The 57671-nt window shown below is 44.3% G+C and carries 53 protein-coding genes, 1 tRNA gene and 2 pseudogenes (2 of these 56 running past the window's edge); 18 read left to right on the forward strand and 38 right to left on the reverse strand.

Going from position 1 to position 57671, the window contains the following annotated elements:
• The 15 genes from NWE92_08495 to NWE92_08565 form a co-directional block, all read right to left on the reverse strand.
• A protein-coding gene (locus tag NWE92_08495; GenBank protein MCW4029670.1) for a glycosyltransferase family 4 protein crosses the window boundary here: on the reverse strand, window positions 1-1093 show its 5' portion. Its footprint begins 20 nt before the window's first position; the window shows 1093 of its 1113 coding nt (coding positions 1-1093); its start codon is at window positions 1091-1093; its stop codon lies beyond the left edge, outside the window.
• Between the two features lie 9 nt (window positions 1094-1102).
• Complete coding sequence (locus NWE92_08500) at window positions 1103-2239, reverse strand: glycosyltransferase family 4 protein (GenBank protein ID MCW4029671.1); 1137 nt, start codon at window positions 2237-2239, stop codon at window positions 1103-1105.
• A gap of 4 nt (window positions 2240-2243) precedes the next feature.
• Window positions 2244-3461: a glycosyltransferase family 4 protein gene (locus NWE92_08505; protein ID MCW4029672.1), complete on the reverse strand. Its 1218-nt coding sequence runs from the start codon at window positions 3459-3461 to the stop codon at window positions 2244-2246.
• A 193-nt stretch (window positions 3462-3654) separates the two neighbouring features.
• On the reverse strand, window positions 3655-4824 hold the full coding sequence (locus NWE92_08510) for a glycosyltransferase (GenBank protein ID MCW4029673.1): 1170 nt from the start codon (window positions 4822-4824) through the stop codon (window positions 3655-3657).
• Window positions 4825-4878: 54 nt separating this feature from the next.
• Complete coding sequence (locus tag NWE92_08515; protein ID MCW4029674.1) at window positions 4879-6099, reverse strand: glycosyltransferase family 4 protein; 1221 nt, start codon at window positions 6097-6099, stop codon at window positions 4879-4881.
• Between the two features lie 12 nt (window positions 6100-6111).
• Complete coding sequence (locus NWE92_08520) at window positions 6112-7113, reverse strand: NAD-dependent epimerase/dehydratase family protein (protein MCW4029675.1); 1002 nt, start codon at window positions 7111-7113, stop codon at window positions 6112-6114.
• A gap of 22 nt (window positions 7114-7135) precedes the next feature.
• Window positions 7136-8056: an NAD(P)-dependent oxidoreductase gene (locus NWE92_08525; protein MCW4029676.1), complete on the reverse strand. Its 921-nt coding sequence runs from the start codon at window positions 8054-8056 to the stop codon at window positions 7136-7138.
• The gene (locus tag NWE92_08530; GenBank protein ID MCW4029677.1) at window positions 8053-9045 is read right to left on the reverse strand and encodes a glycosyltransferase family 2 protein; all 993 of its coding nucleotides are present in this window, start codon (window positions 9043-9045) and stop codon (window positions 8053-8055) included. The genes NWE92_08525 and NWE92_08530 overlap by 4 nt, the downstream gene beginning before the upstream one ends.
• 218 nt (window positions 9046-9263) lie before the next feature.
• Window positions 9264-9686 carry a hypothetical protein gene (locus tag NWE92_08535; GenBank protein ID MCW4029678.1) on the reverse strand — a complete coding sequence of 141 codons (423 nt, stop codon included), beginning with the start codon at window positions 9684-9686 and terminating at the stop codon, window positions 9264-9266.
• Between the two features lie 165 nt (window positions 9687-9851).
• Window positions 9852-12554 carry an alpha-(1->3)-arabinofuranosyltransferase family protein gene (locus tag NWE92_08540; protein ID MCW4029679.1) on the reverse strand — a complete coding sequence of 901 codons (2703 nt, stop codon included), beginning with the start codon at window positions 12552-12554 and terminating at the stop codon, window positions 9852-9854.
• Window positions 12555-12701: 147 nt separating this feature from the next.
• Window positions 12702-13724 (reverse strand): glycosyltransferase family 2 protein, encoded by a 1023-nt coding sequence (locus NWE92_08545; protein ID MCW4029680.1) that lies wholly within the window; start codon window positions 13722-13724, stop codon window positions 12702-12704.
• Window positions 13717-14799, reverse strand: coding sequence for a glycosyltransferase family 4 protein (locus NWE92_08550; protein MCW4029681.1), 1083 nt, complete (start codon window positions 14797-14799; stop codon window positions 13717-13719). The genes NWE92_08545 and NWE92_08550 overlap by 8 nt, the downstream gene beginning before the upstream one ends.
• A 27-nt stretch (window positions 14800-14826) precedes the next feature.
• Window positions 14827-15564: a glycosyltransferase gene (locus tag NWE92_08555; protein MCW4029682.1), complete on the reverse strand. Its 738-nt coding sequence runs from the start codon at window positions 15562-15564 to the stop codon at window positions 14827-14829.
• Window positions 15565-15958: 394 nt separating this feature from the next.
• Window positions 15959-17554, reverse strand: a complete 1596-nt coding sequence (locus NWE92_08560; GenBank protein MCW4029683.1) for a hypothetical protein — start codon at window positions 17552-17554, stop codon at window positions 15959-15961.
• 95 nt (window positions 17555-17649) lie between these two features.
• Window positions 17650-20436, reverse strand: a complete 2787-nt coding sequence (locus NWE92_08565; protein MCW4029684.1) for a PQQ-like beta-propeller repeat protein — start codon at window positions 20434-20436, stop codon at window positions 17650-17652.
• A gap of 234 nt (window positions 20437-20670) precedes the next feature.
• On the opposite strand from NWE92_08565, the gene NWE92_08570 reads away from it, so the two are divergent.
• Complete coding sequence (locus tag NWE92_08570) at window positions 20671-21459, forward strand: hypothetical protein (protein MCW4029685.1); 789 nt, start codon at window positions 20671-20673, stop codon at window positions 21457-21459.
• A gap of 104 nt (window positions 21460-21563) precedes the next feature.
• Here NWE92_08570 and NWE92_08575 read toward each other — a convergent pair whose 3' ends face one another.
• Together NWE92_08575 and NWE92_08580 are read right to left on the reverse strand one after the other, a co-directional pair.
• Window positions 21564-22991, reverse strand: coding sequence for a DUF3131 domain-containing protein (locus NWE92_08575; GenBank protein MCW4029686.1), 1428 nt, complete (start codon window positions 22989-22991; stop codon window positions 21564-21566).
• A 232-nt stretch (window positions 22992-23223) separates the two neighbouring features.
• Window positions 23224-24477: a glycosyltransferase family 2 protein gene (locus tag NWE92_08580; GenBank protein ID MCW4029687.1), complete on the reverse strand. Its 1254-nt coding sequence runs from the start codon at window positions 24475-24477 to the stop codon at window positions 23224-23226.
• Window positions 24478-24910: 433 nt separating this feature from the next.
• On the opposite strand from NWE92_08580, the gene NWE92_08585 reads away from it, so the two are divergent.
• The gene (locus NWE92_08585) at window positions 24911-25789 is read left to right on the forward strand and encodes a matrixin family metalloprotease (GenBank protein ID MCW4029688.1); all 879 of its coding nucleotides are present in this window, start codon (window positions 24911-24913) and stop codon (window positions 25787-25789) included.
• Here the strand turns inward: NWE92_08585 and NWE92_08590 are convergent.
• The 5 genes from NWE92_08590 to NWE92_08610 form a co-directional block, all read right to left on the reverse strand.
• Window positions 25773-26387 carry an MBL fold metallo-hydrolase gene (locus NWE92_08590; protein ID MCW4029689.1) on the reverse strand — a complete coding sequence of 205 codons (615 nt, stop codon included), beginning with the start codon at window positions 26385-26387 and terminating at the stop codon, window positions 25773-25775. The genes NWE92_08585 and NWE92_08590 overlap by 17 nt on opposite strands.
• A gap of 33 nt (window positions 26388-26420) precedes the next feature.
• Complete coding sequence (locus NWE92_08595; protein ID MCW4029690.1) at window positions 26421-27647, reverse strand: hypothetical protein; 1227 nt, start codon at window positions 27645-27647, stop codon at window positions 26421-26423.
• 258 nt (window positions 27648-27905) lie between these two features.
• Window positions 27906-28358, reverse strand: coding sequence for a hypothetical protein (locus tag NWE92_08600; protein ID MCW4029691.1), 453 nt, complete (start codon window positions 28356-28358; stop codon window positions 27906-27908).
• A complete protein-coding gene (locus tag NWE92_08605; GenBank protein MCW4029692.1) occupies window positions 28339-29268 on the reverse strand; it encodes a hypothetical protein in 930 nt (309 codons plus the stop codon). The genes NWE92_08600 and NWE92_08605 overlap by 20 nt, the downstream gene beginning before the upstream one ends.
• A 79-nt stretch (window positions 29269-29347) precedes the next feature.
• Window positions 29348-30499, reverse strand: a complete 1152-nt coding sequence (locus NWE92_08610) for a DEAD/DEAH box helicase (GenBank protein ID MCW4029693.1) — start codon at window positions 30497-30499, stop codon at window positions 29348-29350.
• A gap of 244 nt (window positions 30500-30743) precedes the next feature.
• Here NWE92_08610 and NWE92_08615 point away from each other — a divergent pair, with 244 nt between their 5' ends.
• Complete coding sequence (locus tag NWE92_08615; protein ID MCW4029694.1) at window positions 30744-31016, forward strand: hypothetical protein; 273 nt, start codon at window positions 30744-30746, stop codon at window positions 31014-31016.
• Here NWE92_08615 and NWE92_08620 read toward each other — a convergent pair.
• Complete coding sequence (locus tag NWE92_08620; GenBank protein MCW4029695.1) at window positions 31013-32260, reverse strand: hypothetical protein; 1248 nt, start codon at window positions 32258-32260, stop codon at window positions 31013-31015. The genes NWE92_08615 and NWE92_08620 overlap by 4 nt on opposite strands.
• Window positions 32261-32510: 250 nt before the next feature.
• Between NWE92_08620 and NWE92_08625 the strand changes: the two genes are divergently transcribed.
• A complete protein-coding gene (locus NWE92_08625; protein MCW4029696.1) occupies window positions 32511-32651 on the forward strand; it encodes a YHS domain-containing protein in 141 nt (46 codons plus the stop codon).
• Window positions 32652-32658: 7 nt separating this feature from the next.
• Here NWE92_08625 and NWE92_08630 read toward each other — a convergent pair whose 3' ends face one another.
• From NWE92_08630 to NWE92_08640, 3 genes are read right to left on the reverse strand one after another with little or no spacing between them, the layout of a single operon-like run.
• Complete coding sequence (locus tag NWE92_08630) at window positions 32659-33936, reverse strand: DUF1015 domain-containing protein (GenBank protein MCW4029697.1); 1278 nt, start codon at window positions 33934-33936, stop codon at window positions 32659-32661.
• 10 nt (window positions 33937-33946) lie between these two features.
• Window positions 33947-34852, reverse strand: coding sequence for a hydroxyacid dehydrogenase (locus NWE92_08635; GenBank protein MCW4029698.1), 906 nt, complete (start codon window positions 34850-34852; stop codon window positions 33947-33949).
• The gene (locus NWE92_08640; GenBank protein ID MCW4029699.1) at window positions 34849-35925 is read right to left on the reverse strand and encodes an alanine--glyoxylate aminotransferase family protein; all 1077 of its coding nucleotides are present in this window, start codon (window positions 35923-35925) and stop codon (window positions 34849-34851) included. The genes NWE92_08635 and NWE92_08640 overlap by 4 nt, the downstream gene beginning before the upstream one ends.
• Window positions 35926-36180: 255 nt before the next feature.
• Here NWE92_08640 and NWE92_08645 point away from each other — a divergent pair, with 255 nt between their 5' ends.
• Entirely contained in the window at window positions 36181-36534 is a 354-nt protein-coding gene (locus NWE92_08645) for a DUF5658 family protein (GenBank protein MCW4029700.1), read from the forward strand.
• On the opposite strand, the gene NWE92_08650 is transcribed toward NWE92_08645, so the two are convergent.
• The 3 genes from NWE92_08650 to NWE92_08660 all read right to left on the reverse strand — a co-directional run bounded on the left by NWE92_08650 (window position 36531) and on the right by NWE92_08660 (window position 40763).
• On the reverse strand, window positions 36531-37319 hold the full coding sequence (locus tag NWE92_08650; protein MCW4029701.1) for a hypothetical protein: 789 nt from the start codon (window positions 37317-37319) through the stop codon (window positions 36531-36533). The genes NWE92_08645 and NWE92_08650 overlap by 4 nt on opposite strands.
• A gap of 29 nt (window positions 37320-37348) precedes the next feature.
• The gene (locus NWE92_08655) at window positions 37349-38119 is read right to left on the reverse strand and encodes a hypothetical protein (protein ID MCW4029702.1); all 771 of its coding nucleotides are present in this window, start codon (window positions 38117-38119) and stop codon (window positions 37349-37351) included.
• A gap of 190 nt (window positions 38120-38309) precedes the next feature.
• Window positions 38310-40763: a PQQ-binding-like beta-propeller repeat protein gene (locus tag NWE92_08660; protein MCW4029703.1), complete on the reverse strand. Its 2454-nt coding sequence runs from the start codon at window positions 40761-40763 to the stop codon at window positions 38310-38312.
• Window positions 40764-41054: 291 nt separating this feature from the next.
• Here NWE92_08660 and sepF point away from each other — a divergent pair, with 291 nt between their 5' ends.
• Window positions 41055-41630, forward strand: a complete 576-nt coding sequence (gene sepF, locus NWE92_08665; GenBank protein MCW4029704.1) for a cell division protein SepF — start codon at window positions 41055-41057, stop codon at window positions 41628-41630.
• Between the two features lie 123 nt (window positions 41631-41753).
• Here the strand turns inward: sepF and NWE92_08670 are convergent, their stop codons facing one another.
• From NWE92_08670 to NWE92_08680, 3 genes are all read right to left on the reverse strand, one after another.
• Window positions 41754-43679 (reverse strand): beta-CASP ribonuclease aCPSF1, encoded by a 1926-nt coding sequence (locus NWE92_08670; protein ID MCW4029705.1) that lies wholly within the window; start codon window positions 43677-43679, stop codon window positions 41754-41756.
• A gap of 4 nt (window positions 43680-43683) precedes the next feature.
• Window positions 43684-44328, reverse strand: a complete 645-nt coding sequence (psmB, locus tag NWE92_08675; GenBank protein ID MCW4029706.1) for an archaeal proteasome endopeptidase complex subunit beta — start codon at window positions 44326-44328, stop codon at window positions 43684-43686.
• Between the two features lie 188 nt (window positions 44329-44516).
• The gene (locus NWE92_08680) at window positions 44517-44696 is read right to left on the reverse strand and encodes a hypothetical protein (protein ID MCW4029707.1); all 180 of its coding nucleotides are present in this window, start codon (window positions 44694-44696) and stop codon (window positions 44517-44519) included.
• A gap of 140 nt (window positions 44697-44836) precedes the next feature.
• Here NWE92_08680 and NWE92_08685 point away from each other — a divergent pair, with 140 nt between their 5' ends.
• The 5 genes from NWE92_08685 to NWE92_08705 all read left to right on the forward strand — a co-directional run bounded on the left by NWE92_08685 (window position 44837) and on the right by NWE92_08705 (window position 47768).
• Entirely contained in the window at window positions 44837-45001 is a 165-nt protein-coding gene (locus tag NWE92_08685; GenBank protein ID MCW4029708.1) for a hypothetical protein, read from the forward strand.
• A 64-nt stretch (window positions 45002-45065) separates the two neighbouring features.
• Window positions 45066-45548, forward strand: a complete 483-nt coding sequence (locus NWE92_08690) for a QueT transporter family protein (protein MCW4029709.1) — start codon at window positions 45066-45068, stop codon at window positions 45546-45548.
• Window positions 45545-46201, forward strand: a complete 657-nt coding sequence (queC, locus tag NWE92_08695; GenBank protein ID MCW4029710.1) for a 7-cyano-7-deazaguanine synthase QueC — start codon at window positions 45545-45547, stop codon at window positions 46199-46201. The genes NWE92_08690 and queC overlap by 4 nt, the downstream gene beginning before the upstream one ends.
• Window positions 46202-46316: 115 nt before the next feature.
• Window positions 46317-46688: a hypothetical protein gene (locus NWE92_08700; GenBank protein MCW4029711.1), complete on the forward strand. Its 372-nt coding sequence runs from the start codon at window positions 46317-46319 to the stop codon at window positions 46686-46688.
• A 75-nt stretch (window positions 46689-46763) separates the two neighbouring features.
• The gene (locus NWE92_08705) at window positions 46764-47768 is read left to right on the forward strand and encodes a hypothetical protein (protein ID MCW4029712.1); all 1005 of its coding nucleotides are present in this window, start codon (window positions 46764-46766) and stop codon (window positions 47766-47768) included.
• A 44-nt stretch (window positions 47769-47812) separates the two neighbouring features.
• Here NWE92_08705 and dinB read toward each other — a convergent pair whose 3' ends face one another.
• Together dinB and NWE92_08715 are read right to left on the reverse strand one after the other, a co-directional pair.
• On the reverse strand, window positions 47813-48886 hold the full coding sequence (dinB, locus tag NWE92_08710; GenBank protein MCW4029713.1) for a DNA polymerase IV: 1074 nt from the start codon (window positions 48884-48886) through the stop codon (window positions 47813-47815).
• Window positions 48887-48936: 50 nt separating this feature from the next.
• On the reverse strand, window positions 48937-49311 hold the full coding sequence (locus tag NWE92_08715; protein MCW4029714.1) for a hypothetical protein: 375 nt from the start codon (window positions 49309-49311) through the stop codon (window positions 48937-48939).
• 126 nt (window positions 49312-49437) lie between these two features.
• Between NWE92_08715 and NWE92_08720 the strand changes: the two genes are divergently transcribed.
• Both NWE92_08720 and NWE92_08725 read left to right on the forward strand, forming a co-directional pair.
• Window positions 49438-50085, forward strand: coding sequence for a winged helix-turn-helix transcriptional regulator (locus tag NWE92_08720; GenBank protein MCW4029715.1), 648 nt, complete (start codon window positions 49438-49440; stop codon window positions 50083-50085).
• 165 nt (window positions 50086-50250) lie between these two features.
• The gene (locus tag NWE92_08725; protein MCW4029716.1) at window positions 50251-50613 is read left to right on the forward strand and encodes a DUF1801 domain-containing protein; all 363 of its coding nucleotides are present in this window, start codon (window positions 50251-50253) and stop codon (window positions 50611-50613) included.
• A gap of 123 nt (window positions 50614-50736) precedes the next feature.
• Here the strand turns inward: NWE92_08725 and NWE92_08730 are convergent, their stop codons facing one another.
• Entirely contained in the window at window positions 50737-51057 is a 321-nt protein-coding gene (locus NWE92_08730; protein ID MCW4029717.1) for a hypothetical protein, read from the reverse strand.
• Between the two features lie 254 nt (window positions 51058-51311).
• On the opposite strand from NWE92_08730, the pseudogene NWE92_08735 reads away from it, so the two are divergent.
• From NWE92_08735 to NWE92_08750, 4 genes and pseudogenes are all read left to right on the forward strand, one after another.
• Window positions 51312-51959 (forward strand): annotated as a pseudogene (locus tag NWE92_08735) (SBBP repeat-containing protein).
• 651 nt (window positions 51960-52610) lie between these two features.
• Window positions 52611-52820, forward strand: a pseudogene (locus NWE92_08740) (SBBP repeat-containing protein).
• 21 nt (window positions 52821-52841) lie between these two features.
• Window positions 52842-53891, forward strand: a complete 1050-nt coding sequence (locus NWE92_08745; GenBank protein ID MCW4029718.1) for a hypothetical protein — start codon at window positions 52842-52844, stop codon at window positions 53889-53891.
• 139 nt (window positions 53892-54030) lie between these two features.
• Window positions 54031-54108: transfer RNA gene (locus NWE92_08750), tRNA-Arg, on the forward strand.
• Window positions 54109-54118: 10 nt separating this feature from the next.
• Here NWE92_08750 and NWE92_08755 read toward each other — a convergent pair.
• From NWE92_08755 to NWE92_08765, 3 genes are read right to left on the reverse strand one after another with little or no spacing between them, the layout of a single operon-like run.
• Window positions 54119-54487: a DUF1667 domain-containing protein gene (locus NWE92_08755; protein ID MCW4029719.1), complete on the reverse strand. Its 369-nt coding sequence runs from the start codon at window positions 54485-54487 to the stop codon at window positions 54119-54121.
• Entirely contained in the window at window positions 54484-55770 is a 1287-nt protein-coding gene (locus NWE92_08760; protein MCW4029720.1) for an NAD(P)/FAD-dependent oxidoreductase, read from the reverse strand. Before NWE92_08760 ends, NWE92_08755 begins: the two co-directional genes overlap by 4 nt.
• The gene (locus NWE92_08765) at window positions 55730-57205 is read right to left on the reverse strand and encodes an NAD(P)/FAD-dependent oxidoreductase (protein MCW4029721.1); all 1476 of its coding nucleotides are present in this window, start codon (window positions 57203-57205) and stop codon (window positions 55730-55732) included. Before NWE92_08765 ends, NWE92_08760 begins: the two co-directional genes overlap by 41 nt.
• Before the next feature lie 258 nt (window positions 57206-57463).
• Here NWE92_08765 and NWE92_08770 point away from each other — a divergent pair, with 258 nt between their 5' ends.
• Window positions 57464-57671: the 5' portion of a TRAM domain-containing protein gene (locus NWE92_08770; protein MCW4029722.1), read on the forward strand. It continues 32 nt past the right edge of the window; only the first 208 of its 240 coding nucleotides appear in the window; its start codon is at window positions 57464-57466; its stop codon lies beyond the right edge, outside the window.

Here is a 57671-nt window from a genome sequence, read left to right on the forward strand (position 1 = left end):
GCCACAAGGAGTTGAAAACGTTTAAGTATACGCCGACGATATTGCCAATTTCGTGATTGTTCAGAACATAATTTCGGCCATTTGTGCCCAATTTTAGTCGTAAATTATAATCAAGCAACAATTTACTCACATCCTTTACTAACTGCGAGAAATTTTTAGAGCACATACCTAACTGGTTATGGTAAATAATTCCGTCGGGGTCTACTCGAAGACTAACCACAGGCAGATAATAGGTCCAAGCCTCCAACATTGTATTAGGAAAACCTTCGATAGAGGAGGTGTTTACAAGCACAGAAGCGTTTTTGAAGTATTCACCTATTTTTGAATGAGCAACAAACCCGTTAAAATGCAGATTAGGTACACCTTTGGCGACGCCTTGAACCATACTAAATAATTCAGGAGGATCCCCTTTACCGCCAATCATCTCAAAATGCAGAGAAGGCAACGCCTTAGCGACCTCAATATACAATAGGGGATTCTTTACTGACGAGATAGTTCCAACCCATAAAGCCGTAGCTTGCGATTTTTCACTTTCAGCGTTGGGTAATTCACAACCATTTTTTATCAGTACACTGCTTAGGTTGAAGCGTTTCTTTAAAATATACTGTTGGAATTTGCTCTGGGCAATAATTGAATCAGCACGTTTAAGTTCAATTAAACTTGAGAGACTATCGATAAGGCTTTTTTTGCCATTAAGAGAGACACCAGTAACCATTGAGTCCGTTGCAATTCTATGAACAAATTTCTTTCTAAAGATAAAACAGAATATTGGCAATACCCCAGTTGAACCTGCTTCATGTACGTAAACGTCCGCATTTGCTTTTTTAAGAGCAGAGAAAATTGAGATAACTTTTCTAAAACTTGAAATTCGACTTACTGCATCTCGTTTATAGGTTTTTATAATTTCTATACCCTTTATGACTTCTTTTCTTTCTGTGCCGTGCCAATAAGTTACAAAGGCAATTGCACACCCTTTATCATACAGTTTTTTTCCTAAGATAACCTGTTCAACTTCAGCTCCGCCGGCGTATTCAGAATCTTGTTGATCAGCAATAGTAGGGTAAGAATTCAGAGATAAAAAACAGATCTTCATAAAAACCACTTACATGCTACAAGCTATTCTATAAATTTCAGTAATTTTCTGAAGATAAATCGGAATATCGAAGTTACGCTCGAGATAAATTCTTGCTGATGAACCTAATTTTTCCCTTAGTTCAGCATCATCTATTAAAGACGATATCTTTTCAGCAAGTTCATCAGGGTTTTTTGGCTGAACAAGAAGACCAGTCGAACCATCAGTGATAGCTTCAGCAACGCCCCCAACATTTGTCGCTACAATAGGTTTGCCGGCAGCCATGCATTCTAAAATGTAAAAAGGGAAGTTTTCGGTTACTGAAGGCAAAACACAAATATCAGCTAAATTAACAAGCACCGAATATACATTAGGCCAGCTTATACGACCTGTGAAAACAACATTGTTTGCTATTTTTAAGTTCAAGGCAAGTTTTTTCAAACTTTCTTCGCTGGCTCCGCTACCAACAAGATAAAAAGTTGCTTTTCGGGACTTCAAAATTTTCTCTGCAGCCAATAACAAATATTCTTGCCCTTTTATGGGAGAAAGATTACCTACGCAAACAATATTTATACCAAAATCCGTCTTTTTAACTGGACTAGGCTCAGATGTCGCCTTATCAAAGGTCTTTAGATCCAAAGTATTATGCAGCACAATCAGTTTTTTGGGTTTAAGCCCATGTGTTATAAGCGCATCACCAGTAAAAGATGAAACAGGCAACACAAGATCTGTACAATGATTAAGTATAGAAACAAATGTCGACCATTTGAACCTGTTAGATGAATTCGCCATGGGCACAAAATGCACTGAGGTAACAACAGCCACTTTCTTTCGAGCAGACTTTATTGCAAAATACGCTTCAAAGGCGCCTAAAACGCCCTGGGCATGAATAACATCTATTTTATAAGTTTTGATTGCTTTTTTTAGAAAGCCTATGCTCCGTATAACATCGACAATAGATTGTTTGTCAAAAGATGGGCAGGTAAGTTTGGGGATATTGTTTTTTTCTAATAAAGCAGACAAGTCAGGTATTTGTTCACCGGGACTAGAAATGACTGTTACCTGGTTACCTGAATTCTGCAAATTTACAGAGATAGAACTAAGATGGTATGAAAGACCAACTCCTGCAGAAGAACCGACGAATAAAATCCTTAAAGGCATTGACATATTATCACGATGTTAAGAGATTTTTTTTGTTTTTGGAGCATTGCTGATAAATGTTTTCCAGGGTTTCAACGATTGTTGCCCAACCAAAATTTTTGAAGACAAAGAATCGACCATTTGCACCCATCACTTTTGAGCGTGCTGGATCAACTAAGAGACACTTAATTGAATTTACCATAGCAGGAATATCGTCGTAATTGATAGCAAATCCAAAATCCCCATCTTTTACATGACGCGCCATGGGGGTTTCAGAAATTACAATAACGGGAAGACCGCATGCGGCAGCCTCTAAAGATACTAATCCAAATGGTTCAAATTTACCGGGGTAAATACATACAACAGAATCAACAAAGGCAGCTTTTTTATCGAACTCGCTAGGTAATAAACCAGTTATTACAACAAATTCGGATAGATTAAGAGAGTTTATCAAAATAGTCAATTCTTTTAAATATCCATCGTCTGCGCCGATTATTACTAAACGGATATTTTTCTCTTTTGAGTTCGTTATCAAATTTGAGAAAGCCTTAACCAGAAAAGACAAACCTTTGATTTCGTTGATTCGACCTAAATATAAGATTATATTATCCTCGGGGGCAATGTTGAATTTCTTTTTAAACGATCCTTTTGGAGGTAAATCTGTATAGGCAGCTAAATCCAAACCGTTTGGCACAATTTTGATTAGATTATCAGGTACACCTACGTTCCGATATTGCTGAGATTCTAAATCAGTGAGGGCAATCACAGCCGATGCGTCTTTTAATATATGATAACCAAAAGTTAGATCAAAAAGACGTTTTCTAATTTTTTTTCCAAAGTGTATTAATGAACCGTGAGCTGAAATCACGTAAGGAACATTATATTTTTTGGCATAGTAATGGATAACTATGTTTTCAAAGGTCAGGTATTCGTGTCCGTGAATGACATCAAAATTTTTGATTTGACTTTTAATGAAGCGTATAGTATCTATAGATAATGTTAAACTGGTAGCTCGTGTAAACATACGGCTCAAAGTTTTTGTTCGAATTATTCTAGACGATAAAGGAAGAACACCTAAATCAGCAGTATCTTGTTTGAGTCTTGTACCTGTATTTATCATATCTGAGGTTAGCACTACAACGTCATGACCGTTTTTTAGCAAAAAATTTGCTGTATCATAAACGACTCTATGAGAACCTGCCCAAACGTTTTTGGGGTCAAGGATTGGGGTGACAAGTAGTATTTTCATACTTTTCAGATTACCTTTCCAGCGTGTACAATTAGCTGATAATTAAGAAGACAATCCATGGGACGCTTACAAAGCGGCACTGGATAATGATGGATCATGATCATACCTTATGTTTTCGCTCTTTCGGTTTAGAAACTTGGAGAATTCAATGAATTTTAAGAGGTCAATAATGCGTCTCGACAATTTTACCTGCTCAAGAATTTTTAGTTTCTGCAATTACACTCTTATAAACATCTTCGATTTGAGTGCAAATGTTTGAAATATCATAAATACTTACGAATTTCGAGGCATTTAGACACATATCAGCATCATTTTTTAATGCAGATAATATTACGTCACTTAACTGATCAACATCGCCGGGTTTAAAGAGCATTGCAGTTGAATTAGGTACAAAATCATGAATCCCTTCAAACTCCGAGGAAACGACCTTTTTGCCGCATGCATATGCCTCAAGTAAAGCCATAGGAAACATTTCATACCAAGAAGGCAGAACAAATAAATCGGCATCAACCAACGCTTCCTTCTTATCAGCACCAGATAGTGGCCCAGTAAATACAACTTTATTCAATATGTTAAAGGAAGCAATGAGGGACATAAGTTGATTAAGAAAACCATCATCCCCACCAGCTATTACAAGCGTAACATTATTTTTTTGGTTTAGAACTTTAGCAAAGGATTTGACAAGTACATCCAAACCTTTGACACGATGTATACGACCTAAATAGAGAATAACCTGTTCTTTTTCAGCAATGTGATATTTCCGTTTGAAAACGCCCTTTGCTGGCATTTGCGCATATTCAGAAAGGTTAAGACCGTTAGGGATGATACACGTTTTTCCTATAGGAACACCTGCACGGGTATATTGTTCCTGCTCTTTTTTGTTAAGGGCCAAAACAGCTTGAGCATTAAATAATATTTCACGCCCATAAAAAAAATCAAATATTTTTCTAGACGCTGAATTACTTTGACCCAAGATGCCGTGCGCTTGAATAATGTAAGGAACATTCGTTTCTTTTGCAAATTTGAAAGCGACAATGTGTTGGTACCCTCTTAGTTCATGAAGATGGATTAAATCAAATTTTTGATCAGAAAAGGCTTTTTTTATTGCGGGAGTATAAAAAAACCCAAATTTATCTGAAAGAAAGGGGTACTTGTTATCAAAATGGCGCACATTTATGCCCTCAAATGTCTCGGTTTTGTTTTCGGTACTTTCTTTTAGATTACTCCTTTTTGCATCTGAACAAAAAACGGTCACTTCATGACCTCTTTTAGAGAGTTCTTTTGATATTTGATAAACAACTTGTTGTGATCCGCCAAAGAATTCTGGAGGATTAAAAACAGGAATTACTTGAAGTATGTTCATGTTTGTCAGCGGGGTAAGTGAAATCAGTTTTTTAGTGTGTAATTTCGAGAATATTTAGTTTGGTTTATTCAATGACTCGAATATCTGTTTGAGTTGAAAACCAATTTTTTCTAAAGAAACATGCTTGTTAACATAATCTTTGCCGTTATTCCCAAGTTCTTGTGCATATTGCGGGTTTTCTTTTAGAGTTAAAATTGCTTGGGCTAAAGCTTGGTAATCGCCTGGTTGTATAATAATTCCGGAGTTGCTTTTCGAAATATATTTTCCCGGTTGACCTCTTGAACAACAAAGTATTGGTTTTCCTACGGCTTGGTATTCATAAAGTTTTGAAGAAATGCCCATCTCAATTGAACCTGCACCGTTCAAAGGTAATATGAGGGCATCAGCGTTACTCATCACCTGCGCAACGTCTTGGCGGCTAATTATGCGGTCGACAATTTCTACATTTTTGAGTTGATGCTCCCGTACTTTTGTCCGCAGTTCTACGGCCAGTTCTCCACCGCCTTGAATGACAAAGTGGATAGTCGAATAGCGGGACAGTAGTTTTGATGCTTTAAAAATTTGTTCAAAATCGTATGCCGGTGAAAATGCACCGATGTATAAAACCGTGAAGGGTTCATCAGCGGTTTTGCGGGTTTTAGAATTGGCAATATCGAACATTTTTAGGTTTACGCCAGCGGGGACAACCATAATTTTTTCAGTTGGAGTGGAATATTTAGATTCTATGACATCCACATAGGCAGGGCTAATTGCAACTATAGCTGAAGCTGATTTGTAAGCGATCTTCGCGGATGTTTCGCCTATGCGTGCAAGTGGCGACGTTGCATCTAACCCTAAATCAAATAGGGCCTCGGGCCAAAGGTCATCAACGTTTTGGACAAGTGGTGCTTTAGTAAAAAATTTATAGAATAAACTTGGAGCCATTGAGAGAATATTTGGGTTTGAGGCGAAGATTACGCATGGCTTTCCTATGAGTGGAAGAGCAAGAATGGAAGAGATAATAAACGAGGAAAAAAGAATGACTCGTTTGGCAATACCTTCTGAGGCTACAGGAGGGACAAAGGTTCTAATTATTCGAATTGACCCATCGTATTCAATTTTTAATAAATGACGTTTGTATTTTTGGGGGATAATCCCTTTTGGATAGTGAGGAAAAGCGGTAAGAACAGTAACATCACAACCGGCTGTTGTGAGGCCATGAGCAAGGTTACTTGCTCTTGTGGCTCCACCGCCCATATCGGGAGGGAAATACTGCGCAATCAACAGGACTTTCATTAATATCAGAAATTAAAAGAAATCTTGAGAGCGCTTGATGTTATCCCAGTTATCGCCAAACCATTTGTGAATATTTTTAAGACCATCTTCAAATGTCACTTTGGGCTCGTAATTTAATATTTTCTTAGCTTTATCTGTACAAGCTAGCAAACGTGTTTTTTTATCCCAATCTCTACGTTCCTTATAGACAATACCCGCAGAACTACCAGTTATTTTTAGTATCTGCTCTGCAAGGTAGCTAACAGATATTTCTCGTCCAGTCCCCAGATTTATTGCTTCACCTATTGCGTCTTTATAGAAAGCCATCGCCAGTAAACCATTAACCAAATCACCAACGTAAGTGAAATCGCGTGTCTCATCGCCAGTGCCTGTAATTGGGAGAGGCATATTATTCATTGCCCAATAGAAGAAATTGGGAATAACATTACGATATTTTCCAGGCACTTCACCTGGACCGTACATGTTAAAAAAGCGTGCATTTACAATGGGCAAATGATATAGATTATAAAAATAATTGGTATATAATTCTCCAATCATTTTGGTAACTTGGTAAGGCGTATAGAGCCGCATTGAAGCATCATGTTCTTTGAAGGGAATTTTCGAGTCAGACCCGTAGATACCGCAACCAGAAGAGGAGTAAATAAACCGTTCAACATTCACTAATTGCGCATACTCTAAAACCTTTAGAATACCCATACCGTTAACCATTAAGTCGGTTTCAGGATTATCCACAGAGTTTTGGTTTGCAAAATGGGCAGCTAAATGATAAATAATCTGCGGTTTTTCCTTAAAAGCCCATTTTAACTTCTCGTCGTCGAGAATACTGCCATTAATAAAGGAAACTTTTGGGTGGATAGGGATATTCCATTCATAAGAAGAGGATAAATCATCTAAAATGATTATTTTTTTGGTTGGCAAGTTGCAAAGAGTTTTAACTAAGTTGGATCCTATTGCCCCAGCGCCACCAGTAACTAGTATTGTTTTATTTTCAAAGTTTTCTTGTACTTTGCTCAAACTATTTATCTCCATAATTGGCTTATTCACCATATAATTTTTTAAACCACTCAACAGTTCTTCGCATACCTTCCTCGGGAAGCACTGACAATTTGAAATCTAAGTCTTTTCTTGCTTTTGATGCATCAGGAGTTTTTATTTTTGTTGTGAAGGGTTCACTTTCTTTATAGATTACCTTTGAATCATCCTTACCGAGGTTTTGTAATATCAAGTCGGAAACATACTTGATATCGTATTGCGTTTCGCCACCAAAGTTGTAGACTTCACCTGACTTAAAATTGCCAATTATGTTTGCAAACGCCCTACAGAGGTCTTCAACATATTCTAACGTGCGTTTATGTCCTAAAAATACAGTGTATGGTTCATTATGCATCGCTTTGTAGATAAATTTAGGTATCCATCCGCGATATGGCGTATAATGCTCACCGACACCATAGACATTAAATAAGCGCATCCTGACAGTTTCGGTTCCAAACATGGCCGCTGAATTGAGAATCTGTAACTCATTTACCCATTTCGAAATGGCATAATCATTCATTTGTTTGATGGGAATATTATCCATAACATCTTCCCGCATTACACCGTCATAATCGCCATAAACTTCTGCACTGCCAAAGAAAATCATTCGAAATTTTTGTTTTTCCTGCAGCCTTAGAATATTTTTGGTTCCAGTTGCATTGGTAGCCCACAGATTTTCGTAATAATCTTCACCGTTCCACCGACCGTATTCGGCGGCAGCATGATAAACGTAGTCAAACTTGTGCTCTGAAAACATTCGTTCCACTTGGCTAAATTTACTTACGTCACAACGTATGTAGTTAGGTTGCCAAGAGTGCATGATGTCACAGGCCCAAGTCTCGTATCCACGATTATTTAGTTCACGAATAAGATTCGAGCCGATAAAACCCGAACCGCCGGTTACTAATACCTTCTGTTTTTTCATATGAGTTCACGCTTTTGATTACTATGATTAAATTTGTTAGCCAAACGTGTAATCGCATATAGGATTATAGCAGTCAATGTTAGAAAGAACCCTATTAAGAGAAAGGCTATTGATGCTAATGCAACGTTGGTAACGATTTCTCTAGTTTTTATAAACATGTCTAGCAACCAAAGACCAAAAGAGACACCTATGATAATGGAAATAGCACCGGGAATTCCAAGAAATGGAAGAGGACGTTCTTCTACGACAAGTTTAACAAGGGACATTACAAGTCCAATGCCGTGAGTAAACGGATTTTCAGTAGAAGTCTTGGCACCTACGCTGGTGGCATACTTGCAGGAAATAGGAACCTCATAAACACGCAACCCAGCCTTGTTAATTGCACGTAACAACTCTACACTGGCGCTCATACCAGTTTCATACATCGATAATTGATCTAAAGCAGATTTACCATAAGCTCTAAAGCCGCTCTGGGCGTCACTAACATTACCTCCGCCATTACTACTTGAGGTGTTAGCTAATTTTGTGATAACCTGAATACCGAATTTTCTATACTTTGGCATATCAGCTGTTCCGCTATCTGCCTTGAATCTGCTGCCAAGAACCACTTCAGCCACGCCATCTTCTATGGGTTTAATTAATTGAGGTATTTCCGAGGGGTCATGTTGTCCGTCGGAATCCAAAGTAACCAGAACGTCAGCGTTTAATTCTTTGGCGCGTTTAAACAGGCTTTGTAAAGCTGCGCCATATCCCAAGTTTTTTTCATGACGAATGACAACTGCACCTAGCCGTTCGGCTATTTCGCTAGTCATGTCAGCTGAGCCGTCATCACATACAACAACGATGTGTGCGTATTTTTGGGCGCCTAAGACAACTCGCGCAATTGTTTTTTCTTCATTATAAGCGGGGATTCCGGCAATTACTAGCAAACCACCACTAACAGCATCAAAGTTATTTAGTGCCGCCCCGTTTGCTTGTATTTCGACCAATCAGTTTAGCACCTTGTTGTCTTCAATTAGCGGTTGCAAGCCATCTTTCAGAGATATTTGCTGTGTGATGACTTTTAACATTTTAGCTTTTGGGTTATTTGTGTGTCTTTCACCGATACTTCTGAAGGGGAACGTTCCATATTGTATTCCTATGTTCGAGGGAAGCTCAGTGACCAAATCAGCAGGTGTCATATCAGTTAATACCGTTAAGCGATTGGCTATGTGTATTTGTGTGTAACAGCTAAGAAAACTGCAAACGATTGGTCGGATGCCCAGCTTTTTGCAGTTTTGTTACCCCAATTTACCGCTATGCTACTGATTTTTTGAGCTAAAGGCGCGCCTACAGTGCGTGTCAGTTTGTCTATCGTGTTTTCCATGGTCTGCTGCAGTTTTTCTATTATGGCCGTCAGTATTTTGGCCAGCTTTGGGCTTCTTATGTTGTCAACGTACCGGAGTGTGAGGTCGAATATGCCTCTTTCAAGCGCGTTTAAGGCTCTAAACCAAATGCGGCGACGTAGAGCTGTTCTTTTAAGTTGAGAAAACTTTGCGGTGGATATGAAAACCTGACTTGGACTGTTTGCTTCAGGGGGGCTTGCACGCTTAAAGATTTTTTCTTTAACATGCAATACGGACCGTATCACCCTGTTTTCATACCCTCTCTCGTCACAAGTAATTAGAAAGGATAAACGCGCTATGTTAGATATAAAAGCTTGCACACTAAAAGGACAAACGCACACTTACTATTTAGTCAAGTTAACTTATGGTCACTTGTTAAATTATGCGGATTTTACGCTGATTTAGTGAATTCAAAAAAAGCGTTTCAGCTGTGTTAAGTAGGAACCAACGAGATAGGTGACACATAGAATTAACGTGATTATTGAAATTATGCAAAAAACGTAAAACCAAGATTGGGGCTGATAAGAAATGGTTACTTCGAATTGCCCTGTAGAGTTTATGAAGAAGCCTGTTAAACCAAGGTATAGGGGCGTAGCAGTAGTTTGTTGACCATCGTATTTGGCAATCCAAGAGCTATCTAAGGATTGACTGGTCACTATAACAAAGGGATCTGTGGCGTTTATGGTTAGTTTCATTTCTGCGGGGTTGATGTTTTGGTATTGTATAAGTGATACGGTCGAGTTTGGGTTAACGTTGTAGAGTTGGTCAAGGTTTTTTGTAACAAGTTGTTTGGTATGGGAAGTCACGTTAACGTTGTTTATCCAAAGGGTATTTTTGACTGGAGAGTCAACGATTAGACCTGAACACCATATTTGTACTTGAATGTTTTTTGTGTATATGTTTGAGGGGCTGAATTGTAGTTTTGGGGTAGTCCAATTAGATTTGCCTTGGGTGGTTTCCGATGTGGCGACGTAGCTTAGAAGGGACCCGTTTGATGCGTACTCAAAAACGCGCAGGTAGGCTTGATAGTAGCCTTGTCCTTTAACGTCTGCTTGAACGTCATAAGTAGTTCCATATACAACGGGGATAGTGGGGGAACCGATTATTTCCCAGTGAAGGGGTGTATTCCAGAGGTTTACTTTAAGTGAACCGTTATCTGCCGTGATTTCTGTTACCCCGTAGGCGCTCGGATAGCTGTTATAATTTGATTTATTTGTCCACTCTTGCAGGGCTTGGGGAGAATTGAAATTCCAGAAGGCAGCGGTCTCGTTGAGGGTTTCGATTGTTATGCTGGTTTGGTTAAATTCTGAAGTGGGGAGAACATACACGAGTGGTTTAGCCGCGTCGTATTCGTAAATGTCGAGTTCTCCGAAGGATTTTATTAAATGAAGATAAGGTTGTTCTGAGAAGAAGTCAGCCATTTTTTCAGGTGACGGCATATTTCTGTTTGTTACGTTGACATCGTTTCGTTGAAGTATGTATTTGATGTTTAGTGAGTCCAGCAGGAGTCTAAAGGTGGTTTGGTTGTTGTTAATTGTCGATTGGGACAGTTGGTTTAGAGCGGTTACCGATTCGGGTTTTAAAACGTAACTGTAGAGGTAATCGGAAGACACTACTGGCTTGTCAATTAATGATACAAGCAGTTGGTCGATTCCGTAATAGCCCCAAGTGTAGGGCATTTGGTAGAAATCATCCAGAGGACTAAAGAGTACTTTGTAGTCGCCGGTTTGGCTATTTATCCAAGACGCCGCGTCATACCAGTAATTGGGAATGGCTACATATGAGGAATAGGGGAAATCCTGCGTTTTGGTTTCAAGAGGGTTAAGAAGCATGGGATAAACTGCAATCAGCAGTATTGCTGCCAAAAAAACAGGAACCCCGACTTTTACTAGGCGCCTGCGTTTTTTAACCGTTAAGTTAGCTAGTTTCGCGGTGCTAAAGCCGATTAGTGGCGCCAAGAAAAGGACCATCAGTAGTGTGAATTTAGTGGTGGGTTCTCGGAACATATTCATTAGTGGCAGTTGATACAGCAAAGCGTCGCTCAAAGGTTCATGGATGCCTTTTGCGAGGAACAGAAAAACGAGGATACCCGCCATTAGGCACACGTTGAGTTTTGATTTGTCGGTTTTAAAGAGTAACGCGGTTGCTGCCAAAATGAAGGGCACAAAGACCAGTATGGCAAGGATAGGTTGGAACGGCGGGGCTTGTGCACCGACTGCTAGGGAGGTATACTGAGAGATTACTAAGGGGCTGGAATATGAGTAGAGGTAGGGGACGTAGTCGGGGAGCCAACTCCAGATGCCGTTTAGCCAAAACAGGTTGAGGAAAGAGGACCGTTCTTGGGTCCAACTCCAACTGCCGATGTTTATTGTGGAATTGAGGGCGTGTGGAGAAAAAAGATAGACGTTGAGGAAAGGCAGAAGCCACCATATGTTAAGGGGGATGGCGGTTAAGGCGATTTTTCCTATAGTTACAAGTAGAGGGCGTAGTTGTTTTCGGTATTTTATTAAATCGTATAGTACTACGAGGAATAATGCGATTAGCATTAGAACAATGTTTGTGGGATTTATGCTTGCCACCGAGAAGGCGATCATTGAAGTGATCGCTAAACAGATAATCAGCCGGTTTGCATGTCGATTTTTTTGGGAGTAAGCGGCAGCCACTGCATTAATTAGCAATGCAACGAGCAGTGGGATAAAGGTGTAAGTCCAAGCCAAGCCCAGATTTAGTCGGCTTTGCATTACGAAAAAATTAAACATGTAAAATATGCTTGCGATTAACGGAGCTACCTGCAGGGCGGGGTAGAGGGATTTTGTGAGATAAAGCATTGAAAGCCCTGCACCGATTAAAAAGAAGATTTGAAAAACGATCTGGATGGCGTTGACGTTTAGCCCAAAGGAGTGCAAGGAAACTGCTATGTACTCGTAGATTATGTAGGCGGGGGTTAAATCGGCGGTGCCCATTGGATTGGGAGACCACAGGTATCTTGCGGTGTTTAGGGTTTTTTGGAAGTTTATGTAGTTTGGGTAACTGTCGCCGTTGCTTATAATGAATCCAGGTTGGAACCAAAAGAGGGGGATAAGCCCTAAGAGGACTATGATAAGGACTGCCAAAAGGGTTGTTCTATGGAGTGCTGTAAAAGTCCTCAAGCGAGTTAGTAACGGCATTACTTTATTTTGAGTGTAACTATATTAATAAAGTTGAAGAAAAAAACGTACTCAGGGCAAACAGGGCATTTAGCAAAAAAGTGGACGCCCGATTCATCGCACATTTGGAACGCCAACACTCTTCATTATCACAAGTTTACAGTAGCCCCTAACCATTTTCTTCCCCAAAACGCGGTCAGAGGTTTTTCTCAACTGTTGAACTCTCAGTCTATCACGGTAGGCATCTGGGAAAAATCTAACATTATAAGAAACAGCCCTCAAGAGAGCAACAGCAGTCTGGGGCTTTTTATAGGAAAACCACAGAGCGCTCTCAAAGAGCAATGCCCCACAGTAAAAAGGCAGTATCCCGAAAACGTTTGCTAAATCATAGTTCTTAAGCAGAGTCCGCAGTGTGTTTCGTTCTCTAAAAAAAATACGTTGATTATTGGTTGAATATTTTGAGGCTTTGAGTACGCCGCCCTCTAGGCTGCCGCCGCTTGCATGAAAAATCTTTGCTGAACCGTTTACTGTGAGTAAATAACCGGCAAGTTGGGCGCGCCAACTTAGGTCTAAATCCTCCGCGAACATAAAATAGTTGTCATCAAAAGCGCCGATTTTTCTAATTACGTCAGATTTAATCAGCATCGCGCAACCGGAAACAAAAAAGACTTTGTTTTTATCTTCAGGTTTTTTTAGCGCTAAGGGATAGCCGAACCTGTCGATGGTCATGCCGAGTTCCTGAAGGGTTTCTCGATTATACAGGTCGTACACTGCCGGAGCGACAATACCCAATGACTCGTCACTCTGGATTGTGTCAACTATTTTTTGTAGAAGGTCCCTGTCTGCGGCTGTATCGTTATTGACTAAGAAAAGGTAGGCAGGATTTTGTTTTTGTGCATATGCTATTGCAAGGTTGTTTCCTTGAGCAAACCCAACGTTTTTTGAGCCCTCTATGACTAAAACGTTTGGGAAGTTTTTTTTGATGAAATTCACTGAATTGTCAGTTGAAGCATTATCGTAAACTATTATCGAGTAATTCGGATAAGTTTGTTCTTGAAGAGAGCTGAGGCAGTTATTTAGGTATTTTAAACCGTTATAGTTGACAATAATTATTGCTACTTTGGGTGCCTTAATCATTATTTATCAACTTAAGGAAGCACTCAGCTGTTATATCCCAACTAAATTGCTTAGCATAATTTAAAGCATTTACACTTAACTTCTCCTTCAACCCGACATCAGTCAAAACATCAATGCTTTTACACGCTAAATCTTCAACATCACCGTTCTTTGCCAGTAGACCAGTCTCGCAGTTTCTCACACTATCACATAAACCGGGCGCATCATAAGCAACCGCAGGTGTACCCAACGCGTTTGCCTCGATAACATTGAGACCCCATCCTTCACGTACGCCTGAAACTAAAAGGAGGGAACATTTTTTGAGCAATGCCCTGCGTTGATCTGAATCTATATTTCCGAAGAACTTTACGCCTGAACCAGCTATACCTTCTAATTGCTTCCTGAAGGGGCCATCGCCAAAAACCCATAATTCAGCATCAGGAACTTTCTGTTTAATGATTTCAAACGCCCGGATAGCATGGTCGGGTCTTTTTGCATGCTTCAACCGACCAGAAAAAGCCACTATGGGTTTTGATTCCTTCCCAGACAAATCCGATAGAGGTTTAAAATTCAAGCCTTCAGGCACAATTGACACATCTCTAAAGCCTAATGCCATCAAATCTTTGCGTGTACTCTCGGAAACCGTAACGGTAGGTATGTTTACGTATTGTTTTAGCCAACGGTTTTCAAGAAAATGATAGCCGACGTAGCTGACGGGGAAGGGCGTTTCATAAAACCAAAATTCTCTGGCTAGCTGATGAATCAGCGCTACCACTTTTTCATGGTTTTTCACAAATTTCTGGGCAAAAAAAGGCTGCGTGTTTATTTCATCAATAACAACATCAAAGCCGTCGTGCCTAAAGCGGTTCAGATAGGCTTTTTTTGCTTCCCCATAAATTCCAAATCGTCCGCCTGCTCTGACGATTTTTATTCCGTCAATGCACTCTTCTTTTTTGCAACCCGCATACTCTGAAGTAAACAAAGTCACGTCATGACCATGGGCAACCCAGCGTTTAGCGACTTCATATGTGAAAACTTCAGCGCCGCCCATGGAAGGGTTTAGCCAGCAACGCCAATTAAACCAGAGTATGTTCATTGCTGATTTCACTTAGGAATAGAGGGGCTATATGTCTTTTGTTACAATTGAACGTTGATACCAACGAGTTATCTTTAGTCGGTATGCGATGCCCAGCAAATCGACAAACATACGCCAAACTTCTTTAGGCTTAAATTGAGAAGTGATATTGAGTGATACAGGCATTTCAACGATTTTTAGATCAAAAAGGTGAGCAACCGCCAATAATTCTACGTCAAAAGCGTAGCGTTTCACGGCAAGGCGGGGAATAATATCGTTAACTGCACTGCGTTTCATTGCCTTTAAGCCGACTTGCGTGTCTTTTAGGTTAAATCCAATCAATAACCTGACTAGCACGTTAAATGTGCGGCTGAGGAACTTTCGGCCAAAGGGCATGGAAACAACAGAATTAGGATGCCATTTGGTAGCGATTACTAAATCAGCGTGCTCCAATTCTTTAACATACATTGAGATGACAGCGGGGTCTATGTCCATGTCGCTATCAATGAAGACTACTATGTCGCCGGTTGCCTCGAAAAAGCCAGTTTTTACTGCATACCCTTTGCCGGTGTTTTTTGGGTAGTGGATAACTTTTACGTGACAGTTTCTTTGAGCATATTGGAGGGCTTTAGTGAAGGTTTTGTCTTTACTTCCATCGTCTACGACCAGAATTTCGTATTGAATGGAATTATCCTTAATCATATGGTCAATGGTTCCCAAGGTGTCCTCAATGAAGATTTCTTCATTGTATGCAGGAAGTACAAAAGAAAAATTAACTTGACCCATTTAGAACCACTTCGTGTTTTCTATTTTTTCTAAAAGACGCCAACTGCAGGATTACGCCCACAGTCAAAGCGAAGTAGGCGCAGTTGGCAACTGATTCTGCAACAAATTCTGAACCGCCGGCTAAGAATACAGCTGCGGCAACTAAAAGAGCAAGAAACCCAGCGATAAAGAGATAACTCCAGTCTTCAATTGTAAGCGCCTGAAATTTTGCCAGAATTTGGCGTATATTAGTTTCATTGCTAGTTGTAGTGATATTGAGCTTCCTAGGCCTTTCCTTCCTATTTATTTATGTGTGCGTTCCTGAATTTAACGTTTCGCAAAAGGCACATTATGCTAATTTATAGTTAATATTTAGCCAATTTATCCATAACATTCCAGAAATTTTGTATTACAATCAAATAGGCAAATACTTGTAAATTGCAATATTATTGCTGTGATACAGCATTTGGAAAGACGAAGGCGCATTTGTTTGCCCATACCATCCGGTGCCGTTAATCCACCAAATTAGATACAGAGGGGCAGGATTATTTGCGTGCGTAGTGTTTGCTGCCTCTGCGGGGTCACCGTAAGAATACGGAATCACCCTGTCGCCATCAAAGTCTAAAGTTGCCCAACCGTAGAAGGCTGAATGCACGAGCAGATTACCGTCTTGGGGCAGATTATTTTTCGCCCAGTTGAGTGCGTTGACAACGTCTTGACAGTCACTTAGCTGAACCGTGTTCTGGAGCATAGATTTAGGAATGTAGGTGGGGTAACTACCATAATAGCTCAGGGCGTCGCTGTTAGGCAGCACCATAAAACCTAAACTCAAAAAGACCAGCAGCGAACCAACCGCCAATTTGTACCCGACATGATACCATCGCCATTTTAGCCTACTAAGACCCTCAACTGCATAAAACGCAAGGGGGAAAATAAGCAGAAGCGTCCAACGGTAAGGTAGTACGCCGCCTAAAAAGAAACTGTTGGGCAGCACCATCGCAAGGACCAAGGGAACCAGAAGCCAAATGAGCCATGCTTTGAGTTGGAGGTTGCTTTTGAAGCGAACTCCAAAGATAAGCAAGGGAACAAGCGGGAGATAACAGAAGGCGAGGAAACCCAAGGTGTTAGTAACTAATGCCAGTTGGGAATAGGAAGTGATGGATTGAAAACCTGCTGCGAAATTGCCCGAATAACCTGTAAATGGAACGCTGTAGAGGAAGTAATTACCGTAAAGTATGCCCAGGAACAGCGATGCAGCAGGAAGGGAACAGAGGACCAATTTTAGTCCTTCGACTTTTTGGTTTTTTAGAAGCATATTCACGATTGTTGCAAGAACAATAAAAAACATGATAACTGTAACAAGTTGATGGGTGAATGCAATCAAGAGAAGACTTAAAGAAAGGATTATTGCGGTTTTTGGGGTTAGATGGTTTTTGTGTAAGCAAATTAAGGCGATGAATAGAAAGATTAGACCCAGTTCGGAGCGGAACATGTCCCATGATATGCGTAAGCTCACAAAAAATAGGGTTGAAAGAAGGGCTACGGTTAGGCTTTTGTTGGGTGACCATGATAGGGCTTTGTTGGCATAGTAGTAGACGGCGAGGGATAGTAAGCCCAAAAGTATGGGGGCAAATATTTTAAGCGTGAAAACTATGGAGGCGCCTGCGGAAGTTACTGTCATCAGCATCAGATAAATCAAGGGCGCTGAAGAGACTAAATGCCAAAAGTCCACGCCGTTAGCTAACCAGTTAAGGGTGTTGGGGACATAATAGGCGATTGTGTCAAATCCAACCAAGTACGGACCCATTAAAATTTCAGGTATGGCTCGAACTATTGTTGGAATCAAAAACGCTATGAAGGGAATTATGAAGGATGCGTTTTTGCTAAACCAAAGAGTACGTTTATTTTGAGCCACTTTTAACCGCCAATTTGGATAAATGTCAGAGTAATAGTGTGTAAGTCGCCAGCCTAAATGCCTTGCGTCTACATGAAGTTCAGCGTTTTTAGGCATTAGAACCTTTTTGTTTCTTGAATACACAAAGAAAGCAGAGTTGTCTTTTGAAGGTTGATTAAAAATAAAAAAAAAGAAAAGGATTGGTTGTTGTTTTATGGGCGTTTGCGTAGGATAAGGATAGCTACGACTGCGATTGCAACAATAATGGCCACTGCGGCTGCTGCCGTGTAAGTCATGATTGCTGAAACAATCGTTGCTTCACTAACTGGGGTTGCTGCGGGTGTTGGAGTTGCTGCTACATCATCTGCTGCAAAGTAGGTCTGAGCGTATGAGCCGCTGTAGCCTTTAGAGCCTGCAAAGGTTGCAATGATCTGGTAAGTGCCAGAAACTTCAGGCTTATACTGCAAAGCAAAAGTGCCTGTCGCATCGCTTGTGACATCGCCTAGGTGTTGATAGTTGCCGTTAGGATCAATAGCATCAATAGTGACTGGGACACCAGTAGTGTTTGTGGGCATAGCTTGGTTCTCGTAGAGGTACTCCATCCATGCAGACATGCTATCATCAGAGACAGCAGGTGTACCTTCTAGAGTGAAGTCATAGAGGTTGTTAGTGTTGCGTCTGCCAGATTGAGTTTGATCAGTAACTGTGCCAGTGATCATTACGCTAGAGCCAACAGTTGCGCCAAGTTGAGGAGCAGAAACGGTAGTTGCACTTGTTCCGGGGCCGATGCAGTAGATTTGGTTGTCAAAGTAGTTAAGACCAACAACTCTGCCATCACCCATCTGCATATACATGCCAGTTAAGTGAGCACCGTTGTCTGCACTCATGCCAAGAAGCGTCCAGATTTCGCTGCCGTCAGTTGCGCTGATGCATCGAATGTTGGGGCCTCTCCACATAGGTTGACCAACAGAGTGCTCGCCAGTGAGCAGATAGATTTTGTCGTCGCAGATTGCAAAGATGTTGAGTGGATAGTTGCCGTAGGGGGATTCGCCGCCGATGTTAGTAGCAGTGTAATTCCAGACTTGTTTGCCAGTAGCCATGTCATAAGCAATGCAAACACCGCCATAACCAGTGGTCAAAAGAGTGTGGTTGTAGTAGTTGGTTTGTGTGCTGTAGTAGTTGTTGTCTGGTTCAGGTTCAGTTTCCCAGAGGGCTTGACCTGTTTTCATGTCAAAAGCCCAGTATTTGAGTTGCTTTGTAGAGTGGAAGAGGACAACGTTATCTTCTGGATAAACGCCGACCATGCTGTATGAGCCGAACATGCCGCTGGTTTCGTTGTTTGCGGTTGGTAGGTAGGGTGCTGAGTAGGTTGTAGTCCAGAGTTGTTTGCCTTCGCTGCCTTGTTCAAGGCTAAGACACCAGAGTTTGGCTTTAACATCGCCTAATTCGTTGTTTTGGCCCATTGTACCAAGGATGACAAACTCATCATCAGTACCAGTGCCGCCAACGCGTACGGTAAGAATTGAGCCTGTCTGGTTAACAATGCTGCTGAGTGCGATTGGTGTGGGTATAGATACGTTGAATGTGTAGCCTGTGCTTCCGTCTAATACACGACCTTGCTGGTAGACTGGACCGCCGCCAAAGCCTCCGCCTTCAGGACGCCACTGCCAGTAAGTAGTACCGGTATTGGGACCAGTTGCGGTTAAGCCCAAAACGTTGGTGTTATTCCAACAGGTCAAGTAGTAGTTGGGGTTTGAGGCTGTACCATAGTTGACAAGGTTGTACCAGAGCATTTCGCCGGTAGCGCCAACCACGTTTGTGCCGCTTTGAGTTGCGTTAGCAATGTAGGCGACAGTTCGTAGAGGTAGTGCGTATCCGTCTTGCATAGCCAAAACAGTACCGTTACCAGAACCCATAGCAGTACCAAGATTAGTCCACAACATAGAGAATCCGCCATGCTGGTTAGGAGACTCATAATCATAGATCTGACCATAAGAAGGCATCTTAGTATTGTTATAGTAACCGAGCAATTCACCAGAGTATAAGTCAACTACGTTAATGCCAGTAGCTAATGATTGTTGTGTGTATGCATCTGCACGATCAGCATAATAGATTCTGCCGTTTAGGATGATAGCGTTGAATTCTAAGCCTTGATAGTGACCAGTCTGATAGCCAGTTTCACCGAAACGCTCATCCATAATACCGCCAACATAATACTGACGAGTCCAAAGAATGTGACTAGTCTCAGTGCCAGTACCATAAACATACCGAGTAGTAGTACCGCCAGATTGACCAACAGGTTGTAGCCATGCACCAGTGCTGTAGGTTGCTTGTAGCCAGTTACCGCCTAATTGACTCCAAAGACGACTTGCGTCGTTAATTGGACGAGTCCAGTAAGCGGTTGGAAGAGGAGACTCATTCCAAAGGGGTAAAGCTTCCGTTTGAACGGTAAAGGTTACAATAGAGCTTTCATCAGCAGTGTAGTATTGGTTGTAGATGTTGGGGTAACCGTATTGTTTTGGTGTTGAAGCGCCACTAACTAGGGTGGTGTTCTTCCATTGTGCAGGGAAAAGAGCCTGAACAGTGTAAGTACCAACCTGATCGGGTGCAAACATTACGTAACCGCCACCAATAGAGTCCTGCTGATTAGTAGGAACATCATAGATGGTAGAGGTTCCATCTGGAGCAGTCACATTAAAAGAAACGCCACTCCAGGTAGCACGGTTGAAAGCACCAGAAATGACACCTTCGGTTTCTCCAGTATCAGGGGGCATGTCAGCAGTCCAGTAGACAAGCAACTGGTCCTGACCAACGCCGATGAGACTACTAGAGACACTACAGTAGACGTAGGAGGTGTGAGAGACAGTATATGTAGCAGCAGAAGCAGAGGGGATAATGGCAGCAGCGACAGAGACGAAGAGAAGCAAAGAGATTACGGTAGCAGTTGTTTTTGCGTTGAATAATTTCCTGCTTTCATTTTTGAGATTTAGAGAATTCACTTATTTTTATCTCCAATTTGTTTATAGAGCAGAAGACGATACGCTAGTTCGCTTTATAAAACTTTTGCAAGTTGAACCTTTCAGGTAGCTCAACACGATAAATTTTGATTAACAACAAAAAGGATACTTTTTGGGACACTTTTTCAAACAATTTTTAGAAGACCCAAAAAAACCGTATTCGCACAAGATTAATATTTGCGGGCTTACGTTAAAAAGCCAAGGCGATAATAGCGAATGATTAAAAATAAACAGGCAAACAGCAGCGTTACCATTGGCTTAAGCATCTTATGCGTAATCCTCCTCGCCAGCACCATAGGAACCCTCATCTACTACAACCACCCCGCTCAAACCAATCCAGACCAAACAGAGTTAGAAGCCCAACTAGAAGAAGCAAACAAAACCATCACCAACCTCAACAGCCAATTAGCCCTCCTAGAAGATGCAAACGACACAATCACTGACTTAAACAATCAAATATCAAGTTTACAAACGCAATTGGCAAACGCTCAATCTGGTGACCAAAGCAGCCAAATAGCCATCCTTCAAACCAAAGTTACCAACCTAAACAAAACAGTCACACAACTTACCGACTACTACAACTCCTTAATGTATGTTCTAAACACTGAACTACACGACACTTCAGTTGCATTAACGGCAGCAAACAATCAAAAAGCAGCATTGCAGACACAGGTAGATAACCTTCGCGCAATCACTAGTCTCAATATGTCGGCAACATGGATCAATCAAACAGTTAATCAGAATGCAGGTTCATTCACCCACTGGAATGACACCGCAGAGTATGCAGGATACATAACGGTTACCTTAACTTCAACAGCAACACCACTCTATGCACACGTAATCTACTCTTCACATGGGGTAGATTATGACGTACAAATCAACATGGCAGGCAGCGGTACCGCGTATTTTCCAGTGTTACCCTCTGATTACGTCGAGGTAATAGTGGGCAACGGCTTGGCATCAGGCTCTGCATCCATCCAGGTAACTGTAACCTATTATTATTAAAATCATTTTTTTCTTCTTTTAGTCATTGTTTACTTTGCAAAGCAACAATCGAGGTATTGGATGCCAAGTGCGCAGAACAGCACCTTAGAATGGCTAACTTAGGATTATTTTTGTAAGGCGTAGAGAGCAGCATCTAAAATTATGGCGTTACCGTTGGAGCTAACGTGCGAGATCGAATTTTGGAACCAGTCAGCACCATCATAGTAGCCATGCAGAGGGTCAGGCGTCATGTTTTCTAACCATATACACATGTTTTTGGTAAAAGTTGAATTCGCCAAAGCCAGAAAAGAAAAGCCCACTTTAGTGTAAACACAAGGGGTAACGACATCGTAGTCATAGTAAGTATTTTGGTTACTGTTTGTTATAGTCCAAGGCTTTCCGTTGGGTCCAACAACCCAGCCATATAGCCAGCCGCGTGTTGTGGTTAAGCCCTCGCTGGGAGCCATGTAATGTCCAGTTTCAGCAAAGAAGGCTTCAGTGGCAAGAATTACCTGTTGTGTTAAAGCCAGTAGACGTTCATGGTCCGCGTTGTTTATCTCAAATAGCGAACTAAGAAGAGGCTCATTGCATATTGGCGCTTTGGGTAATTCGACGCCGAAAGTCGTTATGTTGCCAGAGTTGAAAACGTTTGTCAATATCTTGCTGGGTACGTCTCCGAGTTCTTGAGGCCAAAAACATGCAAACCCACTAATGATAAAGTATGCGTATAAGCCATTACTGGAAGAATATTGTTCCATCCCTTGAACTAGGGCATGATAGTCGCTTCGGGTGTAAACAACATAATTAATACGGTCAGCCAAGGAACTGTTGTAGATTTTGAGATTGTTTAGTGCCAAAAGCAACCGACCGGCATCTGCGCCATCAACCAGAGAAGTTGCTAAATCAGATTGCTCACGGTAATTACGACCAGTTGTTGCATCATAAAACCAAAACGGATAGTTCGTTGTCGCATTTAGTTCTCGAGTTTCCAGAAAAGTCACGACTTTTTCAAATCGTCCAGAAGACCCCCAGGCGCCGTCAACGCCGATTAAGCCTATTTTCTCAGCAGCGATTACAGCTTGAATATAGGAGCCTAAATCCCAATCAGTAAACGCCGGATAATCCACGCCGCCAGAGTAAGGAAGCCCTAACTGAGAAACACCTACCCCGGGCTGGAAGAAATTCCAAGCGTACTGTGCAATTGCCATCCAAACAGTGCTGTTGACGTCTTTTGCGGTCCCAACTACTCCAGGAGCTTTAGGCGTAATTAATAGCGGGTTTTGGGTACTTCCGGGAACATTAATTGGTCTTAAAGGATCAGGTGATGAGGAAGGATTACTGGTTGCTTGAGAAGTCGGTGAAGAAGAAGGGGTGGTTCCGTTTATTGGAGGCTCAACGTTGGGAGTTGATTTAGGGATAAACATAACCATGGAAACTAGTAGAGTAACAATAATTACCACGGTTATGATGATTTTTTTGGTTCCACTCAAATGCCAAATCCGTTTTTTGCCTGCTTGGGTGTCAGTGGGTGAAGACCAAAATTTCTTGTGCATAAAAGAGAACCTTTGCGGACTTACCAAGCCGTAAATAGCCTCAAAAGGAAAAATACGGTTCGGTAAAAGGTTTTTTACCCTATTCAAGCCCACCAGCCCACAACATACTTCTAATCGGAAGATATGCTAGGCGATGTAATTTAAGATTACCCCAAATTGAAGACCCCACATTTTATCGATGCAGATAACATGCGATAAGTCAGAAAAATCGGTGAAGGGTGATTATGACTCTTTAAGAGGGAGCTGCAGCCCCAAGAGCTGGAGTTGCCAATGTACCCGTTTTAACGGTTTTACTCCAATCCCTTTTCCTTCTAAACAATAATTTTAGAAAAGCCCAACCGGCAATAACCATCTGAATCAGCCAGTAAAAGTAAATGCAAGGTATCCACAAGATGTTGCGGGGTTTGATGGGTTTCTCGGAAGCAATTAAGCCCACGCCGATTGAAACTATGGATACGGCGGTTAAGGCGATAACAAGCCCAGTGAAGTTTATGATGGGTGTGCTTTGCCACAGAAAAACCGCCACAACAAACCAGTTAATGTAGCTTAGTAGCGAAACAACCATCATGAAGGGGCCGCCAAGCGAGATTTCTGCATCCACGGTTCTTTTGTTGAGGGTATTGAGTAAGCGACCGTATTTTAGGGCGGTTTCCATGTAGCCTCGATACCAACGGACCCTTTGTTTAACGAGGTTTCCCAAATTTTCTGGGGTTTCTTGCCCTGAACAAACGTCGGGTGCATATTTGACGGAGTACTTTTTCTCAACTAACCGAAGGGCTAATTCTATGTCTTCGGTGAGGGAGTTTTCGTCCCAGCCGCCCAGTTCTTCGAGCACGTTGCGCCTCACGAATTGGCAGCTTCCCGTTAGCGGAACAAATAGCTGCATGTGTTCTCTGCCGCTAAGTAACGCTTGGAACCAGGCTTTTTCCTCCATGGATATAACGCGGGTGAGAGCGTTGCTTTTTTCGTTTATAGAGGTGGTTCGCCCTTGTATTGCTACGATTTTTTGGTCTTTGAAGTATGCAGCGGTTTTTAGTAATACTTCTTTTTCGGGGAGGCTATCCGCGTCAAAGACACCCACTATGTCGCCGTTTACGTAGGGCAATGCAAGGTTAAGCGCGGCGGGTTTTCCTTTTGAGGTCTGTTCAGAGATGAATTGGATGTTTTGGGGGTATTTATCGACGAATTCGCTGCAGATTTTGGCTGTGCCGTCTTTAGAGTTGCCGTCGATTATGATTATTTGCATTTTTTCTTTGGGGTAATCGACGTTTAGGATGCCGTCTAAGCATCGGCGTATGACGGCTTCTTCGTTTTTTGATGGAATAATAAGCGAGAAACTTGGGAGGGGGTCTTGTGCAGTTATTTGGGGTGGCGACTGCTGTTTGCGTTTGCTTCTTACGCCCATGTATATTATGGAGCCATTGTAGATGGTCCAAAAGAGCAGAACTGCTAAAAGCACCGTGGAGAAGACATCAAACGCTATCATAGATACCCAACATATGTTCCTTTATTCTCAATTGATTGGCAGGCAAGCATTTGAAATTATTGACATGTTGATAACCTGTATGATAATTGGACATGTAAAACCTTGCCCCACAAGTATTAAAAGCGCAGATAAACAGGTATCTCATGCATTTCCACATATATTTGTTTAAACTTTTTAAGGTTTGTTTTTCCGTAACAGCTCCCTAAGATATATGGCTATTGTTTATCTGATAATAAATCAATTTAGCGCCAAAAATGCTTTCAACTAAACAAAATTTTATCAGTTAAATGCTATTTAGTGCATCATGTTTGTTGTTTTGGTGTAGTTACTGCTTGTAAGAACACTTAAAGCACCCGAACGACTTTTTTCTTTAAGAGCGCTGCAATCAATGCGTTGGCTTTTTCTTGTTTGTCTAATAATTTCGGGAGTTCTTTTGGCTGATACACCATTAGCGCAGGTAGAAGTGCAAGCGCAAAACGAGGGCGAATCGTATTCACTGATTCTACAGGGGTTTGCATGGAACCACACCACCCTCGAACTACTAATCGTTACGCCCAGTGATGCATCGTGGTGGAATAACGAATTTTTGAATGCTTCACTACGCGCGATTGGTCAATGGAATGAGGCGGTAGTTAATTTTTCAGCAGCTTATCCTGAATTCGCCTACCTCTCCAGCGTTGAGATAGTGACTACTGTGTCGGATAAGATGGATTCAGGCTACGACATTTACATGAACTGGACAGCCACACCGTTGAGCAGCACCAATAATGAGGTGGGGTTATCCAAAATTTTTGCTTACCAAAACAGCGCTATCGTTAACTGCACCATGAGCCTTGCCACCCAAACCAATTATGGTCAAGCCCTAAGCATTGTGGATATGCAGAATGTGGCGCTTCACGAGTTGGGGCATGCGTTTGGTTTGGGTCACTGCAACTACACGCAGGATTTGATGTATCCAGTTTATTATCTGGCAAGTGGCCCTAAGGACGTGTCTTCGCTGGATGCCTATGGCGTGGCGTTCCTGTTTGGATGGCTGATTAGCCCCAGCGGCTTTTACCCTACCAAGGCATGGCTAAACCAGTCATCGGTGCTCTCGCCCGCTGAAGTAACCTACACGCAGATTCCTGTTTCACCCGACAACGCGGCACCCCAGACGCTTGCAACCAACCCCATAGTTATGCAGCTTTTGTTGCTTGCAGCGATTTTGCTGCGTCCAGAAATTTTGATCACCATAGTTGCGATTTTGGTATTCTTCATTGCCTTGGGGATAGTTGTGAGAAGAACAAGGTACAGGTCTAAGGCTGATTCATGAAGGCAACAAATTCTTTTTGGCTTCGCGGTTTTAGGACGTAGTTAGTTTTTTTCTCTACGCCTATGGTGGAGCTGGGGGTTTTGCCGTAGTCGTGCCCAGGAAAAACCTTAACATCATCGGTTAGTTTGAGGATTTTGTTGAAGAGGCTGTCGTAGAGGGCTTCGGGGTCTCCGCCTGCGAGGTCAGTTCGTCCACATTCCCCCACAAAAAGCGTGTCTCCCGTCAAAAGCTTATCCTCATCGACTAAGAGGCAGATGCCGTCGGGGGTGTGGCCGGGTGTGTAGATTACTTTTAGGGGGATTTTGCCTACGTAGAGGGTGTCGCCGTCTTCGAGGCGGACATTGCAGGGAACTTTGGAGGTTTTATAGACCGCGACTTCGGGGGCAAACAGGCTGGAGAGTTCTATGTTGCCTGCAGTGTGGTCGCTGTGTCCATGGGTGTCTATGACGTATTTGAGTTGGAAGTTTTGGGTTTTGAGGATTTTGATTATTTCGCCCGCGTTATAGCTGGGGTCAACGACGGCAGCTTCACCGCTGGCTTGGTCAGCGATTATGTAGGAGTAATTGTCGCCATGCTGCTGAACCTGCTTAAAGAACATACAAGACACCGTGCATTATGGTGCGGTTGGGGGTTAAAAGCCGTTTCCGCCTATTAGCGTTTGGTTCCAGAAGTAGAGCCGCCTATACTGCCCCGCAATGGGGAATTGTTGGTCATCGTAGATTATGTCGAAGTTGGAGCCGTATTCTTTGAGGAGTTGTCGGGTGGTGTTCCAGATTTGTGCGGACACCTTGTCGGGTGGCCAGAGACCCCAAAGCGGGTCGTTGGGGTTTCGCATTCCCCAGCCGTAATTGTTAGGCATGACAAACGCGACGGTTGGCGGCGGCTTGACGGTTAGGTAGGGGATGTCGTTCCAGAATTGCTCCATTGCCGCTAGTTGGTCTTCGGTTAGGATTCCGTAGGGGTTGTCGTCAATTTGGGGGTAATCGAAGATGACTGCATATTTTGCGCCTGCCTCGTAGGCTTGGACGAGTTGGCTGTAGAGTTCGGTGCCGTTTACGAGGTAGGGGGGTTGGTTGTAGGTCCAGGTTATGATGGCGCCCCAGGTTTTGTTTTGCACTCGGGCAGCTCCCCGCGCCAGCGCGATGGTTTGGTCGATGCTTTGGTTGGAGCCGAACTCGGCGAATATGGTGTCGTAGCCGCCTTTGTAGTCGAACCAGTACAGGGCGTAGTCGCTGGTGTAAGCGTGGATTTCGCGGCTTTTGAGTTCTTGGAGCCCCACCCCATTTTCTACGCTGTCTAAGAAGTGATATGCCGCCTGACTGTTATCCACAGGTGAAGACCCGTTTAGATGCAAATCAATCGCGTTGCCGCCGTCATGCGTGTAGTACCTCGACGTGTTGCGTATGCGGATTTGGTTGAAGTACCCCGTCCAATTGGTATCTATGGTTTGCCCGCCGGGTTCATCATTGAGGTAAACGCCTAAGAAGCGGCTGCCCCAAGTGGCTTTGGCGTAGTCAAGCCATGGGATTTGCCAAGTAATGTTGGGGTTGAAGTACCCGAACGCTGCAATCACATACAAATCTGCGGCCACAGCGTAGTTGAGAACTTCGTTTAACGCGGTTTCGTTTATGCTAACGGGATAGGACTGCATGACAAAGAGATTAGTGAAGCCTTTAACTCGGTCAATGAGGACTTCGGCGTCTGATGTGGTGTTGCCGTTGAAGGAAACCCCGAAGAAAAACTCTGGTTGCGCAGCACCGTTATTGTTCGAGGTAAGGTAGGGCCAGATAAGCAGAGCAGAAACCAAAGCAGCCGCTACAACCACAACAAAAATGGATAACAGAAGGGCGCTCCTCAAAAGAATCGCCTCCGAAAATCAGCCACAAAAATCAAAAATACCATGCCCCCGCAACTAAAAATAGGTTCCCAATCTACGAGGCGCAACAAAGAACACCGTTTAGCTATTTGCAGCCTATTTGGATCCTATTAGTGGTTCTATGCAGAAACCTAAGGGGGGTAGGTCCGTATTGGCGCAAAACAAGCGCATTAGCATGTTGAAAACCAGTAATTAAGGGAAGGGTGTAGACCCAGAGGCTATCCGTTAAGGTGTACTTGGCTAATTGATTGGTTTTTTCCATCCGCCATTGCTAAAACGCGCAAGCACCCCAAAGGGAAAGGACAGCAGCACCAAGTCGATGACGGTTATGGAGGTGAATGATAAGTCGGTGGTTGTTTGCATCACAAGATTCACCGAGGTAAACAGGAGCACCAAGAATATGCCGTTTAGCCAAAACCCAACCTGCCATCCGCGGGTTTTATAGAGCAACTGGATGAGGACGATATTGAGGACGCCTATGATTAGCGGTTGAATGAGGTAGGTGATTATGGCGAGGAAGGCAAAGCCAAAGGGCGGCATGTAAGAAATGAGTTGAACTGTTTCGGAATTTATCCATACCTGAGCAATAACCAAAACCGCCACTACAAAAACCCCCTGAATCAAGAGCTTCTCGATTAAATGCAGATGCCGTAGATGATTGAAGAATCGGTTATCAGTTAGCGTTTTTTGCAATCCAATCCCCCACTGCAGTCATTGTTGGTCTATCCCGAATGCCATAATTATCGAAATCACTATTCCAATACACCAGCCAGCAGCCCTTCAAACCCATGTTCCTAAACAGAGTGAGCCCCTTAATGATAAAATCAGTCTGGGCTTGACTGTCGCCCGTGGACATGCCGAACTCGGTTATCACCACATCTTTACCAGTGATTTGATGCAGGTTATTGATGAAATGCGGCGACAAAACCAGAAAAGACTCCATGAAAATATCTAAACCTACAAAGTCCAGTTTGCTGCTAAGCTCCATAGGCACATTGATACGCAAAACGTAGCCAATGCCAAAGTTAGTATAGTACTGCACAGGCAAATTGTGGGCAGTTATGGTTTGATACATTAAGTCAAATTTTGAGGTTAACTCGTCATCAGTAAAAAGCGAACCCACAGTCCAGCTTTGGGACAATTCAGGCTCATTTAACACCTGAATGTAGGAGAGGTGACTGCCCCAACGGTCCAGATAATAATCGATTTTCTCAACGGGACAAGCGTTTTGAACCACTAAAGCAACCTCTAAACCCGCGTTGTCGGTGGCGGCGAAGAACTCGTCGGCTTTGAGGTTCATGGTGTCGTTGTAGTCTTCAGGGTTACATTCAAGCGTTATACGAATAACTTTGAAGCCTAAATCGTGAATACGCACAACTTCGCCGCTGATTTGGGTCAAGTTGTCCTGTTCAAAAACATAATGGATACCGACTTTGAAGTCGGAATTCTGATTTTTCTCAGCCTGCGCAAAATGCTGGTAGGGAAAGAAAACCTGCAAAAACACCAAGCAGATACAAAGCGAGATTATGATGAGGTTCTTGATTAAACTCTTATTTGTAAACCCCACAAATGCTCCAACAACGCTTGAAACCAGCTTGTTCATAGACCAGCATTATACATAGGTTGATGTTATATATTTTAATGAAAAAAGCGGGCTCCAAAAAGAATGGAGCTGAAACAGCTTAATAGAAACTCTGAATCGGCGAGTCTTCTGCGACAGGTTCAGCGTTGAGCGGCGTGATTTTGGTTTTAGTGAGAGCTTTGATGTTGTTGAAGTCACTCATTTCGCCATAGCTAACTAAAGTGATTGCGGTTCCTTCTTCGCCTTTGCGTGCGGTTCTGCCAATGCGGTGGAAATAGACTGGGGGATCATTGGGTACATCGAAGTTGATGATGTGGGTGATTCCTTCTATATCTAAGCCTCTTGCGGCAACATCAGTTGCAACTAGAAGGCTGCATCTGCCAACTTTGAAGTCGTTAATGGCACGGTCGCGTTGCGCTTGAGTGAAGCCTGCGTGGAGCACTTGGGTACGGAAGCCTTTCTTGTAGAGTTGGTCAGCAAGTCGACTGGTTTCATGGCGGGTGCGACAGAAAATGATGGCTTTGTCGACGCGGTCATCGTGGAGAATTTCGCAGAGGGCACCGAGTTTGCTGCCTTGATTTACAACGGTGTAGTATTGTTTCATTTGGGTGAGGGCGATTTCGTCTTTGCTGACAAGGATTTTCTCTGGGTTTTTGAGGTAGCGGTTACAGACGCGCCACACAGAGTCATCCATGGTTGCGCTGAAAAGGCTCGTTTGGCGTTCACGCGGAGTTTTGGAGAGGATATATTCTACGTCTTCTGTGAAGCCCATGTCAAGCATGCGGTCAGCTTCGTCAAGAACCACAATGCGTACACCTGATAGGTTAAGTACGCGGCGTTCCATAAGGTCAATGAGTCTGCCGGGTGTGCCGACAACGATTTGGACACCGCTGGCTAAACTGTGGATTTGTTTGTTAATTGATTCTCCGCCGTAAACGGCTAAAACTTTGATGCGTGAATATTTGCCGAATTTTGATAGGTTATCGGCAACTTGCACCGCTAATTCGCGTGTAGGAACCAAAACTAGTCCTTGGACGCCGCGGACTTCACGGTCGAGCCGCTGAACCATTGGGACGCCGAATGCGGCGGTTTTGCCTGTTCCAGTTTGAGCTTGCCCAATAACGTCTTTGCCTTCAAGCAAAGGAGTGATAGCTTGGGCTTGAATCGGAAAAAGCTGGTCAAACCCGAGTTCAGATATACTTCTTTGGACTTCGTTGCTTAATGATAAGTCCTTAAAGGATTGAATTTGCATTTTTTATCGTTACTTCTTCTGCCACAGGATTTTTCATGGATTCGCATAGAAGCTGTTTTTGGAGCTTTGGATACATGAGTTAATGTGACAGCCCAAAATGGTGTTCGCGCGTATAAAAACATTTAGCAAATTTTAATGCAAACCCGATGTTTCGGGATTAACGATTATGCTGTGGTTGTGTAGGCACAGTCACATACCCATAAAACCATACGGGTTACACTCCCTACACTTGGAGAGAACACAAATGAGTAAAAACAAAGCCAAAAAAGCGCCACCCTACTTCTACGACGGCCCACCCCTAGACGAGGCAGAACGTGAAGAAGAAACCGATGACATTTACGACACTGGAACCCGCGAAGAAATGCTTGAAGACGACGAAATCACCGCAGCCGAAGAGGGCTTCATGCGGGGACACGAACAAGAGCCACCCAGCAAAAAAGTCACCCGAAAAAACGCCATCAGCCACACCGACACCATCGCAGATGAATTAGCAAAAGAAGACGCAGAAGAAGACTAACGCCTATTTTTTCTAAAAAGCACCACCACAGCTAAGCAGCCAACAATAACCAACACCGCAACTAAAAGCAGCCCCACCGGAAAAGGAACAGAGGGGGAACCAGACGCAGACGCGGTGAATACTACGGATACATTGTGGTCGCCCGCATTGAGTTGGGTCCACACGTAATAGTTTTTTTCGTCTTGAGTGTAGCCTTGATTTGGCGCTTGTTGGGTGTCAATGTATATTTGGGGATAGGTTGGGGTGTAGGTTAGGTTTTGTTTGGGTATGGTCAAGTTGGCTGTGCCCGCTTTGAGGGTGGACAAGTTGAAGTTGAAAGTAGTTGTGCGAGCCTCTGGGTCTGCTGTTAGGGTGAGGTGGGTTATTTGGGCGTTGGTGCGGTTTCCGTTTAGGGTAAAATTCAATTCTTGCTGCACAGGAGACGGCGACGGCTCCTTAGTAGGAGTTGGCCGAGGCGAAGCCGAAGCTGTAACAGTAGGCTTGGGGGTAGCGGCAGTTATCGGAGGGGAAGTAGCCACTGTTTGGGGAATCGAAGCGGCGTCCGAAATATCTAACCGTACATTAGACACATCCACTTCATGCTGCCCCATGCCCTGCCACCACCAATCCTCCCCCATGCCCACAATCAAAGTAATAGGGTGCACCCTATCAGTGAACTGCGCCTGCGCTGCAAAAATCACCGCCGCCCCATTTACCGCCAAAGTTACTGTCCCCTTTGAGTTATCTACCGTCAAATCCAGATGATACCATGTGTTGCTGACAGGAGCTGCACCCGCCGACTGAACCGCATACGTGTAGATGGGGTTGCCGCCAATCCAAATCGCCCAAGCAGCACATGCGTCAATGCCTACGCCGAAGTTGCCCTGATTGCCGCTTAAGTCGGTGGAGTCGCATAGGTAGAGGAAGAATATGGCGGTGGAGCCTTGGGAAAGACCATTGGGGACTTTGGTGAAGTAGAAGTCTGCGGAGGCAACAATTGTGCTGTTGGGAGTGGAGGTGAAGCCTCCCGCTCTAAGCAAAGAATAGGTGCAGATCCCAGCGGAGGCAGGCGCAGGCACCACGAATCGGGCAACACCGTTGGTGACGGTTTGGCTGGCGCCCGGTCCAACATCGGTTTGAGTCCAGCCTGCAAAGTTGCCAGACGAGAAGTTATCCGAAAAAACCAGTCCCGCACCGCAAAAGGGCATGACGGCAACGGAGAGGAAGAACAGCATTGCTAAAAATGCGGGTAGCTTTCGATTCAAAATGCCACATCCTAGGGGATAATTAGACAAGTCTTTGATTGACCCAAAAATCATCATATCTACAGCCGCGCCAACAATAAAAACGAAACGACAGCCAAACGCATAAGCCGCCAAACCAACGTTAACCCAGCCACAGCAACCTATGCATAGAGGGTTTGGAGGGGGGCACGGCGCTTTATGTGAATTTGACCACTAACCATAAAAGCGAGAAGGATGCAATCAGTGTTGAGGCTACTGTTTACCCGTGTCGATGCGTGATCCAGTTTGTGGAACTGTCTTAGACGAGAATACTGCGAAGTTTAAGATTTCTTACGAAGGCGAAACCTACCATTTCTGCAGTCTCGTCTGCAAAAAACGCTTCAAACGCCAACCCACCAAATTCGTAAAATAAAAGTTGGCTAAAGGGTTTCTCCGCGGGATATATCCATCATCATGAAACCTGACGCCATTTTCGGGTAGAAGTCCGTGCTTTTTTCAGGCAGCAATTCGTGCTGTACCGCGATGGTGGCAACAGTTTTTGCGCTGATAGGGTTTACTAGAAATGCAAGGGTTGCTTCGCCGTCTTGGATTTTCTTTAGGGCAGTTTTGGTCCAGCGTACATAGAGGATGGTGTCGTCGAGGTTTAGTTCGCCGGTTTTTAGGATAACTTTGAAGACGATGTCGCGGAGAATGACAACGTCAAAGATTTTGGTGTCTTTAGAGACATTTTCGTTAACGAAGTCATAAACGGCTTTATCATGCTTGAGCAACAGTCCAAAGGCGTGTTTGCCATCGTAGACACAAAACGCGTGCTCGTTAAAGTGGCTGGTAAGATAGCTTTCGATGGCTTCGGTAGTGGGTTTGACTTCTTGGAGGTCAAAGAAGCATCGGAAACGCTCCATAACTTCGGGGGTTAAAGTGTGGTTTTTTAGGAGCCTATGTGTCGGCAACACGACTAGACCCTCATCCTGTACGGGCACCAGATATGCCATGTGAAAGTTGAAAGCGTCATCAGGACGCCAGTTGCCTTTGGCGCGCATCTCATCGCGGTAGGCAAGGGCACTTTCGTATCTGTGGTGACCATCGGTTATGACAATTGGCTTATCAGCAAGCTCGGCTTGTAGCGCTTTGATTTTCTGGGGGTCGGTTACTTTCCAAACGGTTTGCTTGACGCCTAAGGAGTCGGTGGCTTTGATTATGGGCGGGGTTTTGGCGACTTCATCAAAGAAGGCGAGGGTTTTGCGTTGGGGGTCTTGGTAGATGAGGAAGATGTGTTCGAGGTCTTTTTGGACAGTACGGAGCATGTTGAGGCGGTCGGCTTTGGGCGCTTTGTAGGTGCGTTCATGGGGGAAAACGATGTTTTCTTCGTACGGATAGAGCCTCATTGCGGCAATAACGCCAGTACGTTGGTAGGTTTTGCCGTCCAAAGTGAATTCTTGACGAGAAATAAAGAGCGCTGGAGCAGACTCTTTTTGCATTACATCCTCGTTTAGCCAAGTTTGGATGCGTTGGTTGGCAACGTTATATTTGTCAGCTTCCAACGGGAGAATAAGGCGGCAGTAATTGTAGGGGGACTGCTCGTAGTATTCTTTTTGCATTTGGGCGTCGATTTTGTCGTAGGGTTGTGTGATGAGGCTTTCGGGGTCGCCTGCTTTTGACGTGTAAGTTATTGCCTTAAACGGTCTAATATCAACCAACGGGGTCAGCTCACGATATATCTTTCTTTTTTAGCGCATCTATAACCGCATTAGCTATTTGTATGCTTGCCTTCAGTTGTGCCTCATGCGTTTGGGCGCCAATATGAGGCGTAGCTATAACGTTTGGTAAGGTTAGTAGTTTGGGGTTTTTGGGTGGTTCCTCTTCAAAGACATCGACAGCGGCACCTGCAACTTTGCCCGTTACGAGAGCTTGGTAGAGGGCTTCTTGGTCAACGACTCCACCTCGACTGCAGTCGATAATGCGTACGCCAGTTTTCATAAGGTCAAATTCTTTGGTGGAGATTAAATGGCGGGTTTTTGGGGTAAGCGGGACATGTAGAGTAATGTAGTCTGCTTTGGGAAGCATCTCCGCGAGGGGAACAAAGCGGTCAACCACACATTCTTCCACGGGCAAAACATGCATGCCTAACGCTATAGCTAAACGTTCAACTGTTTTGCCAATGTAACCACAACCGATGACACCCAGCGTTTTGCCGTTGATTTCGGTACCCATCAGTTTTTCTTTTTCCCATTTCCCCTCTCTCAATGTCAGGGTGCCCTGTACAATGTTGCGGCTCAAGGCTATCATATGACCGATGGCGAGTTCTGCCACACTCAAATAAGAAACATGAGGGGTATTGACAAGGGTGATGCCGAGAGTTTTGGCGCGTTCAAAGTCAACATTGTCAAGTCCTTCACCTGCGCGTCCGATTACCTTAAGGTTTTTAGCGTTTTCGAGAAGTTCGCCGCGGACTTTGGTGGCGGAACGAACGATTAGCACATCAAAGTCGCCGATGATTTTGGGGAGCTCAGGTTTGGGTATAGTCCAACCGCAAGTAACCTCATAGCCTTGATTTTGGAGGCACTTTATGCCTTCATCTGCTATGCGGTCACTTACGAGGACTTTTATGGTCACGCTAATCCCCAGAGTTCATCAATTAAAGCAATCACTTCTTTGATGCCCGAGAGGTTCCATTCACCCATGTGACCTATGCGGAAGGTTTTTTCTGCCATCTTGCCATAGCCACCGCTGATTAGGAAGCCGTGCTCGCCAAGTTTTTGGTTAAGTTCCTTTACGTTTTTGCCTAACGTGTTGGTTATGCAGCTAACTGTTATGGATTCGTAGCCAGGTTCGGGGTACATGGCGAAGTGTTTCTTTGCCCATGCCTGAGTGTAGTTTGCCATGTCGAGGTGACGTTGGTAGACTTTGTCGTAGGTTTCTTCAAGCAATAGATCCATGCGTTTGTTGAGGGCGTAGAGCAGGGAAATGTTTGGGGTAAAGGGAGTTTGATGTTTCTTTTCAAACTCGAATATATCCACGAGGTCAGTGTAAGCACCGCGGTTAGGAACTTCTTTGGCGCGTTCGATAGCGCGGTTAGATACTAACGCGACAGCTAAGCCAGGGGGTAAAGCGAAGCATTTCTGGGTGCTGCCAAAGAGGACATCGCAGTTGAATTCTTGGGGGAAGGTTTTGTCACCTGCCATGGAAGAAACTGCGTCTACAGCGAAGATTATGTCAGGGTATTCTTTTTTGACCATTTTGCCGATTTCAGCGACTGGGCTTCTAACGCCTGTGGATGTTTCGTTGTGGCAAATGGTGAGGGTGTCGTATTTGCCGCCTGCAAGTTTTTCGGCGACCATTTCGGGTTTGATGGCTTTACCCATCTCGACTTCTAGGATGTCGGTTTCTTTGCCGCATGCTTTTAGTGTCTGGGCACAGCGTTGTGAGAAAGCGCCGTTGACGCATGCGAGTGCTTTTTGTTTAACGATGCTTCGACCAACGATGTCAAACCACAGGGTGCCTGAGCCAGTGGTGACGGTTGGTTGGTAGTCGGGGGTTAATTGGAAGTATCGGCTGATTTTATCGGTGATTCCGCCGTAGAGGTCGGAGAACGCTGTTTCTCTATGACCAATTAAAAACTGAGTTTGTTCATTTAGGATTTCTTTACTTACTTCTGTGGGACCCGGAATCAAGAGTTTCTTATGCATAGATAAGCCTTCAGCAAAAGAGGTTAGCCTTAATAATATAAGGCTTATGTGCACAACTTCATGCGTTTTAATCAACAAAAATGCTAAGAAGCCACAAAACCAACCCTGCGGTTTTGTTTAGAGGCGATTTTGCTTTTGATTCGACAAAGCAAATTGAGGGATTGTTGTGGTTTGGGGAATATGTCGAGTTTTGAAATCTGATTATTATGCTATCATGCTGACCTCTGAATTAAGAGGAAAATAAGAGGCATGTATGTGGCTAAACCACAAATAACCCAAGCATTCCCAAGCTTAGTGCTAGTCCTGATGGGTTTGATGGATTGTGCAACCACAGCAGTAGGCGTCATCTACGCAGGCGCAGTGGAAGCCAACCCAGTCCTTACAGGGTTAGTTAACACAAACATCGCAGGGTTTATGCTGCTAAAGATAGGGGCAACCCTCTTCACAGCCGCAAGTTTAATTCTAGCCAAAAGAGCCCTAAACCAAAGTGAAAACAAGGAAAGCAAAAACTACAAGATTTTCCAAGCACTGTTCAAAATCAGCTACGTTGGATTATTGTCTTTCATGATAATTGTTGTGGTAAATAATCTGCTGGTTCTTTTTGCTTAAGGGCTTGTTTTCTTTGAGTTCCACAATTTGTCATAATATGTTGTGGCTAAAAATATCATGTTAGGGCTGTTAGACCATAAACTCGGCAGTAACTCATGCCCCCGAACGGACAGGGTGAGTTGTTGACGGTCAAAAATGTGCATGCCAAAATGGATAGGACCATCATAATACCTCGCGTGAAAGAAGGGCTCATCCAGCAGAGGTTCCCAAAACACGAACGCTGAATCTTGGCTTTCAGGTCTATGCGTGATTAAGCGAGTTTCGATTTGCCGCTGTTTTAGCATACCTCTAAGAAAGTTCCATTCATCCCCAACTTTGCTGGGAACGCCCCGAAGAGGCACGAGGATATCTAGGGTGTTTTGGCATTGTTTAGTCATTTTTTCATGTAAACGAAGAAGAAGAGACAACTCGGAGGTAATCACAAACTGTGTGTCTTCCTCAGAAGGGGATACTTTTTCTTCCATTGAAGAGAGGCTCTCAACTAATGAACCTGACCGTTTGAGCAGACTGGTGTATTCTCGTTTTTTATAGTCAACCAAAATGGAAACCGCATTCTGAATCGGCGTAGCGATATACATTGTGGGGGAACCGATTATTTTTTCCACCAACCCCAACTTCTGCAACGTCGGCATAATCCGATAAATATCCTGCCGAGCCACAGTCGAAACACGAGCAATCGTCTTTGCATCAGACTTCTTCAACTTAACCAAAGTCAAATACGTCAAAGACTGAACGTAACTCAACCCAAAATCCATCAAAGTCTGAATATCGTCTTCTTTAATCATAGCGCATCTACTTTAGGAGGTTGTCTTTTTTACCATAATTTATTGAAGTAGGTAAGAGCCAACTGGACTATGTTAGGATTGTTAGACCACAAACTGGGAAGGATTTCATGCTTACCTACTGATAAAGTAAATTGTTTACGGTCAAATATATGCATAAAAACTGGTATAGGCGCAGAAGTGTATTTTATTTGGAATAGAGGGTTCTTTAGCAGAGGCGTCCAAAACATAAAGTAAGTCTCGTTGTCTTGGGGCTTTTCAGTTATCAACCTAATTTTTATTTGATTTTTTTGCCTAACGGTTTCGTTGACGCGGAACCATTGTTCCTCTACTTTTCGGGAATATTTACTCAAAGGCATCATAATGTCAAGTGTGCTTTGGCAATCCGAGGTTAATTTTTCGTGCAGTTTAAGCAGAAGGGACAACTCGGAAATAAGTACAAATTGAGTGTCATCAGCCCCCAAAGAGATCTCTTCATCACTTTTGGGGAAATTATTGATCAGCAAATCAGTTTTTTCGATTAAGGTATCGTATTCTCTTTTTTTGTTTTCTAAAAGATTAGTGATTGCATTATTTATGGGGGTTGCTCGATATAATGTGGGGACGCCGATTATTTTTTCCACCAACCCCAACTTCTGCAACGTCGGCATAATCCGATAAATATCCTGCCGAGCCACAGTCGAAACACGAGCAATCGTCTTTGCATCAGACTTCTTCAACTTAACCAAAGTCAAATACGTCAAAGACTGAACGTAACTCAACCCAAAATCCATCAAAGTCTGAATGTTCTCATCGCTAATCATTAGGTATTCTCCTCCATTTTATGGAGATTCGTTTTTTAAGCGTTTGCTATATTTCTCTGACTCCCAATTTTCCAATCAAAAAAAATTGTATAAAACTCTGAATATTTTCATTAAATACTTGATGCTCAAGGGCTTCGCAAAACAATTAAATTATTAAAAAAATAAAAAAAGAAAAGGGTTGGTTGGTTTTTTATGGCCGTTTTCTAAGTAGCAGAAGCGCTAAGACCACGCCAACTAACAGGATTGCAACGATTATTCCAGCGACTGCTGGAACAAAGTACATGTCAGCCATGGACTGTGGTGGTTCTGGGGAAGGTGTAGCTGTGGGTGCGGGGTCTGCAACGACGAAAGCGGTTTCAGAGTGGGCTGGCCAGTAAGAGTTGGATCCTGCGAAGGTAGCGTATACGGTGTATTTGCCTGAAATGTCAGGACACCATTCATAGCTGTAGAAGCCGTTGGCGTCGCTGGTTGTTTCACCGATGTTGCGGTAGTTTCCGTTGGCGTCAAGGACGTCAAGGGTTACTTTAACACCAGTTGCGTTGGTTGGTCGTTCGCCTTGCTGGTAGACGTATTGCATCCAGTCGGACATGCTTTCGTCAGAGACTGCGGGCACTCCTTCTGGGAAGCGGCTGGTTTGTACGTTTTGGCTTGTGCCTACTGAGATGTCAGTGACTGTTCCTTTGATTAGAACGCTTGCGGGCATGGTAACTGAAACGTCGGGTGCATCGACAGTAACTTGGCTTGGGCCTTTACCGAAGCAGTAGATGAAGTTGTCGTATTGGCTGAATGTAACGAGTTGTCCGTCAGCGACTGCTGGTGCTGCGAACCAACCGTTTTGGCGCCAAATTTCATCGCCTGTTGTTGCGTTAACACAAACGATTTTTGCGCCGCGTGTCAGTGGGTGGCTTGGGCTGTGTTCACCGGTGGCAGCATAGATTTTTCCGTCAACCGCAACGTGCATACCTGCTGCGAGAGGCCATGTGCCGTAAGGTGTTTCGTAGCCTGAGTCGCCAATGTAGTAGTTCCAGTCGTTGTTTCCAGTTTCCATGTCGTAGCAATGGATCATGCCGTCGTATGCAACTGCGTACAGTTTGCCGTAAGCAATCACTGGACTTGAAGCACCAAGACCGTTAACGCTAGTGGTGTACATACCCCAAGCGTTTTCATAAGGTTCAGTGGGGCCCCAAATCTTTTTACCAGTGGTGGCATCAAAGCCGTACCATTGCATTGTTTCCTGTCGGAACCATGCGAATTTACCGTCAACTTCTCCTGTGAAGAAGAAGTTTGCAAATGCTGAAGCTGAGCTTGTTTGGTTAAAGGTGAAGAGTAGGCGTCCGTCTTCTGTGCTGTAGCCTGTAACAACAATCGAGCCGTTCACAACTGTGTTGGCACAGATTATTGTGTTTTTACCTAATTGAGCGATGCCGGGTGATCCAGGTACGTCAGTAACAGTGTTGTTCCATTCAATACCCTTGGACCAGTCAATTCTTGCGCCTGCAACAGGTCGCCATTGCCAACCATAGGGGTTACCTGGGCTGTTTGCGACTATGCATTTGGTTGAGTTCCACTTGAGTACCCAGTTGTTTGCACCGCTAACTATGTAGCCAATTAGGTTGCCGTTAGCATCGATTGTGAATCTTGCTCCGCTGGTAGCGTTAACGATTTGTAGAATTTCAACGCCGGTATTTGCATCATACATTTTGTAGGTGCTTCCAGACATTGACCAGAGGTATGGGAATGCGCCGTGTTGGTTGGGGCAGTCAAAGTTCAAGACTTGTCCGCAACTAATGGTTGTACCGTTTTGGAACCAGAGTTCTTCGCCAGTAGCCATGTCAATACATCTCAAACCCAAGTTTGATGATCCGCCTAAGCGTGCGTTGACGTAAATCTTGCCATTAATGATAACAGTGTTTGACCATTTGTTTTCATAAGAAGCGCCACTGTAGTAGCCTATGTCGCCTAATTCGGAACTTGCAAGACCGCCGATTTGTAACTCTTTTGTCCACATTATGTGGGCGCTGTCTGGTGCACTTCCGGTTTCTACCCAATTGGTTAAACCGTTAACAGAGGCACCATAGAGGGCGGCTATGCCGTACCAGTTGTTTGCGATGCTTACCCATCCGCGGTTGGTTGCTTGGATAGGTCTAGTCCAGTATTCGGTTGGCAGAGGTGCATTAATCACATCAGGGATTGGCTCATCTTGGACTTCTAAGATAAGTTCTGGTGATTCAGCGGCTTTCATGGTGAGGTCGCCGATGACTTCACCCGGATAAGTGAATTGCAGAGTATAGTTGCCTGTTTGTTCGGGTGCCCAAGTAACGAATACTGATGCGACAGGGTCAGAATCTTCAGTAATAGTTTCAACACTGCCATCGGGTGCAGTGATGGTTAAAGTGTAGTCTTGCCAGACTTTGGTAGGTTGACCGGGGTAGGCAGTTGTCGGGACTAAGTCGAGCCACATGACGATTAAGGTATTTTGGCCGACGCCGACAGGGTTGGGTCTGATGGATAGGAATGCGTATGGTTGACGTTCAGTAGCTGCTGATGCGAATGGTGCTACAAAAGCCATCATAGAGAGCAAAAGTAAGCCTGTGATTGCGATTGCTAAGACTTTAGTTTTTTTATTAATTTTTTCTGTATTCATTTATTTATTTCTCCGGAATAATTTTTCCGTGGCAACATAGTCGCAGGGAGTTCATTTAAGCGCTTGTATAAAGGAGTACTTTAGACAGCTATAGCGTAGAACAAGATAACCGATAAAATGGTCTTTTTTACCGCTTCAGCCTCAAAACGTCAAGCATCCTAATATTTGTTAGGGGCAACCAAACACAAATCAAATATGTAGGTGCCTGATACATCTAAAACATAGCAGTTGCAAAACCCAAAATTAAAGAAACCCTTAACTGCTTATATAGAGAATATAGGTTGAATTCAGATGCCATTTAACCTCTTCCACAAAAAGAAAGAACCCGAAGAAGAAGCAACAGCTATGCCACCTCAAGAAGAAACACCAAATCAAGAAACAGCCACCGAGACGCTACCCAAAGAAGACGCACCACAAGAACAGCCAACCACAGAAGCCCCAACCACTTCACCCGAAGAAACAACAACCCAAGAACCAGCCGCCGCAGCCGTTGAAACAGAACCAGAGCAACCCCCCGAACCAGTCACAACAGCACCCACAGAAGAAACAAAAGCCCCCGAGGCACCCGCCAAAACTTATCTAAAAGCCATGCCCCTTCGAGAACTTTCAGACGTAGATACCATAAAAGCCGAAGTTGAAAACGGCAACATCATCATTCTCAAGGTAACACCGCTTGCCGCCAAAAGCATAGAGGACGTAAAAACCGCCATAAATGACCTCTATGAGTTTAGTGAAACCAGCGGCGGCGACATCGCACGTTTAGGTGAAGAACGTGTGGTTGTTTGTCCAAAAAATGTTAGAGTTTGGCGTGAAAAGACACCCGCACCGGTTGTTAAAAATCAAGGGCTGCCAACTTCAGCAGCGTAACCGTCTATTTTTAGAACAACCAACAATTTAGTTGCTAGACAATTTCTGCTGAATTCTGTGGAACTATCGGTTTCCAGAAATGGAAAAGGTTTGGCGTGAAAAACCGCCGATACTATTTTGCTCTTAGAGTAGCCTGTATGTTTCCAGAATTGCTGGAACTACCGTATTTATGCCAGCTTTGTTGTCTAAGAAGTTGGCGAACCCTATGGTTTTTTGTTTTTCACCGTGAACCACAAAGATTCGCTCAGGCTTCGGGTTAAGATGCGTTAGATAGTTGACGAGTTGGCGACGGTCAGAGTGACCAGAGAATCCATCTACGGTTTCCACTTGCATTTTAACGGAGAACGCAGCCATTTTGCCTTCGTTATCCATCATAGTGACTTCGCCTACGCCTTTCTGTACGCGTCTGCCCATTGTGCCTTCGATTTGGTAACTGACAAAGACGATAGTGTTACGTTCGTCACTAGCCCAGTTTTTGAAATACTCAATTACAGGACCGCCTTCGAGCATGCCTGATGTAGCGAGGACAACACAGGGTTCACCTTCCATTATGCTTGACCGTTGGCTTGGGTGATCAACTATAGTGAAGTAGTCGGATTGGAAGGGATTGATTTCTTCGTGGAGGATGCTGTGGCGAACTTCGCGGCCTAGATATTCTGGGTATGCAGTGTGGATGGCGGTGGCTTCGGATATCATGCCTTCGATGAAAACGGGGGCTTCCTTCATCAAGCCGCGTTTCATGTAGCCGTCGATGATTAGCATAACTTCTTGTGCTCTACCGACTGCTGGAACAGGGATGAGAACTTTGCCTTTTCGCTCCAAGGTTTGGTTAATGATACGGGTCATTGCCTCTTCAGCTTCTACGCGGCTGGGCATAAAGTCCTCAGCGCCGCCGTAAGTTGATTCAGTAACGACTGTTTCGATGCGTGGAAACTCTGTTGCTGCAGCTTCGAGCAACATGGTGCGGGCGAATTTGTAGTCGCCTGTGTAGACGATGTTATGTAACCCTTCACCGATGTGTAGGTGCACCATTGAGCCGCCCAAGATGTGTCCAGAGTTGTGTAATGTTAGACGAATATCGGGTGCAATGTCTGTGACTACGCCAAACCGCAGAGGAATAGTGTGAAGAACACATTCGCGGACATCTTTTTGGTCATACATTGGAGTAACGCCTTGTTTGCTGGCGACGTCAAGGTAATCAAGCTGAAGCATAGTCATTAGATTGGAGGTTGGCGCGGAACAGTAGATGGGCCCATCATAACCGTATTTGTAGAGGAACGGCACAAGACCACAGTGGTCAAGGTGAGCGTGGCTAATCACGACCGCGTCAAGCGAGTCAATTTGGAATTCGGGGGAATCAAACCGTGGGAACCCCTCAAAGGGCCTGTTGGAACCAGGGTTAATGCCGCAGTCAAGCAGTACACTGCTTTCGCGGGTTTTTATGAGGAATGCTGAGCGTCCTACTTCTTGAGCGCCACCCAAAACCGTCATTCGAATGTCTCCGACATCATAGCTTTTTGGTCGGAAAATCCGTTCGCCTACAGTTCGGAGGATGCGCTCGCGTTCTTTACTCTCCGAGTGGAGATAGTGACGCATGTGAGTAACAATTTTGCTTTTGATAGGTGGAGAACGCAGAACATGAGGACGCCATTTGGTTTTCTTGATTATTTCCTGCAAAACAGCGCCGTTTCTGCCTATGACTAAGCCGGGTTTTTTGGTTTCTATGATGATTTCGCCGAGGCTGGGGTCGAAGTTTATGTCTGTGATTTCGGCTTCAGCAGGGATAACTTCGCGTGCGATACGTTCCGCTTCCATTTCAGGGATACGCACAGAGGGGTCGGGTCGGATAACAATACGTTTACGGATAACGCCGACGATTTCAGCGACTATGCTGCTTTGATCTACAAGAATTTCGGGGCGTTTGGTGTAAACCGCAAGCATCGGTCCTTCATATTCGATGCGGGTAACTTCAGCTTCGCGGGGAACTTTTTGAAGAATATATTGACTAATCTCTATCTTGTCTTTCTCTTTTTCTTGCGTTCGTGCCACAGTTTTAACTTCCTACTTTGAGAAGCTTACTTTTCTCTTCATCAGTTAATTCCTTGTAACCATTACTATCAATAACGATGATGTTGTAGCTGTTGCCGCTTGCGACATCACGTTTCATAGCAGCATTCACTGCTTTAGCGATTGTAGGAAGCATCTCTGAAATAGTCATACCCTCACGGTACTTATCTTCTAAAATGCCATAAGCCAACGGTGAACCAGAACCTGTAGAAACTGATTTTTCCTCAGTTAAACTGCCATAGGGATCCAGGTTAAAGACATGTGGTCCCGAGTCATCTATGCCGCCGACGAGAACTTGAGTTGCGAGGGGCACATAACGGTTTTGGAAGAGGATGTTTGCGACCAGTCGTGCCGCAGCGCTAATGGGGATGGGTCGGTTTAGGTTAACTTTGTAGAGTTGAGCGTTAGCAATCAAGATGTCCACGACGCGTTGTGCATCTGCCACGGTCCCGGCAATGGTCATGCCTAGGTGGTCATCGATTTTGTAGACTTTTTTGCCGAATTTGTGAGCTACATAGAAACCCATCGTTACACGAGTATCCGAGGCCAAGATTACGCCGTCTTTGCAGACGACACCGATCGTAGTTGTCCCTTTCAGGACTAGTTGGCTAGCTGGACTATTTTGTGACATATTTTGGTGCTCCCTAAAACTCCGTTTGTGGGATGCCATCCACTAGGAAGTAGCAACATGTAATCTTTCCGAGGGATTTATTAATATTTCGCCGAAGCACAACAAAGTGCCTTTTATGTTAAAAAACTGCAATGACCGAGCAGCCCGGCCATGCAGTGGATATTATTGGGGTTTAGCAGCGGTTTATGTTAGATAAATGAGCGCTGATAGCAGTCTTCGTGCCGTACAGCCGAGCCTTTACGGGAAGCTACCCTTTGCCCCTCCACAATTGGTTTATGACAGATGGCGCAGAAGATGTGACCATCTTTTTGCATACGGATAAGGAGTCTGTGGTTTATCACATAATGGTTTATTGCCATATTCTTCACACACTTCTCCATTGGTTTACCATTGGTTTAGTAGCGGTAAAATGGGTTTTCGTCAATAATTCTTGACTAATCTTAGTCAAACTTTCTTGACTAAGCAAAAAGATGGTCAATTTATAGGGTAAACCGTGATTCAACTGGAGTTGACAAAGAACCAGGCTCAGAATAGCACCCTCAAAGAGTCCTTTTGCGAATATAATAAACAGGTAACCACAACAAGCTACGCCACCAACACTGCAGACAAAGGCGAAAACTGGTTCACAACGTTTTTAGGCAACAACGCCGTTGTAGGGCAAACTGGCGGGTGAGTGGACCTCCCACCCGTTCCGCCACACAAAAATAAAACCCGGGAGTAGGGAGGAAAAGAAAAACTTGAAGATACCAACCAAAGATTTAGCCCTAACCACAATCTACGCTGCACTATATGCAGCATTAGTCGTTGTATTATCACCAATCTCTTTTGGAGTCGCACAATTCCGCATAGCCGGAGCACTGCGACCCGCCATAGCAAAAAAATGGGTCCTAGCCTTCGGCTACGGACTTGGCGCGCTGGTCGGCAACTTTTTTAGCCCCTTCGCAGGACCATGGGACCTCGTATTCATGCCCCTCATGAGCGTAGCTGCAGGGTTGGCAGGATACTTTGTGGCTAAGCGGTTCGGCGGCAACTATTTTGTCAGCGGCGCCGTCACCGCAGTCATCACTGCGTTAAGCCTAAGTTTCATGTTTGAGCAACTCGGCATCTCGCCGTTTCTGATTGCCATTGGTCCCCTGTTGGCAACGGAGTTTGCGGCTATCCTCATCGGCGGTGTAGTCTTTAGTTTAATCGATAAACGTTTCAAATGGTGGAAAAAATGACAGAAAACAAAAAATGTGTAGTTGTCCTAAGCGGCGGTCCCGACAGCGCCACAGTTGCGTATTGGGCTAAAGCGCAAGGATACCAAATTTACCCCATAACCTTCAACTACGGTCAAATAGCACTTAAAGAAACCCAAGCAGCTCAACAAATAGCATCAAAACTCGGCACCACAACTAAAATCATCAACCTCTCTGCACTTAAAGAAATCTACAGTGACGTAACCCCCCTCTGCAACACCAACATCCCCCTAACCAGCGAGTTTAGCGCCCCCATCATCGTACCGTTTCGCAATGCCATCTTCCTCTCCGCCGCTGTCGCCTACGCCGTCACCGTGGGCGCAACCAAAATCTTCTATGGCGCACAGGGCAGCGATGAACCCTTCTACCCCGATTGTCGACGCGAATTCTACGAAGCGTTTGAAAAAGCGGCGAGGCTTGGAACCTCCGAGGACATAACCATAAAGGCACCATTTAGCGGCAGCAAAAAATCTCAGCTCATCCGTGAAGGGGCTAAGCTGGGTGTGCCGTTTGAGTTAACTTGGTCCTGCTACCGTGACGAAGAAGCACACTGCGGGGTATGCGAGTCGTGTGTGAACCGCAAAAAGGCGTTCAGCGAAGCAGGCATTCCTGACCCCACAAAATACGAAGCATAAGAGCACGATGTTTTTAAGTCAAGAAATGTTGACTGGTCTCTCGGCGGCGTTAGTCAAGGATTCTTAACGAAAACGCATTTATCACCAGCCATAGAGACAACCTATAGAGCTTGGCATGAACAAAAAAATAATCGTCGCAATACTAGCTATCACAATTCTATCCAGCTTAGCAATTATACAGTTAACAAACCGCGAACCTACAAGCGACAAACCGATTGCCCACCAGCCCAGTGCTAACACCGTTCTCTCCTCAGCTCCAGCAGATTCCTGGACAACCAAAACACCAATACCCGAAGGCGGGTCAAAGGCGGCAGTGGTTAACGGCAAAATCTACGTTTTCGGAACCCACTCCAACTATGAGTACAACCCCGCGAACGATTCATGGCAACATAAGGCATCTATCCCGACGCCGCGAAGCTCCTATGGAGTCGCTGTTTGCGAAAACAAAATCTATGTTATTGGAGGATACTGCAACGACTCATCATGAAGAATAAACGAAGTGTATGATCCAGCGACCGATTCTTGGCAGACAAAAACATCAATGCCTACAAGCAATAGTCAGATGAATGCAGAAACGGTGAATGGAAAAATCTACGTGATTGGAGGAAGAACAGGCGGTCAATATAGCACCACTAACTTCACAGAGGTATATGATCCAGCCACGGATTCATGGTCAAAAGCAGCGTCCATACCTTACGCCGTTTCCACTTTTGGTTCAGCCGTAGTCGATAACAAAATCTATGTAATCGGAGGACAAGCCGAATTCCATAAACCGATGAACCCAGGATTTGTGCAAATTTACGATACCAAAACAGACACCTGGAGCCAGGGCGCAAGGCATCCAATGCCCGCGTGGGTACAAGAAGCTGCCGCAGCCACAACCGGCACATTTGCCCCTAAACGAATCTATGTCTTAGGCGGCGTAAAATCTTTCGCTGACTCATTAAGCCAGAACTTTGTCTATGACCCCGCTACGGATTCTTGGAACACCGCTGCCTCGATGCCTTGTCCCCGAACTGGATTCGGCGTCGCGGTAATCGACGACTTGATCTATGCAATTGGAGGCGGCGACGGCTGGAACGGACAAAATTACAACCATCAATACACACCTTTAGGTTATAGATCAACGATTCCGCCACCTTCCGAGTTGCTGGTTGTCCCTGACGACTACCCAACCCTAGGAGCAGCCATGGATAACCTCCAAGCAGGAGGCACCATCTACGTTAAAAACGGCAACTACAACCTGCAAACCCTGAACATCATAAAACCGCTAAAGATAATCGGTGAAAATCCGGAAAAAACAATTATCGAAAGTGACTTTTATAATTTTACTCCGGCAGTTAGAGTTGCTTCAGACAACGTCCAAATAGTCAACTTGACTTTTAACAGCAAATACAACTGGCCAGGCGGTATCGTAGGGTACAGTAACAACTCAGAAGTGAGACAATGCATTTTCTTAACATTCGAGAAAGCTGTGGAGTTAACTGGCGCAAACAATACAATAACAAACAACACCGTCATAGACATCTATGGTAAGGTTATTCTAAGCGGTTCTCAAGCCAAATAACCGAGTATACAATCAAGTGGCACGGACAACCTACCGAACAAAAATTAGAACAACGTTTTTTGTTTTTCGCAGGATTCAAGGCCTGAAACCCTAACGCCGATAAGCCTGATTTTTCTATCTGTTCCCAGATAAGGCATCGACAGTTCTTTGGCGGTTTTCTTTATGTCCATCGTGCGGTTGGTTAGGCGGGGTAGGGTTTTGCTTTTGGTGTGGGTTTCGAAGCCTTGGTAGCGGATTTTTACGGTTACGGTTTTGAACAGGAGGTGCTGGTCGGTTGTTTCTTTCCAGACAGCGTCAGAGAGTTCTTCGAGGGCTTGCAAAATCGCTGCGGAGTCGGCGGTGTCCTCCTCAAATGTCGCTTCATGGCTCACACTCTTGACGCCTTCGCGTGCCTCAACTTCGCTTTTGTCTACTCCCTTGGCTGACAGGTGCATCTGCACGCCCATAACCCCAAACATCGACGCCAACGCCGAAGGATCATAGTGTGCTAAGTCGCCGATGGTTTTCACTCCGAGGGCGTTCAGTTTGGCTTCGGTTTTGCGTCCAACCCACAAAAGCTTCCGCACGGGAAGGGGTTCAAGGAATTTTTGGGCGTCTTCCTCTTTTACGACTGTTAAGCCGTCGGGTTTCTGGTAGTCGCTGGCTACTTTGGCGATGAGCTTGTTGGGTCCGACTCCGATGGATGCCGTAAGGTGCTCTTTCGCTTTTATTTCTGCTTTTATTTGATCAGCTAATGCTTCGGCTTCGGTCCAGTCGGAGACTTTGCCGGTTACGTCAAGGAAGGCTTCGTCGATGCCCCATTGCTCAAACTTACATGCGTACATGCGGGCAATCGCCATAATTTCGGCTGAAACCTTGATGTAGAGGGGATAATTCGGCGGCAAATACACCGCGTTTGGGCAAAGTCGCCAAGCCTGCGAGATGGGCATGCCGCTGCGGACGCCTGCGGCTCTGGCTTCATAGTTGCTTGTGCTCACGACACCTCTGCCTTTGCCTTCTTTTGGGTCTGCTCCGACGACTAAGGGCTTACCTTTAAGCTCAGGTCGTTCGCGTGTCTCCACGGCTGTGTAAAAGTGATCCATGTCGAGATGGAAGATGAAGCGTTTTTTCTCCTTCATGCAGACCTATGAAGCCTGTGCCTGTCTGCAAATTTGAACCTATCGACGCTTTAGCTACCGCTTGCCTCTTTATCCTCTAGTTCCATTGCTTCCCGTATTAACTCGACTTCCCGCACCGTCAACGGCTTATTCGTCGCTTTCAAAACAATGCGTTCTTGCCAGCCACAGTCAAGACACTCATAACTGGGCGGCACCAACCCTATATGGCCCCACATGTCTCCGCCTGTACTTTTGGCTCGGCGTACGCGGGGGCTTTTACATTTGGGGCACACTTGGATATCGAAGCGTTCGCCCTGCTTTTTGAGCTCCTCAAGCGCCTCAGTAACTTCAATAGCGTTTTGGATAGCGGTTTCTTCTTGCACCTCTTGGATGAGGGCAAGTTGAGATTTTTTGCGTTTTTTCTTCTGCGTTTGAGTTTCAGCCATACCGTTGCCTCTGATTCTGTATTAGCCACGGCTATAGAAAGGGTTTCTGGTACAAGCTTTTACGAGTAGTACAGTAGTTGACAGAATATGATAAATAGACGACGGCAAACGTTTTCAAGATTAGCCTTGAACCAAAAAACCGCCCTAGCAATCTTGCTCACCCTGCTTGCCCTTTCCGTTTGCTTCTCCGCAACAGCCACAGCCACAAACTCGTTCCCGTTACCTGGAACCCAGCAGGTAGATGACCTAAAACTTACAGCGACAGTCCCCCTCATAATCGCAACAAGCTTACATTCCAACACGCATGTACTTGACCAGCCGACAAGACAAGAAATCTATACCTTTATCAAAGACAATCCAGGCGTGCATTTTCGGGGCATCTGCAACGGGTTAGAATTGTCGGTCGGAGTAGTGCAATATCATTTAGACGTGCTCGAACACACTGGGCTTATTGAAAGCTATGGCGACGGACAGATTAAACGGTTTTTCCAAGCCGACACGTTTACTGGAACACAGATGCAGCTTATTTCGCTGGTTAAGCATCAAACGACAGGGCAGATTTTAGAAATTTTAGTCCAAAGCGGTAACTTGCTCCATCGAGACCTCGCCACTGAGTTGGGAGTGTCATCGCAGGCGTTGACATGGCAGATGAATCAACTCAAAAATGCAGGCTTAATCCAATCAGAAAAAATCGGAGTGAACGTTGAGTACTGTTTAGTGAATGCTGATGCCATAAAGTGGGCCTTCGACCTAATCCACAATTCCAATTCATAACCGCCCCTAAAAGAAAACAAAGTTTGTGGCTGAAAAGTAAATTGCTTAAACGTGCAAGGGCACACAAGCAACTTGCTAAAAACGGTCTAACCACACCCCGTTTATCAAATAAGCCCTAAATATAGTTGCAAAATCCATAAGAACCCCCAAACCCAACCCTCTAGTATGACAAAAGCACAACAAAAACAACAAACCCTCGACGAAATCCTCACCAGCCTCACCCCCAACCAAAGAACCACCGTCCAAAACCTCCGCACACTCATAAAAAATACCCTCCCCCAAACCTTAGAAATAGTAAAACAAGGAAAAATTGTCTACAAACTCGGCACCAAAGACTTCGTTTGGATTAGCCACTACAGCGAACACATAGACCTTGAATTTGCCATGGGCGCAAGCATAGCTTCCGAGCACCTAAGAAGCCGTGGCGTCGCGGAACACAGCGCAAACGTCCGCCACATCGAGGTCACTGACTTTTGGCGGCTTCAAGGGGAACTGGCACGGCTACTTAATGATGCTGCAGCGTTGTAAAAACCGACAAACAATGCCGCATCCCCGCCTTACTCCTTAACTGCGGGGCTACAATCTTCAGAGAACCGAAATTAAGGGTGAATCCTAGTTGTTAAAGAAAAAAATTGGTTGATATTTTGCTCTTTATTGAGGTGGGGGTGGAGGTGGTGAGTTGCTGGGTGCATTGTTTACGGTTACGTTGACGTTTACGTCTTTTTTGTCTTTTTTGAAGAACATCATGAGAATCGAGAACACTAGCCAAGCGATGAATCCGTAGATGACGCCATTGAACACCGAGATTATCACTGTAATTGAGCTTATGCCTGCAATTAAGTAAGCTGCCGCTGCTTCAGTTCCAGGCAAGACTGCGTTGTATATGGCCAATCCTGGAGGTATGCCGACATTAACTATAGTCATTAAAACTAGCAGAGCAAACACGCCTAAGAATACTAATGCGCCTTTCATATTCTGCCCTGACTCGTTTATTCAACGGTTTTAAATATAAGCTTTGCCAGCGAGGGCATGCTAGCCTACTATATGACTCAATTTTAGGATAGTTGGTCGGTCAGCGTTTGTCAGCCAGGTTTTTTTCAAGCTTGTGGTGAGCGCCCATTTCAGAGCACTTAGGCGAAAACGCGGGATTGTTTGTTGGGTTAACAACTTACACACTTTCTTAGGTAGGTGATTTGTTAATTTTTGCTATTAAGAAGGTTCATGAATTGAATAAATCACTTGTAAGTCAAAGACTTGCGATTTTCTTCACAATAACAATCATAACCATAGTCCTATTAGCAACCCCCCCTTCGTTTGTACATGCTGAAACATACAGCTACATAACACAATGGGGCACCTATGGCTCTGGGAACAGCCAATTCACCTCGGCCAGCAATATCGCTGCGGACAGTTCAGGAAATATCTATGTAGCTGACACAGGCAACAACAGGATTCAAAAATTCAGCAGCAACGGACAATACATCACCCAATGGGGCAGCTATGGTAGCGAGAATGGCCAATTCAGCTCACCATACGGTATTGCTGTTGACAGTTTAGGAAACATATACGTAGTAGACCAAGGCAATAGCCGGATCCAGAAATTCACAAGCGACGGTACATACAGCACACAATTTGGCTCATCAGGAAGTGAGAATGGCCAATTCAGCTCACCATACGGTATTGCCATCGATAGCTCAGGAAATATCTATGTAGCTGACACAGGCAACAACAGGATTCAAAAATTCAGCAGCAACGGACAATACATCACCCAATTGGGTACCTTTGGTAGTGAAAACGGTCAATTTGCTTTTCCTGAGGCTGTTGCAGTTGATAGTTCAGGCAACGTCTATGTAACTGATACAGGCAATAATCGGGTTCAGAAATTCACAAGCGACGGTACATATAGCACACAATGGGGCTCCTCAGGTAGCGAGGATGGACAATTTACCAGTCTTGGGAGTTTAACTGTTGATAGCTCAGGATATGTCTATGTAACGGATAAAAGCAGTAGTCGAGTTCAGAAATTCAGTGGTGATGGTGCTTATCTTGTACAGTTTGGCTCCGAAGGTAGCGGGGACGGCCAGTTCAGTGAACCTTTTGGCATTGTTGTTTATTCAGGAAGTATATATGTGGTTGATACAAATAATTTCCGGGTTGAGAAATTTACTATAGTAGACCCAACAACGCCTACTCCAAGTCCTTCTCCGACAGCCACACCGACGCCAACCCCGACGGTTGCTCCTACAGCTACGCCTACACCTTCACCGTCTCCATCACCCTCACCGAGTCCAACTCCTTCACCAACGCCCTCACCAACTCCAACACCAACACCTACGGCTACTCCAACACCTCGACCAACACCGTCTCCCACTCCAAGACCGACTGCAACCCCAACGCCTAGTCCCACAGCTTCACCTACACCATTGCCAACAGCTGCACCTACTCCAACACCAATTCCAACACCAACATACAATTACGTAACACACTGGGGAACTAGAGGTAGTGAAAACGGCCAATTCCTCTCGCCAACAGGTATAGCTGTTGACAGCCAAGGATACGTGTACGTAACTGACTATACTAATAGTCGTGTTGTAAAATTCAGTGCCACTGGTTCATACGTCACTCAATGGAACCTCACTGGTAACGGAGGCAAATTAAACAATCCTTATGGTGTTGCTGTTGATAGTTCTGGGAACGTCTACGTGGCTGACTACGGAAATAATAGGATTGTAAAATACACTAACACGGGCACGTACATTTCTCAATGGGGTTCAGAGGGAAGTGGAACTGGCCAATTTAGCCACCCTACGGGTGTTGCTGTTGATAGTTCTGGGAACGTCTACGTGGCTGACTCAGGCAATAGTCGGATTCAAAAATTCACCAGTGATGGTACATACATTTCTCAATGGGGTTCCAAGGGTACCGGAACCAACCAATTCGACCGCCCTATTGGTGTTGCTGTTGATAGCTCTGGAAATGTTTACGTAGCTGACTCGATATCGAACGTATACAAGGGGTCCGCATCAAACCTACGGATTGAGAAATTCACAAATACCGGCACATACATTACGCAATGGGGCCCCAAGGTCAGTGGGTCTGACGATTTCTCATTCACGAATGCTGTTGCAGTTGATAGTGCGGGATATGTATATGTATCTGACTTATTCAGAAGTAGTGTTTACAAATTTACCGGCGATGGCACATTTATTACGCGCTGGGGCGAATATGGCAGTAAGAACGGTCAATTTAATGGCAATGTTGGCGTTGCTGTTGATGCCTTTGGTTACGTGTATGTAACTGACACAGACAATTCTCGTGTCCAGAAATTCTCGCCCTCAACAACAATGCAAGCAACAGCAAGCAATGGCGCGACAGTTGATATAAAAATCACTGGAACTGTAGACAGCTCTCAGATGTCTAACATTAAAATCACAACAAATCAAGCAACAAAAACAACAACGCTAAGCTTTACTGTTACGGGTCAAAGTGGAACAACTGGATTTGGCATTATAACTATTCCTAAAAGTGCAGTAGCCTATGGAACAACACCCGTAGTTAGCATTGATGGAGCAAAAATCAAAACCCAATTCTATACGGTAGACACAGACAACTATTATGTCTGGTACAACACCAACTTCAGTACACACACTATAACAATGGAATTCACAGCTGACGCACCAACCCAATCCTCGCTTGCCACCAACATCATCGTTGCATGCGCCGTCATAATTTTGGCTGTATTGGTGATTGGAGTTTTTATGAAGAGGAGAAACCGCGAAATAACTAAGAATTGGATAAAGCATTAAATGAGGAAAAGCAGGCTTGGCGGGTTTCCGCTTTGCTCTGCCGCAATTCTTACTTTTTATGTTATTATCGTTGGTTGTTTAGTGTGGTTTCAGAAGGGTTTGTATATCTAGTTGGCTTTTACAAGTTGCTGTTGTAGTTGGGTGAGTAGCTCAGTACGGATAGAGCACCAGCCTCCTAAGTTGGGGGTCGAGGGTTCAAATCCCTCCCCACCCGCCATCAACTAACGTCAGTTTGTCTTTTTTGAGATATTTTTTGTAGCCACTATGTTAACGCCCGTGTCAAAGACGTTTTGGATTATTGCTTCTCCAATTTTGATGGGTGCTTCTACTTCAACGTTTGAGAGCAAATTCATAGCGTCAAAGATCCTGCTTTTAGGTATCGGTTTGTTTGTCCTCACACTTACTAAAGGCAGAACACCGTGCTTCACTTTCACAGTTGTTGTCAAGGTTCGTACAGGATTAGACATTTCTTTTTCGGCATACTCCAGCCCGACTTTGCAGCGATTTCCGCTTAAGGCACGGATCACTGTTTCGTCATAATCAACAGCGAGATAGCAACCCATAGGGCAGCCAATGCAGATGATTTCTTTCTTCATTTCTCTAAAACCTCAACTTTAAGGGATTTAATATCGCGGGTTTCGTTTTCCTTGAGTTTTATCTTGATCATTTGGGCGGGATGGACTTTACGAAACTTGACTGTTTTAAATTGTGTTTCTTTATCAAAGAACCCGATAGTCACATCTTCGCCGGGGCAGGTCACACGAATCGACAATTCAAGGTCAACGCCGCGACAGATGCTTTGGGGCAAAACGTATCGAATTTTTTCTCCTGCTTCAATTGGAATTCTTTTCCCTCTTTGAACCTTTCCGAGAACGTAATTTGCCGCACTTCTTCCGGCCTTCTCCGCTTCGAGAGTGACAAAATCCACTACATCGTGAACATGAAGAACGTTCCCACACGCAAAAACTCCAGAAATGGAGGTTTCAAGATTTTCGTCAACGATGGCTCCCCCCGTAACTTCACTGAGTTTGACACCAAAATTCTTTGAAAGGTCATTTTCTGGAATCAAACCTATAGAGAGCATCAGTGTGTCACAGGTTAACTTTTGTTCTTTTCCTTTGATTGGCTTCAAATCCTTACCTACAGGAGAGATTGTGACCGCTTCAACCCGATTCTGCCCATGGATTTCGGTAACTGTATGTGAAAGAAGAAGCGGAATATCATAGTCAATTAGGCATTGCTGAATATTCCGCGGCAGACCGTTGGTGTGTGGAAGAATCTCAACAACGGCGTGGACTTTAGCGCCTTCTAACGTAAGTCGACGCGCCATAATCAAACCTATGTCGCCCGAACCGAGAATTACAACGTCTTTGCCAACCATCACATTTTTCAAGTTAATGAGATTCTGGGCTACACCCGCAGTATACACTCCCGCTGGTCTTGTTCCTGGAATGCAAATCTGACCACGGGTACGCTCACGACAACCCATAGCAAGAACTATGGCTTTGGCGTCAAAACAAAACAGGCCCTTAGGACTCGCAACATACACCTTTTTTTCAGGCGTGACTTCAAGTACCATGCTATCAAGCATGTAAGGGATTTTCAATACCTTCAGTTCATCAACGTATCTTAGAGCATATTCAGGACCAGTCATTTGCTCTTTAAAGAGCTCAAGACCAAAACCATCATGTATACACTGAGGCAGAATGCCACCGAGCCAACCGTTCCGCTCTACAACAATTAAATTTTGAAGACCGCTTTTCTTTGCACTGATGGCCGCAGCTAACCCCGCCGGCCCTGCACCAATCACAACCAAATCAACTTTTTGAGGCGGCAACTCACTCACTTTTTTTGCCCTCCCGCAGATGTTTTGTTCCACCTATGAACAACGGTGAATCTAAATTCTTCAACTTAATCTCTTCAGGGGATAACCCGTATTCTTCTTTTAGAATCTCTACAATTTTGGGTAAACAGAAGCCCCCTTGGCATCTGCCCATACCTGCGCGGGTTCGGTATTTCACCGAGGAAATTGTTTTCTTTGAAATCGGGTTGTTTAACGAGTCTAAAACTTCCAGTTTAGATACCTGTTCACACCTGCAGACAATTTCGCCATATGCAGGGTTTGATTTAATCAAAGAAGCTTGTTGAGGTCTTGATGCTTCGCTAAAAGGAGTTAGTCTTTTACGGATAGGATTAAAATCTGTTTTTTCTTTCAGGTCCCTTTTCTCTTTAATCATTTGAACAACCAATTTCGCAATTGCAGGCGAAGCGGTGAGACCGGGAGACTCCATGCCTATTAGGTTAATGAAGTTTTCAATGTCTTCTTGGATGACGAAGTCACGAGACCCTTTCTCGTCGGGGGGAGTAATCTTGGACCTAACAGCAGAAAAACCGTAAATAACTTGGTTTAGGGGAATGGAGGGAAGTAAACTCTTAGCGCCCTCAATTAGTTGCCGAATCTTTTCTTTACTTGTCCTTGTGTCTTCCCTCTCGTTGATGAATTCTTCACTAGGTCCAATCAATATGTTTCCATCCACGGTGGGCGTGAGATGAACACCCAAGACTCCTGCGATTTTTGGGGGCACCGGATAGACCAGGCTATTGATTAAGTCGCGGCAATTCTTGTCAAGGATAAGATATTCGCCACGGCAAGGAAACAGTTTGTACCTATCAACACCAATCATAGCGGAGATTTTGTCAGCGAAGAGACCTGCACTATTCACAACAAGCTCTGCGTGGAAGACGCCCTGATTTGTTGTAACTTTGTATCCGCTGTTTACCTGTTCTATTGTTGAAACTTGTGTGTTGACGTTAACTTCCACCCCATTGTTTAAGGCATTCTCAGCTAAGGCAATTGTGAAAAGATAAGGAGAAACGATTCCCGCCACAGGAGAATATAACGCATAGCGGGCATCCAAGCGCGGTTCTCGTTTTTTGAGTTCTTCCCCCGAAATTATATCTAATTCTTTGACGCCATTTCCTTCCCCAACAGCTTTTAAACCTTCTAAGGCTTCGAGTTCCTCTTCTGTTCGGGCAATTACATATTTTCCGCAGAGTTTGCAAGGTACATAAAGTTGCTTCGCCAACTCTGGAAACATCAGTCGTCCCTCAACACACAGTTTAGCCTTCAAACTTCCTTTCAGATAGTAAAGACCAGTATGAAGGACCCCGCTGTTACCTTTGCTAACGCCCGAACCTACGTCGGTTTCCTTCTCCAACAGCACTGTTTTGATTTTGAATTTTGATAATTCTCTTGCGATGGCACAGCCTATTACGCCAGCACCAATCACCAATACGTCACAGTTACGGTTCACGATGTGTCGTCTCTTTCTCAATAGCAACTATAGAAAGACAAGATAGCATGTACACGGATAAATTTGTTATCAAGTCCTAACGTAGCCCGCGCAGGTTGACACCAAAAATTACTTTTCAGCTCTGTTCTGATGCAGCCCATCTGTAGGTTCAAATCCCCCTCATCCATCACTGAACTCTTATTTTACCAAATAACCTCAAAAAAACAGATTAAGATTTAAAAGATATGCACGCATCATACCAAAAAGCAGTGTTTCTGAATGGTTCATAGAAGAGTACGAGGCGGCAAATACAAAATAAATTATGCCGGTCCACCAGTCCCAGTTTCAGTGGGCGACGAATTGGACGTCAACATAATCGGTACGCATCCGAGCGGAGCTGGAATGACAAGCATTCGCGGCTATACCATAGTGGTACCTAACGCCAAGCCCAGAGAACGAGTGAAAATAAGGGTAACCCAGGTTAACG

Source organism: Candidatus Bathyarchaeota archaeon, assembly GCA_026014745.1.
GTDB lineage: Archaea > Thermoproteota > Bathyarchaeia > Bathyarchaeales > Bathycorpusculaceae > Bathycorpusculum.

What these genes read in the sequence shown, in the direction of transcription:
- NWE92_08500 (MCW4029671.1), bottom strand. Translation starts at nt 2,239, where the DNA reads ATGTCAATGCCTTTAAGGATTTTATTCGTCGGTTCTTCTGCAGGAGTT.
- NWE92_08505 (MCW4029672.1), bottom strand. Translation starts at nt 3,461, where the DNA reads ATGAAAATACTACTTGTCACCCCAATCCTTGACCCCAAAAACGTTTGG.
- NWE92_08510 (MCW4029673.1), bottom strand. Translation starts at nt 4,824, where the DNA reads ATGAACATACTTCAAGTAATTCCTGTTTTTAATCCTCCAGAATTCTTT.
- NWE92_08515 (MCW4029674.1), bottom strand. Translation starts at nt 6,099, where the DNA reads ATGAAAGTCCTGTTGATTGCGCAGTATTTCCCTCCCGATATGGGCGGT.
- NWE92_08525 (MCW4029676.1), bottom strand. Translation starts at nt 8,056, where the DNA reads ATGAAAAAACAGAAGGTATTAGTAACCGGCGGTTCGGGTTTTATCGGC.
- NWE92_08545 (MCW4029680.1), bottom strand. Translation starts at nt 13,724, where the DNA reads ATGATTAAGGCACCCAAAGTAGCAATAATTATTGTCAACTATAACGGT.
- NWE92_08550 (MCW4029681.1), bottom strand. Translation starts at nt 14,799, where the DNA reads ATGAACATACTCTGGTTTAATTGGCGTTGCTGGCTAAACCCTTCCATG.
- NWE92_08555 (MCW4029682.1), bottom strand. Translation starts at nt 15,564, where the DNA reads ATGGGTCAAGTTAATTTTTCTTTTGTACTTCCTGCATACAATGAAGAA.
- NWE92_08560 (MCW4029683.1), bottom strand. Translation starts at nt 17,554, where the DNA reads ATGCCTAAAAACGCTGAACTTCATGTAGACGCAAGGCATTTAGGCTGG.
- NWE92_08570 (MCW4029685.1), top strand. Translation starts at nt 20,671, where the DNA reads ATGATTAAAAATAAACAGGCAAACAGCAGCGTTACCATTGGCTTAAGC.
- NWE92_08575 (MCW4029686.1), bottom strand. Translation starts at nt 22,991, where the DNA reads ATGCACAAGAAATTTTGGTCTTCACCCACTGACACCCAAGCAGGCAAA.
- NWE92_08580 (MCW4029687.1), bottom strand. Translation starts at nt 24,477, where the DNA reads ATGATAGCGTTTGATGTCTTCTCCACGGTGCTTTTAGCAGTTCTGCTC.
- NWE92_08590 (MCW4029689.1), bottom strand. Translation starts at nt 26,387, where the DNA reads ATGTTCTTTAAGCAGGTTCAGCAGCATGGCGACAATTACTCCTACATA.
- NWE92_08605 (MCW4029692.1), bottom strand. Translation starts at nt 29,268, where the DNA reads ATGAACAAGCTGGTTTCAAGCGTTGTTGGAGCATTTGTGGGGTTTACA.
- NWE92_08610 (MCW4029693.1), bottom strand. Translation starts at nt 30,499, where the DNA reads ATGCAAATTCAATCCTTTAAGGACTTATCATTAAGCAACGAAGTCCAA.
- NWE92_08615 (MCW4029694.1), top strand. Translation starts at nt 30,744, where the DNA reads ATGAGTAAAAACAAAGCCAAAAAAGCGCCACCCTACTTCTACGACGGC.
- NWE92_08625 (MCW4029696.1), top strand. Translation starts at nt 32,511, where the DNA reads ATGCGTGATCCAGTTTGTGGAACTGTCTTAGACGAGAATACTGCGAAG.
- NWE92_08640 (MCW4029699.1), bottom strand. Translation starts at nt 35,925, where the DNA reads ATGCATAAGAAACTCTTGATTCCGGGTCCCACAGAAGTAAGTAAAGAA.
- NWE92_08650 (MCW4029701.1), bottom strand. Translation starts at nt 37,319, where the DNA reads ATGATTAAAGAAGACGATATTCAGACTTTGATGGATTTTGGGTTGAGT.
- NWE92_08655 (MCW4029702.1), bottom strand. Translation starts at nt 38,119, where the DNA reads ATGATTAGCGATGAGAACATTCAGACTTTGATGGATTTTGGGTTGAGT.
- NWE92_08660 (MCW4029703.1), bottom strand. Translation starts at nt 40,763, where the DNA reads ATGAATACAGAAAAAATTAATAAAAAAACTAAAGTCTTAGCAATCGCA.
- sepF (MCW4029704.1), top strand. Translation starts at nt 41,055, where the DNA reads ATGCCATTTAACCTCTTCCACAAAAAGAAAGAACCCGAAGAAGAAGCA.
- psmB (MCW4029706.1), bottom strand. Translation starts at nt 44,328, where the DNA reads ATGTCACAAAATAGTCCAGCTAGCCAACTAGTCCTGAAAGGGACAACT.
- queC (MCW4029710.1), top strand. Translation starts at nt 45,545, where the DNA reads ATGACAGAAAACAAAAAATGTGTAGTTGTCCTAAGCGGCGGTCCCGAC.
- NWE92_08700 (MCW4029711.1), top strand. Translation starts at nt 46,317, where the DNA reads ATGAACAAAAAAATAATCGTCGCAATACTAGCTATCACAATTCTATCC.
- NWE92_08705 (MCW4029712.1), top strand. Translation starts at nt 46,764, where the DNA reads ATGAATGCAGAAACGGTGAATGGAAAAATCTACGTGATTGGAGGAAGA.
- dinB (MCW4029713.1), bottom strand. Translation starts at nt 48,886, where the DNA reads ATGAAGGAGAAAAAACGCTTCATCTTCCATCTCGACATGGATCACTTT.
- NWE92_08715 (MCW4029714.1), bottom strand. Translation starts at nt 49,311, where the DNA reads ATGGCTGAAACTCAAACGCAGAAGAAAAAACGCAAAAAATCTCAACTT.
- NWE92_08725 (MCW4029716.1), top strand. Translation starts at nt 50,251, where the DNA reads ATGACAAAAGCACAACAAAAACAACAAACCCTCGACGAAATCCTCACC.
- NWE92_08730 (MCW4029717.1), bottom strand. Translation starts at nt 51,057, where the DNA reads ATGAAAGGCGCATTAGTATTCTTAGGCGTGTTTGCTCTGCTAGTTTTA.
- NWE92_08755 (MCW4029719.1), bottom strand. Translation starts at nt 54,487, where the DNA reads ATGAAGAAAGAAATCATCTGCATTGGCTGCCCTATGGGTTGCTATCTC.